We start from the raw sequence: 57,671 nt of genomic DNA on the forward strand, positions 1-57,671 counted from the left end.
CCGGCGCGCGTTCGACGAACGCATGGACGACGAATGGCGCCGGGCGCGCCGGGCCGGTACACCGCTGTCGGTGTTGTTCATCGACGTGGATGACTTCAAGGCCTATAACGATACCTACGGCCACGCCCTCGGCGACGACGCGCTCTCGACCGTTGCGCACGGCATTGCCACGGCGGTGCGCCGTCCGGGCGATGTCCCCGCGCGCTACGGCGGCGAAGAGTTCGTCGTGCTGCTGCCCGATACGCCTCTGGAAGGCGCGCTGCATATCGCCGAAGCAATCCGGCAGCGCGTGGAAGCCTGCGAAATCGCCCACCGGGTCAGCGTGCACGGGACGGTCACCGTCAGCATAGGCTGCGCAACCGCGTCGCCACCGGGCTTGGGCGGCGCGTACGGCCTGCTCGGCGCCGCCGACCAGCAACTCTACAAAGCCAAGGCCGCAGGGCGCGATTGCGTCCGGCCGCTGGCCCACGCTGCGGCCCCGGTGGCGAGCTCCTGAAGGTCGCGTCCGCGAGCTTAAAATCGCCCCTGGAGCTGCCGTCCCGAGACCAAACGCATGATTTGCAAGGATTTTTCTCGTCTGTATAATGCGACCTTCCCTTCCAAGGCCACTTCCCCATGAGCAGACTCCTTTGCTTGCTGGCGCTGACGTTTGGCGCGACGCTAGGTGCGATGCAGGGCGCGGTGGCTCAGGAACGTGCCCCCGAGGCCGCCCAGCTAGACGCCGCAGCCAGCGACGCCACCGCCGAAGCCACTCATCAGGTCTCCCGGCTGATCTCCCAGAAGTTCGGCGTCGCGCGGGCCAAAGCAGAGCAAATTTCGGCCGCGGTGATGTCGGCAGCATCGAAATACTCGCTTCCTCCCGCCCTCCTCCTCGCCATCATCTCCGTCGAATCCCGCTTCAAGGAAAAGGCCCGCGGCGCCAATGGCGCAACCGGCTTGATGCAGGTCGTGCCCGCCGCGCACAAGCAACTCGTACGCAACATCGACCTGACTGAAGCGACTGCGAACATAGAAGCCGGATCGGCGATTCTTCACGGTTATGTCCAGTCGGCTCGCGGCGACGTCGGCGCGGCGCTGAAGAGCTACGGCGGCTCGAAAGCCTACGCGGAAAAAGTCAGCTTGCGGGCCAAGACGTTGGCTCCGGAAGTCGGGCTCGACGCCGGTACCAATGCCGAAACGAACCGCAATTGACTGACATCCGTTTCACCACTCTGCAGCAATCCCTTTCTCCGTTCCCCCGCATCACGCGACGCGCCACTCACCGGCCTGTCGCGGACCGATTTTTGCTCATCTCATAGATGACGACCCGCATTTTCGCTGAGCACCAAAGAAGGGAACAATGATGGGATCGCCGCATCGCGGCTAAGTCAGAACACGGCTAAACCATGTCCGTCTGCTTTCGATTCCCCAACGCGTCAACGGTTGGCCAACCGATCGCCTCACTGTCGAGGAATCTGTGACACGACGCCCTGTCGAAGCGGATTACGACCAGTTCGCTTTATGGAACCCGAAGCATGTCCTCACGCCCATGGTGAACCGGCGTGTCGTGATCGCGCACCGTGATCCGATGATCGGCGAATCGTTCGTGCTTCTGCTCGGGTTAAAGCGCCTGGCGGCGCAGCACATGATGGACGTGGACGGATTGACGGTGTTAATCGACGATCGGCATCCGCAGGCATTGATGATCGATACGCGTCTGGGGATCGGCGGGCACAGCGGTTTCGTGCGCAAACTCAGCGATAACCCGACCCACGCCGCCATGCTGCTTCTCGCCTTGAGCAATTTCCTCCCGGAAGACCCGGTCTCGACGTTGCAGGAGGCCGGCTACGACGGCCATTGCCGCCGTCCCTGCGCGATGTGGCGCGTTTCGGAAGTGCTTGGCGACTTTTTCGCGCCGCTTGCGCGTCGCTGAGTTATGGCAAGAGTCATCCTAAAACCAGCTCCCGCAGTTCTTCGATATTGAAGGGCTTCGCGAGAATCGTCACACCCGTGTGGCGCGCGCGCTCGAATTCGTCGGCGTAGCCGGTCATCAGCGCGATCCGCTGCGTGGGCCAGGTGCCGCGCACTTTCTCCGCCAGATCGATGCCGTTGAGCCGCCCAGGCATCTGGATATCCGATAACACCAGGTCGAAGCGACTGCCTTCGCTGAGCACGTCGAAGGCTTTGTCGGCGGTGAGTTCGTGACGCACGTCGCAGCCGAAAGTGGCGAGCACCGCCGCCACGCCCGCCGCGACTTCTTCGTTGTCCTCCACCAGCAGGATCGAACCGGGATTCAGCCGCGTGGGCTGAGTCATAGCCATCGTGCCGGCCGTGTCCGCCGAGGTGTTCACCGGCGCGACGGATGGGCCGTGGTATCGCGGCAGATAAAGCCGCACGGTCGTGCCGCGTCCCGGCACGCTGTCAAGGCGCGCCGTGCCGCCCGCCTGCTCGCTCGCCGCCAATACTTGCGCCAGACCCAGGCCCGTGCCCGAACCGCTCAGCTTGGTCGTGAACAGCGGTTCGAATGCGCGCCGCGCCGTGGATTCACTCATGCCCTCGCCGCTGTCGGTGAAGGCAAGCAGCGCATATTCACCGTCGGGCAGGACGTTGTCCGCCGTCACGCGAACGTTCTGGCAGCGAATCACGAAACGGCCACCATGCGGCATCGCATCGCGGGCATTCACGGTAATGTTGATGATCGCGAACTCGAGTTCCGTGGCATCCGCGCGCACCCGCCACATGTCGGGTGACACCTGCACCTTCACCTGGACCTTCTCTCCGGCCGCCGTTTCGATCAGCCCGGCCGCGGCGGGCAACCAGATGGTGAGATCGATGGGTTCCTGCTTGAGCGGTTGCTTGCGCGCGACGCTGAGCAGGCGCCGGGCGAGCGCTTCGGCGCCTGCGGTCGCGCGCTCGACCGCCAGCACTTCCCTTTCCAGGCCGTTGAAATTCTTGCGCCGCGCGAGCTCCATGTTCGCGGACACCACCATCAGCAGGTTATTGAAGTCATGCGCCACGTTCGCGACCAGGTTGCCGAGCGCGCCCATGCGCCGCAACTGCCGGCTGGACGCTTCCGCCGAGAGCCGCATCGCGACTTCTGCTTGCCAGCGCTCCCATGCGGCTTGTTGCGCCTGCAACTGGCGCAGCGAAAACAGCACGAGCAGCCAGACCGCGATGCATGGCGCTGCCGTGATCACCGCGATCAGCGTGTAGTGCTGCCGCCATTCGGAGAGGATGTCGCTAGTCGGGATGCCGCTCGCCACGTAGAGCGGATAGTCGCCCACGCGCCGAAACGCCAGCAATCGCTCCACGCCGTCGATGCTCGACAGGACCCGCGCGCGCCCGAACAATTCGTTGTTGCGCATGGCCTCGGTGAACGCCGTGTCGCGGGCGTGGGTGATGCCGGCGCGGCTTGGCGGCTCGCGCACGAGAATGCCGCCGTCGCGCCGGAACAGGCCGACGCTCATGCCCGGTTCGCCATTCGTCAGCTCGCGATAGAAGCCTGCGAAATAATCTCGTTTGAGCGCAATCGACACAACGCCTGCAAAGCGGCCGTCGTTCAGGCTGCGGCCGACGCTGGTTGTGAATACATCGGTTTGCTGGACGCTGCCGAAGAGCGGCAGTGAAAAATACGGATCGGGGCGGATGGCGCGGGCGGAGGTGAAATCGTCGCGATTGGAGATTGAAACGGCTGGCACCGGGAAGAAGCGGTTGCTCGCGAGCATCTCGCCGGACACGCCGAAGATGGTGATGCCGGCCACTTGAGCGAACGATTCGCCGATTACGCTCAGGCGATCGTGGATTGCTTTCTGATTCGCACGGATGTGGTCGTCGTCGCTATCGGCGAGCATTTCCACGATGCGCGTCGAGATTTCGCGGTTGAGGTCGAGCACCTTGACGGCTTGTTCGTCGGCGACGCGGGCTACACGATCGGCGATGTCGTCGGCGTCGGTCATGCGACGCTGGTAGTCGTAATAACCGTAGCCGAGCAGGAACACGATCGGAAATATGATCGATGCCGCCAGCACGATCAGCAGGATTCGCCGAGTCGCGGCGAAATTGCGCAACGGCAATGGCAGGTCGAGTGCGGCGGAATCCGAAGAGTGCAAAGCGTGCAAAGCTCCAAGGGGGTTCGTTCGCACTCGGGGCTGGGTGGGCCCGAGTGCTGGTTTGGGGATCTATGCCAGATCTGCTTTCTGCGTCCGTGGCCGGTCTATCTTAAACCGAGCGCAATTAAACCGACCGCAAGCCTGAGCAGCAGCAACCCGGCATCACCCCCGGCCAGCGAGCGCCGACAAACCCAAACCAACCCCGAGCACAAACGACCCCTCAGACTCGGAAAACAAAAAACCGGGCCTCGGCCCTAATGCCGTTCAGTTAAGAGCTGAGCGGCATTTTCATTTTTGTCGCGGGAAGTGGTTGTAAACGTTGCGCCGAGCTGTTAACTTTTCGGCACGATGCTCTCCAGCCACCTCACTTACCTGATCGAAGCACAAGAGCCTGCCGATCTGCGCCGGTTAGCCGAGCATCTGCCCTACGAGTGGATCGAACGTGCGGTGCAGGCAACGGGCACAGCGAGCATCCGGCGGCGGCGCCTGCCGGCTGAACAGGTGGTGTGGCTGGTAATTGCACTGGCGATCTACCGGCACTGGTCGATCAGCGAGGTGCTCGACAGTCTTGATCTGGCGTTGCCTAACGAGGCCGCGCCGTTTGTCAGCAAGAGCGCGGCGGCGCAGGCGCGCCAGCGCGTTGGCGAGGCGCCGATGGCTTGGCTGTTTGAGCAGACAGCACGTGCGTGGACGAGGCAGGACGCAGCTCACCATGCGTTCAAGGGGTTGAGTCTCTGGGCGATGGACGGCACCACGCTGCGCACGCCCGACAGCCCGTCCAACCGTGAGCACTTCGGCGCACAAGGTTACGCCAGTGGCAAGGTGGCCAGTTATCCGCAAGTGCGCGCAGTGACGCTCACCGCGATTCCGACGCATCTGGTCGCCGATATCAATTTCGGTCGCTACGACACCAACGAAATGGTATACGCCAAGAGCCTGCTGCCGCAGATACCGGAAGACTCGCTGACCGTGTTCGACAAGGGCTTTCTGGCCGCTGAGATTCTGTGTGGCCTGACGATGGGAGCACGCAATCGCCACTTCCTGATTCCAGCCAAATCCAATACCTGCTGGGAAGTGATCTCCGGTACCGCTGACGATGCGACGGTGCGCATGCGCGTCTCGCAGCGGGCGCGCAAGAAGTGCCCGACTTTGCCCGAATTCTGGAATGCGCGGGCGATCCGCACCATCGACGCACGCGGGCGCGAACGCGTGCTGCTTACTTCGCTGGGCGACCGTCGGCGTTTCAAACCCGCAGATATCGTGGCCTGCTACGAGCGCCGCTGGCAGATCGAAACCAGTTTCCGGGAGATCAAGCAATCGATGCTGGGTTCGGAGTTGACCTTGCGCAGTCGCACGGTCGAAGGGGTGTACCAGGAGATATGGGGTGCGTTGATCGCCTACAACCTGATTCGCCGTGAGATCGCCAGCGCCGCATGGGAAGCCAAACTCGAGCCGACCGATATCAGCTTCGTGCGGGCCTTTCATACGATCCAGCACGAAATGATGTGGGCCGCCGTGACTCCGGCCTATGCAAAATTGCCAGCGTGCCTTCAGCGGCTGCGTGAACGCCTCAAGTCGCTACCCAATGAAAACGACCCGGGCGCGCATGCGACCGAGTCGTCAAATCCCGACCTAAACGTTACACCGTTCGATACCTCAACAAGGATCTTAACTGAACGGCATTAGGGCCTCGGCCCGGTTTTTCTTCATTCCAACGTGTTCCGGTTTTACCAGCCTTGTTGCTGGTAATAACCCGGCTGCGGTTGCGGTCCGCACGGCACATAAGCACGGCGATAATCGTCGAAGCAATATCCCGGCGGCGGTCCAGGCTGCGCATAAACCGGCTGATACACCGGCTGTGCATAGACAGGCTGTGCATACACCGGCTGCGCAGCCGCCGCCGATCCCACCAGCGCGCCAATCACCGCACCACCCAGCAACGCGCCGACTATCGCACCGCCGTCTCCGCCGCCACCCCCGTGCGCGGACGCCTGGCCTGACATTGCAAGACTTCCGGCCAACACCAACACTGCTGCTACGCGTTTCATTTGAGTTCTCCAGATCCCGTGGTCGGGACTATGGAAATGATCTTATGCGGGTACGGAAGAAATAACTGATGCAGTTAGTAACGGATCATTTCAGCGGATACATATTCGTCAGCCGTTTTTACGTCCTGAGCTTCAGCCCAGACGTTCAGGCCTCGGTCGATGCCCGCCGGATCGCACGCTCCACCGCGCCGGTCTCGCCATGCGGCACAAAAATGTAGCCCTGCCCCCAAACGGTCTGGACGTAGCGCGGATCGGACGGATCGGCTTCCAGCAAACGCCGCAACCGCCATATGGAGACATCGAGACTGCGATCCCGGTACGTCCCCGCCTGACCCCGCAGCTTCTCGTTCAACTGCGCGCGCGTCAGCACCACCATCTCGTTCTTGACGAAGATCTTCAGCGTCGCAAATTCGCCGGAACGCAACGGCACACGTTCGCCGTTGTGCCGCAACTCGCGCGCGGCAAAATCGACTTCGTAGGGACCGAACCGATAAGGCGGCCGGTCTTCCGGCGCACCCGGCGACGCCGCATCGCGACGTCTCAGGACAGTGCGGATTCGGGCGAGCAGTTCGCGCGGGTCGAAAGGTTTGGCAAGATAATCGTCGGCGCCGAGTTCCAGGCCAATCACGCGATCGATCACATCCGAACGAGCGGTCAGGAAGATCACGGGAATGTCGTCGCCGGCCGCGCGCAATTCGCGCAGCGCACTGATGCCGTCTTGTTCGGGCATCATGACGTCGAGCACGACTATAGACGGCCGCTCGGCGTCGAGGCGTCGTTTGAGGCCCGTACCGTCGTGCAGCACCGACACTGCAAGGCCGTTGCCTTGCAGATATTCGCGAACGAGGTCGCGCACTACGGGGTCGTCGTCGACGAGGAGAACATGATGAGTCATGCGATTCATTCTAAGATGCAAGGGCACCTTTCCGCGATACCAATTCCTTTCCGCTTCTTTCATCGAATTGCACGGCCAGCGAGTGTTTAATACCTAGGATCAATGCGCTCAACCGCCCGGCTGAACGCGCACGGGCGTTTTAAGCCGCTGCTGCGGACCGTTTTCGCGAGGGTTTTGAGTAAGAATCCGTAACCAACGTTGAGCAGATGAAAAACCGTACTTTTACGATGCCAGCTAAAATTTCAGCATGACTACTTCGGTATTGATCGTCGACGACGACCCGGCGGTATGCGACCTGCTAAGCCGCTTCCTGAATGCGCGCGGGCTCGACGTTTCCGTCCTGCACAATGGCACCGGCCTGCGTCGGCGCCTGGAATACGAACGCCCGTCCATCGTGGTGCTCGACATCATGATGCCGGACATGGACGGCCTCGCCGCGCTTCGCCAGGTGCGCGCCGCCGGTGACGACATCCCCGTGATCTTCGTCACCGCGCGCGACAGCGTGACAGACAAGGTCGAAGGACTCGAGCTCGGTGCGGACGATTATCTGGCGAAACCGTTCGATCCCCGCGAGCTGCTCGCCCGTATAGACACCGTGTTGCGGCGGCGCGCGCCTGCGTCAACGGGTCGGCCGGAAGCCTGCGCGAGCGAACGGTTCGGCCGCTTCGAACTGGACTTCGTCACGCGCGCGCTGGTGAGCGGCAACGAGCGCATTCCGCTGCGCGACAGCGAATTCGCGTTACTCAAGGTGCTGGTGCGGCATCCTTACAAAGTGCTGTCACGCGTGCTGATCCACGATCTCGTGCATCGCGACGATGCCACTTTCAGCGACCGCAGCCTCGACGTCCCTATCTGGCGGCTGCGCCGGATTATCGAAGAAGATCCTGCCAGCCCGCGCCATGTGCAAACCGTGCGCGGCCAGGGTTACGTGTTCATTCCCGATCCGGATGGGGCGCGCAATGCGCCCGATCGCGCGTCGACGGTATGAAAATTTTCGGCACGCCAGATTCGCGCGGCGGCAAACGCGCCCGTGTCGGGTCGGGTCGTGCCGGATCGAGCGCCGGTTCGGGCCGCGGCAATCCGTTCAACACGCTGTTCGCGCGCATGGCGCTGATTTCGATGGTCGTGCTGTTTGCCGTGCAAGCCTGCTGGTTCACCGTGCTCACTGTGCAGCGCCCGCATCATGACGCCGAAGGTTACGCGCGCGGCCTGATGCTCGTGCTCGCCGCAGCCAACGACGACGCGCGCCAAGGCGTACGGCTCGCGCCCGCGCTGAGCGTGCAGCTCGTGCTCTCCTCGAACCTTCCCGAAGGCATCACGCTGCGCGAGCCGGAAAACGGTCCCGTCGTGCATCTGCTGCGTGAGTTGAGGACCGTGCTGCCGCCCGGCACGCGACTCGCCGTCGACGGCCCCAGACACGCACAACGGCTCTGGGTGCGTTATCCGAACAGCCCGAACTGGATCGTGACGCCGGTCGACCTGCCGCCGGCGCCGCCTATCCTGATCGAATCGGTCGGCATGCTGCTGGCGGCCGTGATCCTGTCGCTGGTCGCAGCGTGGCAGTTGCAGCGGCCCTTGTCGCGAGTGGCGCAGGGTGCGCGCCAATTCGGCGCCGGCGAGCGGCCGGTCCCGGTAGACGAACGCGGACCGCGTGAACTCAGCGAACTGATCCGCGCATTCAACCAGATGATGCGAAGGATCAACGAAGCCGACGACGAAAAAGCCGTCATGCTCGCCGGCATCGCACACGATCTGAAAGCGCCGCTGACGCGCCTGAAACTTCGCGCGAGCGTACTGGTGCAGGACGACGCCGAGCGCGCGCATTTCATTCGCGACATCGATTCCCTGACGCGCATCGTGCAGCAGTTCCTGGAATTCGCGGCCAACGCGCCGACGAGCGGACCGGCCATCAATGTGGACGGGTTTCTCGCGGAACAATTCGCGCAGGACGAAGCCGGCGACGACGCGCCGCTGTTCCACCTCGACCTGGCAGCCGGCGATGCCTTCCGCTTGCCGCGCACGCTGCTGGATCGCCTGGTGACCAATCTCGTCGATAACGCCCTGGAACACGGCTCACCGCCCGTCGATATCAGTACGGCCAAGCGCTGCGGCGAGTGGATCATCACGGTGCGCGATTACGGCGAAGGCATCCCGCCCGAGCGTCTGGACGACGCTCGCAAGCCGTTTGTCCGCCTGGACCCGGCACGCGCCGGCGACGGCCATTGCGGACTGGGTCTCGCCATTGTCGGACGCCTTGCGAACCAACTCGGCGGCCGCTGCGATATCGGCAATGCGGCCGAGGGCGGGTTGATCGTGCGGATCGTGATTCCGATGGAGGAACATATCCGCCCGAGTTGCGGCACGGTGCTGCTGCACAATGCCAGCGCGCCCGAAGCCGTCATGGCTTCTTGAACACCGCCTGCTCGAGTTCATCGAAGTTGAACGGCTTGGGCAGCAGGGTCGCCCCGCTCAGCTCGTCGCCCAGTTCAGTCGCAATGCCCGCCCCATAACCCGACGCCAGCACCACGTGCACACGCGGCTGCAGGCGTTTCACCGCGCGCGCCAGATCGAGACCCGACATGCCGGGCATGCGGACGTCCGTGAGCAGGACGTCGAATAACTGCTGCGCGATCAGGTCGAGCGCCGCCGGCGCGCTATTTACCGCCAGGACTCTTGCATCGAGCAATTCCAGCAGTTCGCGCGTCGCTTCGCGGGTATTGGCGTCATCCTCCACGATCAGCACGCGCAGCGGCTGCGGTTCGGCGAGCGAGTCAGGCACACTGGGCGTCTCGAAGACCCGCGAGCGGAACATCCAGCGCACCTTGCGCGCCAGCGCATCCCGCCGATACGGCTTGCTGATCAGCGCCACACCCTGATCGAGCCGGCCGCCGTGCACGATCGCGTTTTCGGTGTACCCCGACGTGAACAGCACCTCCAGCCCCGGCAGCATTTCCTTCGCGCGCCGCGCCAGATCGACGCTGCGCATCGTCCCCGGCATCACCACGTCGCTGAACAGCAAATCGACGTGCACGCCGCTTTCGAGCACACTCAGCGCGCTCTGGGCATCGACGGCTTTCAGCACCTGATAACCAAGCTGGGTCAGCATGTCTACTGCGGTTGTCCGCACGTTCGGGTCGTCTTCCACCACCAGGATCGTTTCCGTGCCGCCCGTCACCGGATCGTTCGCGGCGTCCACCCGCACGGCCTCGTCTTCCATCGAGCGCGGCAGGTAAAGCTTGACCGTCGTACCGTGGCCCGGCTCGCTATAGAGCTTGATATGGCCGCCTGTCTGCTTCATGAAACCGTACGCCATGCTTAAGCCCAGGCCCGTGCCGCGGCCTTCGGACTTGGTCGTGTAGAAGGGCTCGAAGGCGCGTGCGAGGACCTCTGGCGCCATGCCGCAACCGGTGTCCGAGACGGCGATCATGACGTACTGGCCACTGCTCAGGTCGTCGTGATGGCGTGTGTAGTCGTCGTCGAGCATCGCATTGCCGGCCTCGATGGTCAGGCGGCCCGCGCCGTCCATCGAGTCGCGTGCGTTGATCGCGAGATTCACGATCACGTTCTGCAAATGATTCGGGTCGGCGAGCGTGTTCCACAGGCCGCCCGACACCACCGTTTCCAGTTCGATGGTTTCGCCCAGCACGCGTCGCAGCATGTCGTCGGAACTTCGCAGCAGCCGCGAGACATCCAGCGCCATCGGTTCGAGCGGTTGCCGGCGCGCGAAGGCCAGCAGTTGCGACGCAAGCTTCGCTCCGCGCTCGACCGCTTCGTGCGCGCACGCCAGGCGTCGCGTCAGCGTTTCGTTGCCGCTCGTTTCCTGCGTGGCAAGCTGCAGGTTTCCGCCAATCACCTGCAGCACGTTGTTGAAATCGTGGGCAACACCGCCGGTCAGCTTGCCGACGGCGTCCATCTTCTGCGATTGCGCGAGCGCCGCCGCCGTTACATGCCGCTCCGCTTCACTCGTTCGCAACGCCGCCAACGCCTCTTCAATACGTTCTTCCAGCGTCTCGCGATGCCGTTCCAGCGCTTCGCTCAAGCGCTTTTGCTCCTGCAACGCGGTGTCGAGCGAATGGACGCCGAGCACATGGGCGGTAATGTCGCGGGAAATCGAGACGAACCATTCGACGCCGCCCGGCCCGTTCACCGGGGAAACCGAAACGTCCCAGTATTTCGGCGTGCCTTTCGCGGTCGGGCAGAGCGCTTCGAAGCGTGAATAATGGCCTTGCCGGGCGTTTTCGATGGCGTCAGTCGGCAAATGCCGCGATTCCTCCGGCCACAGCGCCGACCACGACTTGCCTTTCATCGGCGCAAAGTCGTCAATCTCCATCAGGCGGATGCCGTTCGCGTTCATGAACTCGAGCGTGCCGTCACGCCGCAGGATCTTGATGCAATCCGTGCTGCCGTTCAGCACGCTCAGGAAGAATGGGCCAGAATCGAGGGAAAAAGCCGGCCCGGGATCCGTATTGACCGCGGTGTCCGGCTCGGGCGCAGCGGGCACGGGACCGAGCGGAAAACCAAACGGCTGGTCGGCGCGGGCCGCGGGCTCGGGCTGGTGGACCGGCGTCGGCAAGCAGTGCACACCCGTTTCGTCGAGACGTGCGACAGCGGGATCGGGACTGGCTGAGTCGGTCATGAATCGGGCGCGGACAAAGGAAAACGGCGAGGACAGTGCAAGGCGGTGTTTGAGCCTATGCGCTGTAACGTGATCGGCAACAGGAAGCAAACATTGCGCCAGTGATACCAATCCAGGCTCAACCGTGGCTGGGCTTTGCAGCAGCTACTTCACTTTGTCCGCGCCTCGTATCTTTCACACGCCGCGTGTAAAAACCATCCCTGCGACGGGTAGTTCTTGCGCACTCGCTTATTTTTGGGAGGGGTTCTACGTCATATCGGGAACGCGGGAGACGTTAATTGCAGCGAGAGATCTTTCCGCCAGGCCTGGACCTGATTTCGTGAATCTCCCGGTGGCTCTGCATGAAGGGCGCGCTTTGGGTCGTTGAAGGCAAACAACCGTCGCGAGGTTGCACATCCTTTAATCAGGATATCGATTGGCGTGCGCGCTTCTTGCTCACTCAAAGGCTTCGCTCAACGGTCGCGTTTCCGGCCCCAGGCCTTACAGCCGGAATGTCGATCGACCCAATTCGTCACCCGTTTTCGACGCGTTTTTCTCGTCATGAATAACCGGCCGTGCGCACTGTGCGCCGCGCCAACATGGAGACGCCTCATGCCTCAAACCACGACGCAGGCCGTTCAGTCGCCGCGCTTTTCCTCCCCGTTTGCCGCAGCCGTTCACGAGGGCCTCACGCATGCGCCGCAAAAAGAATTGCCATCGATGTACTTGTACGACGAAGTCGGCTCCGCCTTGTTCGAAGTCATCACGGCGTTGCCCGAATACGGCGTGACGCGTGCCGAGGAGCGCGTGCTGAATGCGCATGCCGGCGATATCGTCGCTGAACTGCCGCGTAACGTGACCGTTGCCGAACTCGGCAGTGGCAGCGGCCGGAAAACGCGACGAATCCTGGAGGCGCTGTGCAAGAAACGGCCGACCGAATATTGTCCGATCGAAATTTCGCCCACGGCGTTGCAACTGTGCCGGCGGGAGCTTGGCGATATCGAGCGGATTTCGATCGTGGGATACGAGCGCGATTATCTGGCCGGACTGGCGGAAGTCAGTGCGAACCGGAAAGAAGGTGAAGTGTTGCTGGTGCTGTTCCTCGGCAGCACGATCGGTAATTTTGCGCGGCTGGCGGCCACGCGTTTCTTGAAGTCGATTCGCGGCATGCTCAAGCCCGGCGATTCGTTGTTGCTCGGGATGGATCTGATCAAGCCGCTGGATACGTTGATTGCGGCATACGACGATCCTATCGGCGTGACGGCAGCGTTTAACCTGAATTTGCTTGCGCGAGTCAATCGCGAACTGGACGGGGATATTCCACTAGACGCGTTCGAGCATCTTGCGCGATTCAATCCCGATGCTCGGAGCGTCGAGATGCATTTGCGCGCCAAGCGCCCGGTGCGGGCAACGATTCGCGCGGCGGGGTTAACTGTGGACTTTCGCCAGGGCGAAACGATCTGGACGGAAAGCAGCCACAAATATATTGCCGGGGAAGTGGGGCCGTTGGCCGCGGATGCGGGATTCGCTTGCGCGAGGCAGTGGTTGGATCGCGAGTGGGGATTTGCCGAGAGTTTGCTTGTGGCGCGGTGAGGTTTGCGACCGGCTTGGTCGCTCGCGCCAGTGTTGTTCTACCAGCGCCTGCAACCCCGGATTGACACCGGTCGGCCACTGGCAGAGTGCGAACGAAACCGCCCCTTCAGTGCTGCTCAAACCTCTCGAACCGCTTTTCGATATACCGCTCCTCGCTAACCAGATCAGCGACCCGCGCATGCGGCGGGCCGCGCCGTAACCATTCGAGCATCAGATCGACCTGGTTCGCCGGTCCCTGGATCATCGCTTCAACCGATCCGTCCTCCAGGTTCGCCACCCAGCCGCGCACCCCAAGCGCATGCGCCCGGCGCACCGTCGCATGGCGGAACCCTACTCCCTGCACCAAACCCCTCACGTGCACGTAATACGTCTCTATTCGAGTATCCAGGTCCGGACTCGGCATGTTGCTTCTCCCGATTAGTGCCAATTCGCCGCGTCGCCGGATGGGTGCCCAAAGCACTCCCGGCAAACGCCATCAGGCCGCATTTTAGACAAGACCAGAAAAACCGGCAGTACCCATGGGATCGCCATGAGCGAAACCGTCGTGATCAACCCCAACGCACCCATTCGCGTTCAACCCGGCCGGAATGGCTGCGCTCCCTCCGCCTCGACGCCACGCGCCGATGCGCCAATCACAATGGCCTCGATCGCATCCAGGGAATTCGCCGACGCTGTCATGGCAAGACCTTTTGATACAAACGCTCGCGCGCATCGAAATCCGCGAAGCTGCCCGCGTGTTTTGAAAACCGCAGGCTCTCATTGCTGCCGAGCCCGAGAAAGCCGCGCCCCACCAGCGAATCGCTGAACAACCCCAGCGCACGGTCCTGCAGCGCCCGGTCGAAATAGATCAGCACATTGCGGCACGACACGAGATGCGCTTCGAGAAACACGCTGTCGGTGGCGAGGCTGTGATCGGCGAACACTACGCGCGACTTGAGCGTCTGGGAAAATTTCGCCGCACCATACGCCGCGTGGTAGTAGTCGGAGAGCGAGCGCTTGCCGCCCGCCGCCAGATAATTCTGGCTGAAACTCGCCAGCCGATCCAGCGGGTAGATCCCGCTTTCGGCCTGACGCAGCGCGTCGGTGTTGATATCGGTAGCGTACAAAACCGTACGGTCCGCGATGTTTTCTTCAGCGAACAAGATTGCGAGCGACCAGAGCTCTTCGCCACTGCTGCACCCCGCCACCCATACCTTGATCGACGGATAAGTCTGCAGGATCGGCACGACCTGCTCGCGGATCGCGCGAAAGTAGGCCGGATCCCGAAACATCTCGCTGACCTGCACCGTCAGGTACTGAAACAGGCGCGAGAACAACCTGGCGTCGCGGAGAATACGCTCCTGCAACTGCGACAGCGTCGTGAAGCCAAGATCGTGCAGCGCCTGCGTCAAACGCCGCCGCAGCGAACTCACCGAATAATGCCGGAAGTCATGCTGGTACTTCAGATAAACGGCTTCGAGCAGCAGCTTCAACTCGATGTCGAATATGCCCTCCTCCGTATTCTTCAGGTTTCGATGGGGCATGGCGGGTCTTGCTACCGTTGGCGCAACCAGACGCGACACAGCGACACCAGCTTGTCGACATCGATAGGCTTCGAAATGTAATCGTCCGCTCCCGCTTCCAGGCATTTCTGGCGATCGCTCGCCATCGCTTTTGCAGTCAGCGCGATGATCGGCAGCCGCGCATGCTCCGGGTTCTTGCGAATCTCGGTTATGGCGGTGAACCCGTCCATCTCCGGCATCATGATGTCCATCAGCACCAGATCGATCTCCGGATGGCGGGCAAGCGAGTCCAGCGCCTCGCGGCCATTACGCGTGATTTCCAACTTCGCCCCCAGCGGCTCGATCACGTGAGACAACGCGAAGATATTGCGGACATCGTCTTCGACCAGCAGGATCGTGCGACCTTCGAACACGTCGTCGCGCTGACGCGCCGCGCGCAACATGCGCTGCTGTTCGGGCGGCAACGCGCTCTCCACGCTGTGCAGGAACAGCGTCACTTCATCGACCAGACGTTCCGGCGACTTCGCGCCCTTGATGATGATCGACTTGGAATAACGGCGCAGGCGCTGCTCCTCATCCGGCGACAACACGCGCCCCGTGTACACGATCACCGGCGACGACGCATGCGCCTTCGAGATCGATACACGTTCCAGCAAGTCATAACCCGAACCGTCCGGCAAAGCGAGGTCCATCACGATGCAGTCGAAGGTGCTCCGATTCATTTCATCGATGGCTTGCGCAATCGTCCCGGCTTCCACAATCTCGACCGTCGCGCTTTTCAACAACGCGTGAATGCTCTGACGCAGCGCGGGATCGTCTTCGACCACCAGCACGCGCCGCATGCCTTGCGCCGAACGCGCTTCCAGCTTGCGGATCGCGCCCGCCAGCGTTTCGCGTGCGCTGGGTTTGAGCGTATAGCCGATGGCGCCGAGATGCAGCGCGACATCGGCATGATCCGTCGATGACACGATGTGGATGGGGATGTGGCGCGTGAGCGGATCGCGCTTGAGCCATTCGAGCACGGTGAGGCCTGACTGGTCGGGCAAACCGACATCGAGCAGGATGCCGTTCGGCTGCAGGTCGCGGGCCAGTTCCACGCCTTGGCTTGCGGTGGTCGCGTGCACGAAGTCGAATTCGAGTTCATGTGCGAGGTCGTGCAGGATATGCGCGAAACGCAAGTCGTCTTCGATCGCCAGGATCACGCGATCCGGGCGCTTGCGGTTGGCGCGGTCGTCGGGGATAGGCTGCGGCGCGGGGTGGGGCGCGTTCGGCGCACGCCATGACAACGGTTCAGCGGAAGCGGACGCGAGTGCCACCAGATGCGCCGGCGCGGCGCTCGTGGCGGTGTCCTCATCATCGACCGTCATCGGCTCGCTCATATGCCCGATCACATCGAGTTTCGCCATGACCGTGCCTTCACGAACGGCAAGCGGCAGCGTGACCGAAAACACGCTGCCCTTGCCCGGCTCGCTCGCAACACTCACCGAGCCGCCCAACAAACGCGAGAATTCCCGCGATATCGACAGACCCAGACCACTGCCACCGTACTTGCGGCTGGTCGTGCCATCGGCTTGCTGGAACGCCTGGAAAATGAGGTCCTGCTTGTCGTGCGGAATGCCGATGCCTGTGTCGCGTACATCGAAGCGCAACGCCTTGCCGCCGTTGCCTGCCCCATGCACGGAGACCGTCACCTGACCGTGCTCGGTGAACTTGAACGCGTTCGACAGCAGGTTGCGCAGCACTTGCTGGAGACGCTGGTTATCGGTGACGAAATATTCCGGAACGCCTTCGGCGCGTTCCATCACGAGCTTCAGGCGCTTCGAGTCGGCGATCGGCGCGAAGGACTGCCGCAACGATTGCAACATCCCGTCGATGGCAACCGGCGCGAACTGCACGTCCATTTGCCCCGCTTCCACCTTCGACAAATCCAGGATGTCGTTGATCAGCGAAAGCAGATCGCTGTTCGACGAATGAATGGTCGCGGCGTAACGTACCTGTTCGTCGGAGAGATTGCCGTGCTTGTTGTCCTGCAAAAGCTTGGCGAGAATCAGCGAGCTATTCAGCGGCGTGCGCAATTCGTGCGACATGTTCGCGAGGAATTCGGACTTGTACTGGCTCGCCCGTTCCAGCGCCAGCGCGTTCGCTTCCAACTCCTTCTGCGCACGCACCAGCTCCACTTTTTGCCGTTCGAGATGCTGCGTATATTCCTCGAGATGCGCATTCGTCTGCTCGAGCTCGGCCTGCTGCGTCTCCAGCCGCGCCTGTGTTTCCATCAACACCCGGCCGCGTTCCTCGAGCTCTTCATTGGATACCCGCAACTCCTCCTGCTGGACCTGCAATTCCTCGCTCTGGCACTGCGTTTCCTCCAGCAACTCGACCATCCGCGAGCGATACTGCGCCGAGCGCAACGCCATGCCCATGGCCTCCGCTGCGTTTTCGAGCAACTCGCGGGTATCGGCAAACGCGTGGTCATCGCCGATAAAACCTACCTCCAGCACGCCGGTCACTTTGCCGTCGGCCATCATCGGTGCAATCACGCAGTGGCTCGCCGGCGCCGACGCCAGCGCCGAACCAACCATCAGGAAATCCGGTCCCGCGCCCTTGACCTCGATCGCCCGCTTCTCGTCGAGCACTTGCCCGAGCAGCCCCTGGCCCCGCGCGATCCGTTGCGGCACGGCGTTCTCGGCGGGCAATGCCCACGCCGCGATCCGCTCCAGGGCATCGCCTTCGCGGCTGTACAGCACGGCCACTTTCGCCCCCACATACGGCACGAGCGAACGAAGGATACCGTCGCCGATCGAAGCGGTGTCGAGATCGCCGCGCATCTGCAAGCCGATCTGGACTTCGCCCTGCTTCAGCCACGCGCTGCGTTGCAGGTTCAGCCGCGTTTTGATATAGAGATGCCCCACGCCGGCCAGCACGAACATGACGATCACGCCGATCATGCGGTTGATTTGCAGCACGATCGAGCCGGTGAGCGCGTCTCCGTTGGTAAGGATATAACCCGTGAGCGTCAGCACCGAGGCCGCGCCGGCGGTGATGAACGGCGCGTTGGGCCGGTCGACCCACATGCACAACGCGACCGGCAGCATGTAAAACACCCAGACAGCGACACGTAGCGGCGTGAGCCAGTCGATCGCAAACACGGTCAGGAGCAGCATCGTGATCGCGAAATAAAGCCATACCGACCGGTTTCGACTGTCTATGAGCATTGGCTGATGGATATTGTTGAAATTTTGTCAGGCTAACTTATTGGCCTACTTAAGCAGCACCGGACCATAGCACGAGCCGCCAGCCCTTGTCACATATGGGTTAGCGGCCGATTGAGACGCTTCGAAAGACGCGCAACTGTTACCTTTGCAAGACAAAAAAGAGGCAAAAATGACTGACCCGTTAAGTGGGCGCGTGCTCGTCACCGGCGCATCGGGATTCGTGGGATCGGCGGTGGCGAGGATCGCGCGGGAACGCGGCTTCGACGTACGCGTAGTCATACGCAAGACCAGTTCCCGGCAGAACCTCGAGGGCCTCGACGCCGAAGTCGTGATCGGCGACATGCGCGACGAAACCTCCATGCGCGCCGCCATGAAAGGCGTGCGTTACCTGCTGCACGTCGCCGCCGATTACCGCATCTGGGCGCGCGATCCGGGCGAGATCGAGCGCGCCAACCTGGAAGGCACCGAGGCCACGATGCGCGCGGCGCTGGCCGAGGGGGTCGAGCGGATCGTGTACACGAGCAGTGTCGCAACGCTGAAGGTGAGTCCGGCGGGCGAGATCGTCGATGAAACCAAGCCTGCCCAGGCCCATCAGACCATTGGCGCATACAAGCGCAGCAAGGTGCTGGCGGAGCGCGCGGTCGAGCGCATGGTCGCGAACGACGGTCTGCCGGCGGTGATCGTGAATCCATCGACGCCGATCGGTCCACGTGATGTAAAACCGACACCGACCGGGCGGATCATCGTGGAGGCGGCGACCGGCAAGATCCCCGCTTTCGTCGATACTGGCCTAAACCTCGTGCACGTTGACGACGTCGCGAACGGCCATTTCCTGGCGCTGGAGCGCGGGGTGATCGGCGAGCGCTATATTCTCGGCGGCGAGAATTTGTCGCTGCAGCAGATGCTTGCGGACATCGCCGGATTGGCCGGACGCAAGCCGCCGACCATCAAACTGCCGCGCGGCCCGCTGTATCCGCTTGCGCTCGGCGCGGAGCTTTACGCGAAATTCAGCGGCAAGGAGCCGTTTGTTACCGTCGATGGCTTGAGGATGTCGAAGAACAAGATGTACTTCACGTCGGCGAAAGCGGAGCGGGAACTGGGGTACCGGGCGCGGCCGTACGGCGAGGGCTTGAGCCATGCGCTGGATTGGTTCCGGGCAAATGGCTACCTGAACCGGTGATCCCTGTTGTTTTCGATCACCTTTGTAGCGCTCTTCACGCATTTTGTTACAACGTGTGGCGACGGCGCGCGGTACGCAGCAGTTAAAATCGCAGGTTCGATGCAAGGCTAGCAAGGCAAACAAAGCATGAACTTAACCGACCAGCTCGGCGCGCTGGAATCAAGCCTCGATGAGCTGATTCTGGCCGCCGCTTCTATTCCAGCTTCTTCTGACTCTTCCACTGCTTCAGTTGCTGATGCTTCTGTAGAACCGGCTGCTCACGCAGAGGAAAAACCCAAGCTCCACGTCTCGCGCCCTGAAAAGAACGTGATCGAGATGACGATCGGCGGGGTGTCGGTGGCGTTGAGTCCCGAAGGGGTATCGGAATTGATCGAGGAATTGTCGAACGCCCGCGCTTCGATGACCGTCGAGCAGCCGAACGGCCTGCCGCCCGGCTGGCGTTTTGTCGCGACGAAAAACCCGGTCATGGCCACGCAACGTTATGCGAACGGCGATCGTTTGCTGGTGCTGCGCCATACCGGACACGGCTGGGTGCCGTTCTCGTTCTCACCCGACATGGTGATCGAGTTGTACGCGATGTTGACGAAGCGCTAGGTTGAACGTGGGCGATCAAGCCCACGTCTTTCAGGTCCTCAAGGCGCCTGGACCCGCGCCTTCCACTGCCCGCCTTTCCCACTCCAGAACCGCACTGCCGACCCCACCGTCGCGCTGACGTAAAACAGCGCGATCACCGGCAATAGCGGTGCCCAGAGTATCGAGCGGCGGTAATAGCGCAGCATCGGCGCATAAGCGCAACACATCGCGATCCACGCAAGCCACGCCGGCCAGCCCTTCGCGCCCAGCGTCAACGCGATCACCGGCGGCGCGAGATAGATCACGCACATCGCGAGCACCGTTCCGACCAGCATCAGCGCCGAATAACGCAACTGCGTGAACGCCGTACGCGCGATCATGTTCCAGACGTCGCGCCAGTCGTCGTAAGGCCGCAGCGATTCGCTGTCGGTGGCGAGATCCAGACGGATCGGCCGCGCCGCGTTTGCGCCGTTGCGAAACTTGATGCGCGAGGCGAGGCTGCAATCGTCGATCAGTTCACCGCGAATCGATTCGATCCCGCCCGCCTCCACCAGCGCCGCGCGCCGCACCATCATGCAACCGCCCGCAGCCGCCGCCGTACGGCTGCTCACGTTGTTGACCCACTCGAACGGATACAGCTTCGCGAAGAAAAATACGAACGCGGGAATCAACGCTTTTTCCCACAGCGAATCGCAGCGCAGCCGCACCATCAGCGAGACCAGATCGCGATCTTCCAGGATCGCGCGCGAGACGAGTTGCGACGCGGCGTCGGCGGGATGCCAGATATCGGCGTCGGTAAGCAGCAGGTAATCCGCCGGAAAACCTAGTCCGTCGATAGCCGCAATGCCTTGTGACTGCGCCCACACCTTGCCCGACCAGCCGGCCGGCAAGGGTGCTGCCGTCAGCACAGTCAGCCGGTCTTCGAAACCACCGTCACGCGCGGCAGCCTGAGCGGCGTCGGCGGTGCCGTCGGTGCTGTGGTCGTCGACGACGATCAGATGGAACGAACCCGCGTAATCCTGCGCGAGCAGCGACATCACCGCGCGGCCGATCACATCAGCTTCATTGCGCGCCGGCACGACCGCGACCACGGCCGGCCACGCACCGCGGCGCGCGATCTCCGCCTGGCCGACAGCGTGAACGGTACTTTCGCTGAGCCGCCCAGCAGCTTGTGCACGCCAGAAACCGCCGCGGCCAAACAGCAGGACAAGCCAGATAAGGAGGGACAGCCAGGCAATCAGGAGCATCGTCTATTCGGGTTGAGCAGATTCAATATCAATAGGAGAGGCACGAAGTCAGCTTACGACGGAGCGCAATTGCATGCCCAACCGTCCACGCAGCCGCATAGCCAGCGAACGCACACCGATCACCGCCCAGTCCAGGCTGTTCAGCACAGGACGCTTGCGGAACACATCGTAGTCGGCTTGTTCGATTTTTTCGAGAATGCGCAAACCGCCCTGCACGACGCTGCACAGTTCCAGCCCAAAACGTCCGGGCAAACGCACGGCGAGCGGCGCGCCGCCGATGATCATCGAGCGTGCATGGTCGATTTCGTGACGCATGAGCGCGCGCCAGGCGTTGTCGCAGATTTGCTGGTCGATATGCCGTTCGGTCACCTTGAAACGCTCGAGATCGCACAGCGGCATATAAATGCGCCCCTTCTTCCAGTCGATACCCACGTCCTGCCAGAAGTTGATGATCTGCAACGCGGTGCAGATTGCGTCGGAATCGGCGAGATTCTCGGGCGTGCCGGCGTCGACGAGATGCAGCATCAGCCGTCCGACCGGATTTGCCGAGCGCCGGCAATAGTCCATCAGGGCGGGCCAGTCGGCATAACGCGTGGTCTCGATGTCCTGATCGAACGCCGAGACGAGATCGTAGAAGGGCGTGAGCGGCAGCCCGTATTCGGCGACGACGCCGGCGAGTTTTTCGAACAACATGGGATGGACCGGCGCCGAATGGCCCGCAGCGACCGCATCCAGCCCCGCGCGGAAATCGGCGAGACGGGCGTGGCGTTCGGCGGGGTCGAAGACCCCTTCGTCGGCAATATCGTCTGCCGTGCGCGCGACGTGATAGATCACGCCGACCGGCGCACGCAGCCTTTTCGGCAGCAATATGCTGGCTACCGGAAAATTTTCGTAGTGATCCACTTCCATGAAAGGGTCCAGGTATTCAACACCCGCGCGGATGCCTGAATGGACATCGACGCACGCAGGTCGTGCATGCCGGGCGGCTGACGCGTCACAACACCCCGCTCACCCGGGCGAAAATGTTGGATAGGCGCAACGACTCGAGACGCTATCAATTCTTGTCGTGCGCTGTCCGAAAACCCGCTGGAAAACAGATCGGGTTGGATCAATGCGACTTCGACCCGACTCGGGTCTGCCTTTATTTTCGCCTTCGCGTCGGCTTCGGTTTAATCCGGCCGCCGGGACCAAAGCTTCGACCACCGCCTTGCTCCTCGGTTCTGCCTGCTTCTGCCCGGCAAGCCGCTTACGCGGCGCTTTTTCATCGTGTCTTGCGGCGCGGATCCTGCCACGGCGCCGCCACGCGCGTACGCGCTCCAGCTGCTTCAAAAGCCGGCTCATACCGGCTTCATAGCGCTTTGCGGGCAACGCGGCGAAGCGCTAGTTTACCGGCTTCCGCGCCCGCGCAGTAATTCAACCCTGTCGATAGAAACGGAAACAACCCCTTACGAGCATCCAAAAAGCGAACGAGTTAGAATACGCGGTCAACTTCGGCCTTAAAGTTGAAACGAATGGCCTATTTTTAGGCAATTGTTTCCGAAAGCTTTTTCCGAGCTTTTTCCGAGAAGCTTTAATTTTGCTTACAACAAATCGACCGGATTTGATCGAAGCTTATAGCCGGTTCCATTCGAAACCCGCGTCAGTCGGAGTTCGCCCGAATATGCGTATTATCCTTGCTCAACCCCGCGGCTTTTGTGCGGGTGTGGTCCGCGCGATCGAGATTGTCGATCGCGCTCTTGAACGACATGGCGCGCCGGTGTACGTGCGTCATGAGATCGTTCACAATCGGCATGTCGTCGACAACCTGCGTAGCAAGGGCGCGCGTTTCGTCGAAGAACTCGATGAAGTGCCGCATGGCGCTGTCGCTATTTTCAGCGCGCACGGCGTAGCGCAAACAGTGGAAGCCGACGCCGAGGCACGCGGTCTGGATGTGCTCGACGCCACGTGTCCGCTAGTCACGAAGGTGCACGTGCAGGGCCGGCAATATGTCGCGCAGGGCCGCACGCTGATCCTGATCGGTCACGCGGGGCATCCGGAAGTGGAAGGGACCATTGGCCAGATTCCCGGCACGGTGGTGCTGGTGCAAAGCGAAGCTGAAGTGGCAACGCTCGCGCTGCCCGTCGATGCGCCCGTCGCGTATGTCACGCAGACCACGTTGTCGGTGGACGATACGCGCGACATTATTGACGCGTTGCATCGCCGTTTCACGGACATCGTCGGCCCGGACACGCGTGATATCTGCTATGCCACGCAAAACCGCCAGGCTGCGGTGCGCGAGCTGAGCAAACAAGTCGACGTGTTGCTCGTGGTCGGCGCAACGAATAGTTCGAATTCGAATCGCCTGTGCGAGATCGGCGCCGAAACCGGCGTGCCGAGCTACCTCGTGGCAGATGGCTCGGAAGTGAAAGCCGAATGGTTTTCGGCTGCGCAGGCCGTCGGGATTACGGCCGGCGCATCGGCGCCGGAAGAAATGGTCAAACACGTTATTGATGCACTGCGCGCGCTGGGCCCCGTTGAAGTCACGACAATGTCCGGCCGCGAAGAAAAAGTTGAATTCAAACTCCCCGCGAAGCTGACGAAGCCGCTTGCCGCGGCAACGGCATCCGCCGGCGCCCTTCGCGAAGATTAAGGAGCACACGCAATTGTCTATTCCGATGCTGCAAAAAGTCCGGGTTGGCGCGTACATCGCGCGCCAGCATTTCATGCGCAACAAGCGTTATCCGCTCGCGCTGATGTTGGAGCCGCTGTTCCGCTGCAACCTGGCGTGTAACGGCTGCGGCAAGATCGATTACCCGGATCCCATTCTCAATCAGCGCATCTCGATGGAAGACTGCCTCGCCGCCGTCGATGAATGCGGTGCACCGGTGGTGTCCATCGCTGGCGGCGAACCGCTGCTGCACAAGGAAATGCCGCAGATCGTGAAGGGCATCATCGCGCGCAAGAAGTTCGTCTACCTCTGCACGAACGCGCTGCTGATGGAAAAGAAGATGGACGACTACCAGCCGAATCCGTATTTCGTCTGGTCGGTTCACCTCGACGGCGACAAGCAGGCGCACGACCATTCGGTCTCGCAAGACGGCGTGTACGACAAGGCTGTTGCGGCCATCAAGGAAGCGAAGCGCCGCGGTTTCCGCGTGAACATCAACTGCACGCTGTTCAACGACGCCGATCCTGAGCGCGTGGCGAATTTCTTCGACACGCTCGGACCCATGGGCGTGGACGGCATCACGGTGTCGCCGGGTTATGCGTATGAACGCGCGCCGGACCAGCAGCACTTCCTGAACCGCGAGAAGACGAAGCAATTGTTCCGCGACATCTTCAAGCGCGGCGATAACGGCAAGAAGTGGTCGTTCAGCCAGTCGAGCATGTTCCTCGACTTCCTGGCCGGTAACCAGACGTACGAATGCACGCCGTGGGGCAACCCGGCACGCACTGTGTTCGGCTGGCAGCGTCCGTGTTATCTGCTCGGCGAAGGGTATGTGAAGACCTTCAAGGAATTGATGGAAACCACCGAGTGGGACAAGTACGGCACGGGCAAGTACGAGAAATGCGCGGACTGCATGGTGCATTGCGGCTTCGAAGCCACTGCCGTAATGGATACGGTTTCGCATCCGCTGAAGGCGCTGGGTGTCGCGTTGCGTGGTCCGCGTACCGAAGGTGCTTATGCGAAGGACCTGCCGGTCGACAATCAACGCCCGGCGGAATTCGTGTTCTCGAAGCACGTCGAGATCAAGCTGGAAGAAATCGGCCGCGCGAAGAACAACAAGGGCGGCAAGCAGACAACGACAGCTGCGGCTTGAGTTTGAGCACTTTGCAATTGGCTGGTCGGTTTAGCTTCGGCTGATCACTCCAGCCAATTGCATGCGGCAAAAGGAACGGGTGGATGAGGTCGCGAAGAGCGGCGTTATCCGCCCGTTTTGTATTTCAAGATGCGGAAGTGGCGCGCCCGTGTAGCATCGCGTGTTTTCAAAGCAAACAAGCAGGAAGCAATAGCTGAATTCAGCGTAATGATCAATCTCGGCAAAGCCGATCTGGACGACTACTCACTGCTGGCAAAAATGCTGCACAAAACGGGTTTTAGCGAGACAAAGGCCGCGCAGGTGGCAGCGGATTATCGACTGCTGCCAGCGTCGTTCAGGTATTCCAGCGAGACCGAGAACATGACCGCGGTAAGAGAGAAAGCGCTGATGTCGGCGAAGAGCGTTTCGTCGAAGGCGATGGTGCTTGTGTCGGAGTGTTGAGGTGCGGGGGTGAGTGTGTAGGGGTGAACTTGGTGCGCATAAAGTTATAAGGTACGGCCGCGTCTACCCGTTCGCAACCTAGCTCACCAGATTGTTTTAACGTGGGCGTAAGCCCTTATCTTGAGATCTTTCGTCACGAGCGGCGCGGCAAATTTCCGGGCCGTCGCTACGATCAGCCGATCTGCAGGGTCTTTGTGGAACTCGCCCGGTAGTTGGACGGATTTCAGGGAAACATCGACGTCGACCGGAGCAAACCTCACGCCCGGAATCTGCTGCACGGTCGCTAGCCAGTTTTCCATGTCCATTGAGAACGCTATCGTTTCACGCTCTACGAGCATCGCGATTTCCCAAGCGGAGATCGCCGAAACAATGATTTCGCCCCCGGCTCGTTCACGTTCGATTGCAGTCTTGGCCTTCTTGCTCAGTGCAGCATCGTTGGTTACCCACCAAATCAGCGTGTGTGTATCCAGAACGATCACTGCACTGCCTCCCAATCGTCTTCCCCAACAGGGTCCGTCGGATTGTCGTAACGCAATAGCGATCCACGCAAAAGATCGAGCGGGTCCCTCGCATCGGCACGATACGGCCGCAACTCCAGCGTTGGCCGGCCATGGTCGGTCACGATCAAACTTTCCCCTGAAGACTCGACCTGCCGAAAGAATTCAAGCGCTTTCGCCTTGAATTCGGATTTCGATACTTGCCGATTTGGCATCTTGTGCCCCTAGTCATATGTCTATAGTCATATTGGCGGACAGAGGGATGTTTTGTCAATGGGCGGGCGTTGACAATTACCGCGCAAAAAAAGGCGCTCCCGGCTTGCCGCCAGATGCGCCTTTTTGTCCTGCTGCTACACGATGACCAAGGGGGCCAATCCACGCTATGTGAGCGAATCCCGGTCCCAACTCCGCTAATTGTCACTCCGCCGTCCGCGCGTTGTGTGCGGTCAAGAACTTGATCAGGCCATCCACGCCACCCTTCGACAACTGTCCCGCGAACTGTGTCTGATACACCTGGATCAGCCACGCGCCCATCATGTCGATGTCGTAGATCTTCCAACCGTCCGGCGTCTTTTCCAGTCGATAACGCACCGGATTGTCACCACCCGTGGAGTACACATGCGATTGCACGACGGCGTCTTTCGCGCCGGCATCGAGTGTCGGGACGTCGAATTTGAACTTGACGTCTTCATCGCGTAATTGCGCCAGCGACGACGCGTAGGTGCGCACCAGCAGCGTCTGGAATTGATCGTAGAGCTGCTTCTGCTGCTCCGGCGTCGCCGTGCTCCATGCCTTGCCGACGGCAATCCGCGTGGTGCGCTGAAAATCCGTGGCCGGTACGAAACGCGTCTGCACCAGTTGCGTGATCTTGGTCATGTCACCGCCACGCGCCGCAGGATCAGCCTTCATCGCACTGACAGTTCCTTCCACTGCGCCTTTAACGACGGCATCAGGACTCGTCTGGGCAAACGACGTGCTGGAAAACAGCGCCGCCGAGAAGGCCAGAGCGAGCAGAACAATGCGGACAGGTAAATAGCGTTTCATACGACCGTTATCGAGTAATGGAGGGTGGCGTGCAGCGCGAAGCGCCGGGTTGGCTAAAAACGCCGTAAGTATATCGACCCGCGTCTCCCGCGACAGTTCAGCGAACTCCAACGATCATCGGCGTGCGACTGACGCGGGAGCCGGTCGAAGGCAGCACACAGGCAGCACACAGGCAGCACACAGGCAGCACGCATCGATTCTACTGGTCCACGACCGCGGCCGCGAAAAGTCCCCTGCTCTCACACCTGCGGACTCGGCCCGCTTTCCAACAAGCGTTCGAGCGTCTGCGTATCGCGAGTTCGCACTTCGTACGTCAGCCTCCTGGAAAGTCCGCGCATCCGTATTGAAAACAATTATTACCTGTGTAATGATATTGATTCGCATTTAACAAATAAAGGAGCGGCACCTGTCCATCGCGACGATGCAATTACTGCTTCGGCTCCGCCGTTCGCCAGCCACTCACGCCGCCGCGGGCATTCGCGGAAGCCATTGACCGGCAGCGCACGAAGGTGCCGGTCATCGACCATTAGTACTCGGGGAAACACATGTTGAGGAAGACACCGCTGGCCGCGGCGATCATGACCGTGGTGGCGGCTCCCGCTGCCGCGCCGCTTTATGCCCACGCGCAGGCTGCGCCGGTCAGCAAGACCGATCGAACCGCTCGAACAGACCAAACCGCGACACCCGCCGAAAACGCCACCTTGCCCGCCGTGCATGTGTCCGGCCAGGCCGACACCGCCACCGATTTCCAGCCCGAAAAATCCAGCGTAGGCGCCAAGGTGCCAACAGCGTTGCGCGATATTCCCCAGGCCGCCGTTGTGGTCCCAAAAGCCGTGCTGGACTCGCAGGCAGCGACTTCTTTCTCCGATGCCCTTCGCAACGTCCCCGGTGTCACCATTGGCGCGGCGGAAGGCGGCCAGATTGGCAACAACATCAACTTGCGCGGTTTCTCCGCTCGTACGGATATCTATCTCGATGGCTTCCGTGATCGCGGACAGTACTATCGGGACACGTTCGACCTGGAATCCATCGATGTGCTGTACGGCCCGTCATCGCTGTATTTCGGCCGCGGCTCCACGGGCGGCGTGATCAACCAGGTGAGCAAACAGGCTGAGCTGAAAGCGCACGCGTCGGTGTCGGCTATGGTCGGCACGAGCGACCGCTATCGCACCAGTTTCGACATCAACCAGCCGCTCTCCAGCACCTCCGCCGTGCGGCTCAACGCGTTCGGCCAGGATCTCGGCTCCACGCGCGACGTGATGAAAAACAAGGACTACGGCTTCGCGCCGACCGTGCGCTTCGGCATCGGCACGCCGACGGAAGTCACGCTCTCCGCTCTCATCCAGCACAACCGCGACCAGCCGGACTACGGCATTCCCCCTGTGAACGGCGCGCCGGTGCCGGTGAGCAAGAACCAGTTCTACGGCTTTGAAGGTGACCGCACGATCCAGGACGTGCAGACGTTCTCGGCGCGCATCCAGCATCGTTTCAACGACAACCTCACGCTGCGCAACCAGACGCAGTTCAGCCACTACAGCACGGAAGCGACCGCGACCAACGCGGCGGCCGTGCTGACCGGGCCGTTGGGGACGTCGACGGCGTTGGCCAACGGCAATTACACCTCGTTGCCGCTGTCATCGCTGTATGTGAAGTTGCAGGGCAAGGACCGCAACATCAATGATCACTCGGTCTACAACACGACCGATATCGACTACAAGTTCAACACGGGCCCGCTCAAGCACGAGGTGATAGCAGGCATTGACCTGAGCCACGAGACATACAGCAACCAGTCGTTCACCGCGACAGCGGCGGGCTTGCCGTCGAACACGCTTGCGATCGTGCCCCTGCTCAATCCGCAATACACCACGCGTCCGTCGAGTACCAAAGTCGTGGCGACCAACCTCGCGGAATCGAGCGCGAACGGCATTGGCATCTATGCCAACGATACGGTGTCCATCGGCCAGTACTGGAAGGTAGTGGGCGGCTTGCGCTGGGACAGGTACGAAGCATCGATCAAGAACACCATCAACCTGCCTTCGTACGCCACGCAGACCAACTACTTCACCAGCGTGCGAGGCGGGATCATTTTCCAGCCGACCGATTGGCACTCGTACTACGTTTCGTACGGCACGTCGTTCAATCCGTCTCTGGAAGCGCTGACGCTGACGAACAACCAGCAGAACACGCCGCCGGAATCGAATCGCTCGTATGAAATCGGCACGAAGTGGGATCTGCTCGGCGGCGGATTGTCGGTGACGCAGTCGCTGTTCAACATCGATAAAACCAATGCCCGGACGCTCCAGGCGGACGGTAGCTATACGCTCGACGGAGATGTGCGCGTACGAGGTTATCAACTCGGGCTGGCTGGTCATATCACTAACAAGTGGCAGGTTTTTGGCGGCTATACGTACATGGACGGCAAGGTGGTGAAGGCGCTGGACAACACCAACGGCAAGACGCTCGCGAACACGCCGCGCAACATGATCACGTTGTGGATAACTTATGATGTCACGCCGCAATGGACCTTTGGCGGCGGCCCGGTTTACACATCGGCGCGTTATGCGGCCAGCAACGACTTAGTGCAGGTGCCCGCGTACACGCGTTGGGACGCGATGGCCGCGTATCACCAGAAACATTACGACATCCAGTTCAACGTGCAGAACCTGACCAACAAGCATTACTACGATGCGCTGATCCCGTCGGATGGCGGGCGCGCGGTGCCGGGTTACGGCCGGACGTTCCTTGCAACGCTAAACTACCGCTTCTATTGATCAACTGCGGGACACGTGAGCCGCGCAATGAGTTTCGCGCGGCTCACGCTAGCTGGATAAAAACATGATCCTCTCGATACCCAACGTCCTCAGCCCTGAAGACGCCGCGGCCATGCGCCATCGGCTAGATGTTTCGGACGCTTGGGTGGACGGTCGCGCGACGGCCGGCTATCAGGGCGCGCCGGTCAAACGCAACCAGCAGATTGCCCAGGAAGCGCCGATTGCGCTTGAACTGGGTGATGTCATTATCGGTGCGCTCGAGCGGCATCCATTGTTCATCAGTTCCGTGCTGCCCAACCGGGTTTATCCACCACTGTTCAACCGCTACGAAGGCGGGATGCACTTCGGCAGTCATGTGGATGGCGCGATCCGCCTCGTACCGGGACATGGCACGCGCGTACGCACGGATGTATCGATCACGCTGTTTCTCACGCCGCCAGAGGATTATGACGGCGGCGAGCTGGTGATCGAGGATACCTACGGCGTGCAGGAAGTGAAGTTGCCGGCGGGGCACGCGATTGTTTATCCGGCGACGAGCCTGCACGAAGTCCGGCCGGTGACGCGGGGAATGCGGGTGTCGAGTTTCTTTTGGGCGCAAAGCCTGGTTCGCGACGACACGCGCCGCAGCCTGCTATTCGATATGGACAACGCGATTCAAAGGCTCAACGCACAGAATGCCGACGATGCCGCCAGACGCACGCTCGTGGGGTGTTATCACAATCTGCTGAGGCTTTGGAGCGAGACTTAAGCGTTGGATTTTTAGTCTGCGAAGACTTCCTGCAGCGTCCGCAATGTGACGGATAACGTATTAGCCGGAATAGCGCCGAGCTTCTTGACCAGGCGAGTCTTGTCGATCGTGCGGATTTGATCGAGCAAGATCAGCCCCTTCTTTTGACTGAACAAAACGGATATGCGGTAAGGCGCCGGCCGGCTTTTAGTCGTCATTGGCGCAACGATCACCGTGCGCAAGTGGTCGTGCAACTCAGGTGGCGATATCACCACGCATGGCCGGGTCTTCTGGATTTCGCCGCCAACGGTGGGGTCGAGGTTAATCAGCCAGACCTCTCCCCGCATTACCACGAAAGCTCCGCATCATCCGCATTCGGAAACTCGCCCATCACCAGTCCGTCGTCGCCGGCTTCTGCAATTGCCTTGCTTGCTTCGGACCATCCTTGGCGCGCCTTTTTCTGCGGTTTTCTTAAAACAATTGCGTCGTTTTCCACTTCCATCTCCACTTCGTCCTCCAGCCCAAGTTGGGCCAGGATGGGTTTCGGAATCAACACGCCTTGCGAATTACCCATCCTGCGAATCGTTGTTTTCATCGCTTCACCGTAATGACAATGTTAATCCGAAAGGGATCTGTGCGGTCATACAATGTTAGTACAATTTGTCATTAAATGTTCGATTGATCCTCGCATATCGTTCCAGCGAGCACCCCCCCTGAATCCCCCATCTGTAGCCACCTCCCCGCGCCCGGTATACTCACGCGTCGCCCCAGGGCACGTTGTCCACTCTGCAAACCACCAGAACACGCCCTCCGAGGCATTCGTCTTCATGCTCACGCCTCTCATCGCCCGTCTCGTCACGTTATCGATCCGCCGACCCGGCTGGGTCATCGTTTTGTCGCTGTTGCTCGCCGTGCTGAGCAGCTATTACGTTGTCCATCACTTCAAGATCAGCACCGACATCAACCAGTTGATCGAGATGGAACCCGAATGGGCGGCGCGCGGCCAGGCTATCGACAAAGCCTTTCCACAACGTGGATCGACGGTACTCGTAGTGGTGGAAGCACAAGCGCCCGAATTCGCCGATGCCGCCGCCAACGAGCTCGCCGCCGCGCTGGCCAAGCGCACCGACCACTTCACAGCCGTGTCCCAGCCCTCAGGCGGCGACTTCTTCGAACACAACGGCCTGCTCTACCTCCCGACCGATAAAGTCGCCGACACCACCCAGCAACTCGCGCAAGCGCGCCCGCTGATCAATGCGCTGGCCCACGATCCCACGCTCAACGGCCTTGCCGGCACGCTCAACACCAGCCTCAACCTGCCGCTGCAAATGGGTCAGGTGACGCTCGGGCAGATGTCGAAACTGCTGGGCCAGAGCGCGGTCGTGCTGGATAAAGTCGTCGCCAATCAACCCGCCGTGTTCTCGTGGCGCAATCTCGTCGACACCTCCGCCACGCAGCCCGCGCGCGCGTTCGTGACCGCGCAACTGGTGGTCGATTACAACGCGCTCGAACCCGGCGCGAGCGGAACGAACGCGATTCGCGCGACAGCGGCTGAGTTGAAGTTATCGGAGAAATATGGGGCCGTGGTGCGGCTCACCGGCGAACAGCCGCTTTCCGATGAAGAATTCGCGTCGCTGAAAGACGGCGCCGTGCTGAACGGCATTTTGACGTTCCTCGTCGTGCTGTCGATCCTCTGGCTCGCGCTGCGCTCGGGGAAGTTGATCGTCTCGGTGTTCATCACGCTGTTCGTCGGCCTCGCGATCACGGCCGCGCTCGGCCTCCTGATGGTCCACGCGCTGAACCTGATTTCGATCGCGTTCATGGTGCTGTTCGTGGGGCTCGGCGTGGATTTCGGCGTCCAGTTCGGCGTGCGATATCGCGAGGAACGCTTCAAGGACGACCGGCTGGACGTGGCGCTCGTCAGCACCGCGCGGCACGTCGGCGTGCCGCTCACGCTCGCCGCCGCCGCGACCGCCGCGAGCTTTTTCTCGTTTTTACCGACGGCTTATCGCGGTGTTTCCGAACTCGGGCAGATCGCGGGCGTCGGCATGCTGGTCGCCTATTTCACCACCATGACCTTGTTCCCGGCGCTGATCAAAGTGTTCGCGCCGCCGGGTGAAGCAGGTTCGCCGGGATTTCCGAAGCTTGCGCCCGTCGACGATTACCTCGCGCGCAATCGCACGCCGGTGCTTATCGGCACGCTGGTGGTGGTGATCGGCGCTCTGCCGTTGCTGACGCACCTGCGTTTCGACTTCAATCCGCTGAATCTCAAGGACCCGAAAACGGAGTCGATGGCCACGCTGCTCTCGTTGAAAGACGCACCCGAAGCGGCCGTGAACGATGTGAAAGTGCTCGCGCCTTCGCTCGAGGAAGCAGACAAGATCGCGGCGAAACTCATGAAATTGCCTGAAGTGGAGCGCGCGACGACCTTATCGACGCTCATTCCCGCCGATCAACCGCAAAAGCTCGATTTGATCGCCGCCGCGGCAACGCAGCTTCTGCCCGCGTTGAACCAGCGCGTTGCCACGCTCGCGAATGACGCCGTGCGTGTCGCCACATTGAAGCGCCTCTCGAATCAGTTGGAACTCGCCGCCGATGAACACCCGGGCCCCGGCGAAAACGAAGCGCGTCATTTGGCAGCGACGCTGAAAAAGCTCGCTTCGGCCGATGTCGCCACCCGCGACCGCGCGGAGCACGCCATGTCCGACCCGCTGCGCATCGCGCTGGGCCAGATGCGTTCGCTGCTGCAACCGTCACCGATCACGCTGGCATCGCTGCCTAAATCGATAACCGACAACTTCCTCGCCGCCGACGGCCACGCGCTCGTCGAAGTGTCGCCCAAAGCGCTGGCAGGCAAGAATCGCGACGACGACCAGTTGCTCTCCCGTTTCGCCCATGCCGTGCAGAAAGCCGCGCCGGACGCGATCGGCGGGCCGATTTCCATCCTGCATTCGGCCGATACGATCATCAAGGCGTTCCAGCAGGCGGCGGCGTGGTCGCTGATCGCCATCGCGATCCTGCTGTGGCTGACTTTGCGTCGAGTCGGCGACGTTTTAAGAACTTTGATACCTTTGCTCGTCTCGACGGTTGTCACGCTGGAGCTGTGCGTTGTGTTCGACATGCCGCTGAACTTCGCGAACATCATTGCGTTGCCGTTGATGCTGGGCATTGGCGTGGCGTTCAAGATCTATTTCGTGATGGCGTGGCGCTCGGGACAAACCGGCCTGCTGCAATCCAGCCTTACGCACGCCGTGTTGTTCAGCGCCGCCACCACGGCGACAGCGTTCGGCAGTTTGTGGTTTTCGCATCATCCAGGCACGTCGAGCATGGGCAGGCTTCTGGTCCTGGCGCTTTTTACTACATTGATCGGCGCAGTGGTTTTTCAGCCGGTTTTAATGGGAAAACCCCGAGTGCGGCGCAAGGCGGCCCACACCGTTAAGACCGCACCTTAAACGCAGCTACTATTCACGCACGACCCCAAGGAAACCGACTCATGACGATGGCAAAAACGCTTGGCGCCGCCCGCAACTTGCGAGCGCTGACCGGCGGTGTGATGCTCGCCGCCGCTTTCGCCCTGTCCGGTTGTGCCACCGGCCCTGATCGTAACCCGCACGATCCGCTGGAACCCATGAACCGCGAGATCTTCAAGTTCAACGACGCCGCCGATAAATACGTCGCCCACCCGATTGCGACCGGCTACGTGAAGATCACGCCGACCCCGCTGCGCACGGCGATCAGCAATTTCTTTTCGAACATTGGCGATATCGGCAACTTCGCGAACAACCTGCTGCAGTTGAAGATCACCGATGCCACTGAAGATCTGGTGCGCTTCGCGTTCAACTCTACGTTCGGTATTGGCGGGTTGATCGACTGGGCGACGCCCGCGGGGCTGCCCAAGCACGATCAGGATTTTGGGCTGACGCTCGGCCACTATGGCGTGCCGGCGGGGCCGTATCTGGTGCTGCCGCTGCTGGGACCGAGTTCGGTGCGCGACTCGACGAGCTGGATTGCCAGCTACCCGCTCAACCCGGGAACCTATCTGAGTACGGGCGCCAACGCGGTGCTGTTCGGCGTGCGCTTCGTCAGCGCACGGGCCGATTTGCTCGGCGCGACGGATATCCTGTCGCAAGCCGCGCTGGATAAATACGCGTTCGTCCGCGATGCCTACACGCAACGCCGCCAGTATCAGCTGACGGGCGCGGCGAACGCGGCACTGCCGGATTACGGCGATGAGAGCAGCCCGACCGCGGCACCAGCGACTGGCGCGAGCGCGACGGCTGCGCCGGAGACGCCGGGCATGGGCGGCAGCAGCAGTTCGCAAGGCTTGCCGAACTACGCCGATCCGGGCGCGGCTCAGCCGGCATCCGCGCCGGCTGCAAAGTAACACTGCTCGCGATACGGCCTGTGCGGCCGTATCGCCAGGGCTACATCACGGCGGCCCAGGGATGGCGCTCGAAGTGGCGCTTTTCAAAGGCTTCGATATCGGCAAGCGAGGTCAGGGTGAGATCGATCGTGTCCATGCCTTCGATCACCATGCGCTTGTGCCGCGCACCCAGCGGGAACTTGAAAATCTGGCCGCTTGTTGTCGAGGTAACCGTCTGCGCTTCTAAATCGATAAGAATCTTCGACGCCGGATCATCCGTCGATTCGCGCAGCAACACGTCCACCGCTTCACGCTCGAGTTGCACGAGCAGCAGGCGATTGTTCATTGCGTTGGAGTAGAAGATTTCAGCGAAGCTCGGTGCAATGACGGCATCGAAACCGTATTGCTGAAGTCCCCATACCGCATGTTCTCTGCTCGATCCGCAGCCAAAATTTGCTCCGCCGATCAGGATGCGCGCGCCGTCGTAAGCGGGCTGATTCAGCACGCTACCGCCAAGCGGCTCGCCATGTTCATCGAAGCGAAGGTCGTAGAGCAAGCCTTTGCTCAAACCCGCTTTATCGATGATGCGAAGGAACTGCTTCGGCATGATCTGATCGGTATCGAGGTTCTCGATCGGCAATGGCACGGCGCTGTCTTCAATCGTGGTCAGCTTTTTAGTCATGATGTGTCTCCAACGTGCGGACATCGGTGATCTTGCCGGTCAGCGCGGCAGCGGCTGCCATCGCGGGACTCATCAGATGCGTGCGGCCGCCGCGTCCTTGCCGGCCTTCGAAATTGCGATTGGTGGTGGATGCACAGCGTTCGCCCGCTTCGAGAAAGTCATCGTTCATCGCGAGGCACATCGAGCAACCCGGCTCGCGCCATTCGAAACCGGCTTTCTTTAGCGTCTCCGCGATGCCTTCCGCTTCAGCTTGGCGACGCACCGAACCCGAGCCCGGCACGACCATCGCGCGTACGCCTTTGGCGACTTTGCGTCCACGCACAATCGACGCAACGATGCGCAAATCCTCAATCCGCCCATTCGTGCATGAGCCGATAAACACGCGGTCGATCGGCGTTCCTGCTATCGGCTGATTCGATTCGAGGCCGATGTAATCGAGCGCTCGACGCAATGCGGCGGCGGCCTCGGGCGTGGCTTGTGTGGTGGCATCGGGGACGAGTGCGTCTACTCGCATCGCTTGATCGGGGCTCGTGCCCCACGTGACGAAGGGCGCGATGTCGTGGGCGTCGAAGGTGTATTCGGCGTCGAAGATGGCGTCGGCGTCGGATTTCAAATGGCTCCATTCGGCGAGCGCGCTTTGCCACGCGGCGTCATCAAGCGATGTGGCATGCGCGCGGACGTAGTCGAACGTCGTCTGGTCCGGCGCGATCAACGCCGCCCGTGCGCCGGCTTCCACGGTCATGTTGCACAAGGTCATGCGCGCTTCCGCCGAGAGCGACGCGATGGTCGGGCCTCTAAATTCCACCGCATAACCCCGCGCGCCCTGAGCGCCGATACGGCTGATGATCCAGATAATCACGTCCTTCGATGCGGTCCCATAAGGCAGCGCGCCATCGATGGTGATACGCATGGTTCGCGCCACGCGATACACCAGCGTCTGCGTGGCAAGCACATGTTCAACCTCCGATGTGCCGATACCAAACCCCAGCGCGCCCAACGCGCCGTACGTGGTCGTGTGGCTATCGCCGCAAAGCACGGCCATGCCGGGGCGGATCAAACCTAGTTCCGGCGCAACGATGTGCTCAATACCCTGCAGCGGATCGTTCGCGGCATAAAGCCGGATGCCCGCTTTGTCGCAGTTACGCGCGAGATTCTCGGCTTGCAGCAGTGATGCGGCATCACGAATCACACGCGGCGATTCGGCATGCGTAGGAATGATGTGGCTCACCACAGCGAGTTGCTGCTTCGGACGGCGCACCGGGCGATGTTTCTCAGCGAGACCGCTGAACGCTTGCGGACTCGTGTACTCGTTCATCAAATGGAGATCGACATAGAGCAGCACGTTCTGATCGTCGATACACGTCACCGTGTGCGACTCAACGAGTTTTTGATAGAGAGTTCGGTTCGACATGATGCTCAAGCCCGCAGAAACGGCAGCGCGCACTCGATCAACAACTCGGGCGCTTCTTCCGGAATGTAGTGACCGCATGGCAGCGAGTGGCCGCTGACGTTATCGGAGAAATTTCGCCACTCGGCGATCGGATCGAAGCACTTTTCGATCACACCTTCCGCGCCCCACAGCGCGAGAAAATCGCACTTGATCTTCTGGCCCTTCGCCAGCGATTCGCGGTCATGTTCCAGGTCGATAGTGACGCTCGCGCGATAGTCCTCGCAGATGCCATGCGCCGTGTCGGGCTGTTGCAGGCAGCGCAAGTATTCGGCGTACGCCGCCGGCGTGAACGGCTTCAAACCCGCACTACGCGCGCCGATGGTCTGCTTCAGGTACAGGTCGGCGTCGGCACGGATCAGCGTCTCGGGGAACGGCGCGGGACGGACCAGGAAAAACCAGTGCCAGTAAGCCCGTGCGAATTCGAACGAGGTCTTCTCGTACATCGCGAGCGTCGGCGCGACATCCAGTGTGATCAGCTTCGTCACGACCTTCGGATGATCCAGCGCCATGCGAACCGCCACCCGGCCGCCGCGATCATGACCAAGCACCGCGAACGATTCATAACCAAGCGTGCGCATCAGGTCGACCTGATCTTGTGCCAAGCGGCGCTTCGAATAGTTGCTGTGATCGGGGAGGCCTTGCGGTTTGTCGCTGTCGCCGTAACCGCGCAAATCCGCGGCCACAATCGTGAAGTGTTTCGCCAGCGTGGGCACGACCTTGTGCCAGATCACGTGGGTTTGAGGATGGCCATGCAGCAGCAATAACGCGGGGCCAGTGCCGCCTGTTATCGCCTTGATCCTGACGCTATCGACCTTTGCCGATACGTCCTTGAAGCCATCGAACATCGTTGTCTCCCGCAGTTTTATGAAGTTTAATTGATGCATTTGCCGATACAGTTTCTATTCAGGCAATCCAGACTTAACTTCCAGGAACTAATGGATGGACGGTTTTTCGGACCTCAACCTGTTCACGCTGGTCGCGCGGCATCGCAATCTGGCGGCGGCCGCGCGCGATCTCGGCGTAACGCCGCCTTCCATCAGCAAGCGTCTGGCGCAACTGGAACGGCGGCTGGGCGTGCGGCTTTTAAATCGCACCACGCGGCGCGTCAGCCTCACGCCCGAGGGCGAGCTGTATCTGGCGAACGGCTCGCGCATCCTCGATGAACTCGCCGAACTGGAGCAACTCGTCACGAAAAGCCGGGCGGAGCCGACGGGTTTGCTGCGCGTGAATGCATCGTTTGGATTCGGGCGGAGTCGGATAACGCCAGCGGTATCGAAGTTCATCGAGCGATATCCGGCGATCAAGATCCAGTTGCACTTGTCGGACCGGCCGGTGAATTTGCAGGAGGAAGGTTTCGACCTGGGCATCCGTTTCGGCGATGTTCCCGACGCGCGCATCAACGCGCGTTTGCTGCTCAGGAACCGGCGGATTGTTTGTGCATCGCCGGAGTATGTGGAGAAACATGGGCTGCCCGTCACGCCGCACGACCTGACGCGGCACGCGTGTCTCGTACTGCGCGAAAACGAATCTGCTTATGGGGCGTGGAATTTCACGCGCGGCAAGAAGGCGGAGACGATCAAGGTGGACGGGCCGCTCAGCAGCAATGACGGCAGCGCGGTGCTGCAATGGGCGCTGGATGGACGCGGCATTGCCGTGCGCTCGCAATGGGAAACCGAGGCGCTGGTTCAGGGCGGGAAGCTTGTCGTGCTGTTGAACGATTGGGCGCTGCCGAATGCCGATATCCACGCGGTTTATTTAGAGCGGCATCAGTTGTCGGCGAAGCTGCGGACGTTCGTGGAGTTTTTGGGGGAGGAGCTTCGTGCGGGGGCGGGTTAGGCGGCTCCTCGCGCGACGACGGATTATGAAATTCGGGAATCGAGCTATTCGGTGCGGCTATCGATTAGGCAGAAAAAGGCAGCGTTTAATTAATTGATTTAAGGCGATGGTTTGCATCGCTTGTTGTATAGCGAATTAGCCGACGCAATGCGAAATACGCCCGCTTTTCTGCGGGCGCATTTTATCGACGCTTATGCGGATTGATTCAAGCGGCTTTGGCTTTCGCTTCGGCTTGGAATGCGCGGGTTTATGCGGCCTTATCGAAAGACTGCTGCATTACTCGCTGTTGCGGTGCATGGCGGCGCTGGTCTATCTCCGCCATACCATGCGCGAGGGCAAACTTACGTGCATCGACAGGACACGGAAAATGCCCCAGCACGCCCGTCGCGCGCTGCAAGCCATCGATCTCCCTGACGATAAGCATGGCTGCATACATTCCATCGTCGTACGCGGCCAGCGGAATCAACACGACGTTCTCGTAAGCGATCTCAGCGTATTGCATGTCTGATCCCCCTCATGTGGACGACTCACTACTCTCTCAGCGCACCAGTCGATCTGGTACGTCTTTGTGTTTAGGCATTATCAATAAACAAAAACCAAGAATCAACGGGATTTGTGCGATTCAGGGTTTGTTGGGACGGTTTGGGCCGTTCCGATGTGGCGAGCACTTCATTTATTCGATACATGCACCGGGTTGGAGCGCTTCTTATACAGACTAACTATGTCAATTTGATGTGATGCGTGGGGTGGCGCATGGTCGTTGAAGCGGTGAACGGTTAATGCGTGGTGGTTAAGCGCTTTACCCACGATGTCAGGCATGCGGTATGCGGAATCGCTTTATCGACAGCGATGTCCTAATGACCTATGGGGGCGCTTGTGAAACTCGAATCGACTGCATGGTTTCCGTTGAGCGACTACACGCCGACGCGCGACGGGTGGTACGAGGTGCAACTCACGAGCGGCGACACGGCGTTCGCGAAGTTCGGCGCAGATGGATGGACCGAAAAACCGATGCTCGTCTTCACGCACTGGCGAGGCCTTTGCGCCGATCCAAGTAAGGTGGATGGTGTGGAGAACATCAATGCTGAGGCGACGGCGGCAGAAGGGGTTAGAGCGGTTTGGGATACGTTCTTTCCTGGGTCGGGAGCGGAGCGGCATAAGCCGTTGGACGCGGGGCATGGCAAATAGCATCGGGGTGACGTGATGATTCGGTGGGGATGGATGGACTGGCGAGCGTGGGCGGCTCGCCGGTTTTTTCGTTTTGGGGTTTATGGTTGGCTCGGTTTGGCGTCTTGCTCGTCAAGCTGCGGACGTGGACCACGCCCGTTTTCCAACACGTTGCGACGGGCGATGAAGCTGAATCTGACGGCGGGTTGGGCCCTGCTTGGTAAGTTGTTGCGCCGCTCGAACTGCGGTTGTGCCTTCATGAGCCTCTTTCTCGCCGATGTTCGCTTAGCGTCTCGGCGAGGGGCAGCATCCCGTTGTGTGACAATCAAAGTTCTTAATCCATTCAACTACGGTACGGCGGAAGCACATGAACAAGAAAGTGACGTATCTGGTCAGCATATTTATCGGTACTCCGACACAGCAGCACGCACAGATCAAAGACATCGCGGCGCAAGTGTCAGGTGACGACTACGAGTTCCTGCACCTGCATCAAATGGGCGCGTTCCTGGTGCTGAACACGGATCGCGATGCCAAGGAATTGGCAGGTTCGTTTTCGCGTGCGACAGCAGCCGATGATCGAGTATTCATCTGCGAAATAGGCCAGGACTGGCACACGCTTGGATTGAACAAAGCGATGTTCTGGTTGCAGAACCATCTGGCGACAAAGACGCAAACGCCAGCGACCAAGAAAGGGAATCCGTTTGGGGATAGTTGACTATATGTGAGGTGAGCGTGTGGGCGGTTCTTGGCTGATTGGTTCCAATCTGCCGGACTCACGCCGTAAAACAGTTGTACAGACTTTAGGTGAACGGCCCCTTTTCGGCCATTGCCGACATTCGGCTATTGACGTTGGTGAGACGGCTACAGGTCGCTTTCCTGACCTTCGCACATCGATAGCCGCGAACGTCAGGGTTCACTACACGCGGATGCGTACTTGCGACCCAAAGCTGACCGCTGGCTGCCTCGAGCAATGGAGTGCACGCCTGTGCCGGCGTAGTCAGTCCGGGATCTCGGGCTCGATCAACTTTGCCAACTGAACAAGCGACTCCTGCCAGCCGAGGTAGCACATCTCCACAGGAATGACCTCGGGTATCCCCTCCTGCACGATGGTGAGCTCGGTTCCGCAGGACACCTGCTGCAATGAAATGGTCGCGTGCATCTGGCCGGGCAGGTTCGGGTTGTCGAATCGATCCGAGTAGCGGATCTTCTCGAACGGCACCAGTTCGACGTACTCGCCACCGAACGAGTGGCTGCTGCCGGTGCCGAAGTTACGGAAGGACATCTTGTAGGTGCCACCAACGTGGGCATCCATGTGGTGGACCTGACAGGTGAACCCGTAGGGAGGGAGCCACTTCGCTATCGCATCGGGCTCGAGGAAGGCTCGATAGATGCGTTCGGGCGTAGCGCGCAAGACGCAATGGAGACGGACAGTTCCGTTAGTCATGGTGTGAGCGCCTTTCAGTGGAGAAGTTGGACATACCCCTACGACGATTCGGCGACGCTGGTATCGACATAGGTTGAGACCAGGGAAAACCCATAGGCGCCGATAAGTTTCACCCGCTACCGATGCTTCCTTCAAGTTTGAGTGACTGCCATTTCAGCGTTCGTCGAATGCGGTCCGCGATATCGCGCTGTTCAATATCGCAATCGACAACAATCTGCGCGGTTGTGATCCCGCTGTCAACTCGTGCTCCGTTAATCTTGCTAGCGTCGAACCCGTGTAATCGAACTGGCGCCATCGCGCACCCGGCGCTATGGCTGGTCCCGCAGTTTCAACAATTTTTGTCGACCGCTAGAGGTCGGCAGTCATCTTTCTCGTGTCCAAAGGACGGCGTGCCACACAGAGGAATCCGGCGCGGAGTAACCCGCGACCTGACCGCGATTGTTGATCCCCTGAGCGATACTTTGGTTGTCACCGGGGAGCGTGCCCAAGTCGGTCATCACCCCTTTTTCAAACAGAAAGGCATGCTGCTGCCACCCGCTTGCGGTGTTCGACGAGCCGACCACCTGGCCGCGCTCGTTGATCCCGTAAGCGGCACTCTTGTTGCCACCGGGGAGCGTGCCTAGGTCGGTCATTATCCCTTTTTCAAACAGAAAGGCGTGCTGATCCCCGCCTGCGGTAGTCGACGAGCCGACTACCTGGCCGCGATTGTTGATCCCGTAAGCGGCACTGCTGTTGCCGCCGGGGAGCGTGCCCAGGTCGGTCATCCCCCCTTTTTCAAACAGAAAAGCGTGCTCGTTGTTGTCGCTTGCAGTGGACCAGCCGACCACTTGGCCGCGATCGTTGATCCCGTACGCGGAGCTGTAGTAGCCACCGGGGAGCGTGCCCAGGTTGGTCATCACCCCGTTTTCAAACAGAAAGGCTTGCGACGCCCGACTTGCGTCGAACGACCAACCGATCACCTGGCCGCGATCGTTGATTGCGCTAGCGGCACTGTTGTCGCCGCCGGGGAGCGTCCCCAGGTCGATCACCTGCCCCTTTTCGAACAGAGTGGCGCGCGGGTACCCGCTCGAGTTGAACGAGTAACCGGCCGCTTGGCCGCGATTGTTAATCCAGTAAGCGGCGGAAAGCGTATCGCCACCGGGGAGTGTGTGCAGGTCGGTCACCACTCCGTTTTCAAACAGAGAAGCGTGCTGATCCCCGCGTGCGTCGAACGAGTAACCGACCACTTGGCCGCGCTCATTGATCCCGACAGCTTGGCTGCTGTTACCGCCGGGGAGCATGCCGAGATCCCTGATGACGAGACTTTGGCCTGAGGCGGGCTGGAATGCGGCGACCGTGACCAGGGTGAAAACGATCAGGACGCGCCGAACGTAGTTCGTATTGCTAATTAGATTGCACGTGGATTGCATGATGATCACCTTTCCTGAGACATGACATGGATCACAATCGGCGACCTGACCGCAGGCGTGCCGAATGCGTTTTGACAAGGACCACCTGAGAATCGTGGACGGGCCCAGACTGCAGTCGTGCCGAGGAAACTGCTACCCAGCTGCCTAATAAGCGGCGTAACGCCAAGTCCCGTGTGATGGTTCGCCGTCCAGAGTCGGATTACGACATGCACCAATATCGACATGGACGTCCGCACGACTTCGATTCATGTGCGGCACAAAGCGGTACACCTTGCGTCTCAATGTAGGTGGAGGTCGATAGAAAGTCGAGTTTTTGTAAATAAAAAAATCCAGTATATGTGCCATCCGGCGCATCTGTATCGGGATAAATTGCGCTGGCCTGCGTCGGAAAGCGCATATACCTCGCACCATGGATCACCGTGATCGACGACAAGATCGCCCATAATCCGCTCCCCCATTGGAAATTATAAAATGTGTGCAGATAGAAGCTATCGACCAGTCTAGTCTAAGGAATGTTTTCTTCAACTTATTAAATAATGAGGCAGATTAGTGACACTGCAAAATTGTGATGACTTGCCTTTGCTTGATGGTGGGTTAAACGATAGCTCGGGTTCGAGCGCTCGACTCACTGGACCTCTTACGTCGAATGCGCGAAGGACGGCGGCACGTCGCGCCACGTAGGGAATGCGGCGCGGGCTGGTATGGCGCGTCCGTTCTGATGATGTACAAAGGAAGTGACATCACGTTGCTATTCCTTTCGAAGGTATTCTGTGCATTAACCACCTTCCAGAAATACCGGTTCTCCCTTTCGGGTTAAAGCGGGCGTGAATGCTCCCATGCGGTCCCACAAAAGCCATTGAGTGCCGGCAAGAACTTCGGTATCGTTGACGGTATCCGCGCCACATGGCCGGGCGAAAACGCCGTCTCCACTAGGGTTCCGCCCCGCAATTGACAATCGAGTGGGAGTGATCCCGCGTCTGGTATAGACCGGCATCAACGAGCACTAAAACCCCGGAAAGCCCGTAAAAATAGCGGCTTTCCGCTGGTTACGATGGCATCGTCCGGTATCGCCTCAACAGATTTGATTTCTTGTTTCAAGGCTCGTTTCGACAACGCACGAGAAGTTTCCGAAATATCTTACGAGTTTCCAGTTCGGTTCACTGCGCTATTTCAATTTTTCGGTCTCGAATGCGAAACAATGCATATTTATGCGATTCGATGCGAAGGATTGCGAAAGAACGCAAAAGAATGGTTGGACCGGAGATGTATTCGGCATATGCAGTCGGCTTCGCACTTGTTGTCGATTTTTAGCATTGTTTATGGTGACAAGATAGGTGTTGGGGTCCTACATCGCAAGCGATGCAGACCCCCAACACCTGGGCTAAGTCGCCCGTTGGGCTCTACGCTTGTCTTGCTCTGGGAGGCTTTCCGGGCATCAGTAGATCTCCTGATCCCTGACGGTAAAAGCCGTCAAAAAACAGGAGGAAAACCTCGATGCTAACCGACGCTGCACTGCGTAATTTGAAGCCTAAGTCCAAGATTTATAAGGCTTCTGACCTTGATGGGATGTACGTGACGGTAGCTTCGCGCTCGGGCTCATCGAGCCGGGCCCGGTGGTGTTGGTCACGACGTTCAACAAGGGGCGACCCCGACATCATGACGATGGGTTTCCACATGATGGTGCAGCATCCGACATTGATCGGTGCCGTGATCGGCCCTTGGGATTACAGCTATGAAGCGCTCTCGGAGACAAGAGAATGCGTCATCGCCATACCATCGGCTCGTTGATCGGTTTGCCGCTGAGCAGCAGGAGGGCCGCGATGCGCATGCGCCCCCACTCCCTGCGGCGGTACCAGAACCCACCTCACGTTTTCAGCGCGTGCGCATTTCCTCAAGAGCGGCGGCAAGCTCTAGGAGATCCCGCCGCAACCGCGATACTCTCGATTTGCCAAGCTTCGCGAGAGCAACGGACTGCAGTTCCAGTCTCACCTCCGCAGACGCCGCGTGTAAGGCGACCCCGCGCTTCGTCAGGCGCACGATCTTGGCGCGCGTGTCGGTTGAGTCAGGTACCTGCTCGACATAGCCGCGTGTTTCTAGTTCCCGAACCAGCTGACTAATAGCCTGTTTGGTGATTCCGGCTCGCTGCGCCAGGGTGCTGGGACGGGCGCCGGTCGCATCCAGCAGCGGCATGAGGCTCGAGAAGGCGGGCGTCACGTCGTTGAACCCACAACTAGCAACCTTGGCCATCATGGTGGCGGTCAAGGCGCGGCCGGCGGCAGCCAGGGCCGGTGCAAAGTTGTCTTCCTTTTCTTCCTTTAAGTTACTCACGAGCGCCTATGTCGTCACAGATTAAAATATCATCAAGATCCTTGACTATATAGTCAAAGTACTTTACCTTCTGTCGTCAAGGTAGTTTACCAGATCGCGGGGGTCGATGGCAGCCATGGCGGCCGCGCGCTTTCTTTGAAGATCGCCGAAACCTCCTGACAGGAGTCAAACATGACAGCCTCAGATCCACATCCAAGAAAGCGTGTAGTAGTCCTTGACACCGAGATGAGCTATGTTGACGTGGGCGAAGGGCGAAGGCGAACACCCATCGGGATACACGGTACATGACCACATAAAGGACGACCGTCTTCGGACCGTGCGCGGGTGTATTCTGCCGTCATATGCCCGCCATTTCGCCGACGTCGGCGCTCATTGTCTGGAGAAGCAATGAACATTAGCGCACACAAGCCTGACACACCCACCTGCCAACTGGTGCAAGCTGGCCCACAGTTCGAGGGGAAGCAAGGGCTGACCTATGCTGTAGGTATTTCAGCTGAAAGCGTGGGCTCGAAGCATATGCATCTTCAGCTTGCAACAATTCCGCCGGGTGTCCGTGCCAAAGCGCATCTCCATGCGGAACATGAGACGGCCATCTATCAACTGAGCGGCGTCTCGGGGTGCTGGTATGGCGAACGATTGGAGCAGCATGTGGTGGTTCGGGCCGGAGATTTCTTCTACATCCCTGCAGGGGTGCCGCATGTTCCGTACAACGCGAGCGCGGATGAGCCTTGCGTCGCGGTGATCGCCCGAACGGATCCCAACGAACAGGAAAGCGTTACGATGCGCTCGGATCTTGATGCCTTACCTGACTGGTCGAGCGTTACGCCTTTACCGCTCTAATTGCGCTGAGTGCAACGGAGCAGTTGCACCATGACGCGTCGCCATATCATCGCTGAGCAGAACAGGCGAGCATCTGGAACTGCACGTGTCGTTTGAAGGCACGCGACCCAGTGCGCGGTTAAGGCGACGTTATTCGGGCACCACTAGACGAAAGAGGTGGCAACAGACAAACCGAACCTACTGCCACCGCACCACATCTCGATACCGAAAATACGCAGCCGGTGAATGTGTAACCGGCCGTTCGCGGCGCCTGATTGGTGAACGGCCGTTCAGTGGCCTAAAACGGCCACCTCGACTCCGATGAGTGAGCGGTAGCTTCGGCCGAACATGAGCCGCTAACATCCTGCACAACGCTTAGGCGCATAAGTGCCTTAAGCGCTACTGAAGATGATCGGGCACGTTGATGGCTGCCAATTTTAGGTATCTTGTTCTCCACCGATTTCCGCGATTACCTTTGCCAACGCTTCCTCTGTCAGGCCGTACTTTTTTGCAACAGGCATCGTAACGGCGTCAATTTCTCTCGCTGTGTCACGGAACAAAGTCTGTATGGCCCTAAGCTCAGCAATCATTGCGTCACGTCCTGATTTCTGCGTAAATGAAACTGCGCGATCAGGGAAGTACCCCGTGCGCTAGCCAATTTCGCTGGTTAAGCGCGTCCGAAAGCAATGCCTGAATAACTTCCGTGGGCTGTCCTACGTCCTTAATTCGGCGTATCAGCTTACCCATTGTCTGACCCAGCTCTCGTGCTTCAAAAGCGTCAAAGGCACCGATCCAAGCATCTTCGGACTTGAACTCAGCGACTGCTTTCGGAAAATGTTCAAAAAATAATAAATGCTGGAAGATAGATTGTTCGAGACACTGAGCGAGATAAATGGCTAAGCCAAAGTGTGCATAGACATCACGTACATGATCGGATTCGTGTTGGTCGTTCATAGCGCGAATGATTGACTTTGTTGGAAGCAACATACGCACAACCCAACGAATTATCCGACTGGATGAGATTCTTTGCCAAAGGTGAACTGCTAGGCGCGTCATCCACAGAACATCGTTCGGCCAAAACACGCGCCACCCTCTCCGCGTGCTAATTTCATCGAAGCGTATTCGTTTCTGACACGCCATCACCCCACCCGACCATCACTTTAATTACCATTCCACAGTGACCATCCACTGAAGCCTCTCCCCCATGGAATTCGATACCAAACTAGCCATCATCGTGCTCGACGACCTTGCCGTCTGGCAGAAACTCAACGTCACCGCGTTCCTCGCGACCGGCATCGCGGGCGCGGCGCCTGACGCGATGGGCGAACCCTACATCGATGCCGCCGGCAGAACCTACGCCCGTCTGCTTGGCCAGCCGATGATGGTGTACCAAACCGACAGCGCCGGCCTCCTCCGTGCCTTCCGCCAAGGCTTAGAACGAGAACTAACCCGCGCCGTCTACGTCCGCGCGATGTTTTCAACTGGCCACGACCAGGCCAATCGGGAAGTGTTTCTAAAGGAGCTGGCCGATGCGCCCGATCTAGTCGGACTAGCCGTAAGAGGACCGAAGAAATCGGTCGATAAAGCCATCAAGGGCTTATCGCTGCATGGGTGATTGAACCGCGGTCGGACGCCAAACCACCGGCCGCAATTTCCCGCCTAACCGCGCAATCGCCACCCACATCAAAGCAGCGCCGCACAACCAAGCGAACAACAAAGAAAACCAAAACCTCTAAACCCCCAACGCCCCCGCCACACCCAAAGCGTGCCTTGCCTGCACCAACGAAGTCCGTGCCGCCCTCGCATCCCCCGCGATCCTCAACAACGTCCCTAACTGCGAAGGCTCCTTCAACAACTCGCGCAGTATCGGCAAAATTGTCGTCTTCCCATCATCACGCAACCCAGCCGTCGCAGCACTCGGCAGACTCCGCCAGGCCGGATCAACAATCGCCCTACACACCGCAAACGGTAACCCCCGCGCCATAGCAATCGCCCCGGCAATATGCGATTCCATATCCACCGCCAGCGCACCGGTAGCGCGATACATCGAGCTCTTCTCCTGCACCCCAGTCAACGGCGCAGTCACACCGGCCATCGTCCCTCTAACCGCACGCGCTTCGAGCGGCGTCCCGGCAAAAGCAGCAAACAGCCGCGCGGACCACTCAGGATCGGTATCGAGGATTCCAAACGGTCCCGACACAGAACTAGCGATAACCAGCGTCCCCGGCTCCAACTCAGGCGCAAGCCCACCCGCCGTGCCGAAACTAATAATCCCGGAACATCCCCGCGCCAAGGCTTCGCTTAACGCACGCTCAAGCAAATCCGACCGCGCCGCAAACACCGCTTCCACGCCCGGCCCACGAGCGATACGCGCTTCGAACGCCATCCCCGTCACCGCAATGACGGGCAAACGCGCATCGACGGAGCCAGAACCGGAACCAGACAACGAACTCACATGCCCGCCGTCACGCGCGAAGCACCATCGCGCATCATGTTCCTGTACCGCGCCAGCGCCCACAGCGGGAAGAACTTCCTATACCCGTGGTATCGCAGATAAAACACTCTCGGGAATCCGGTCGCCGTAAATCGCGTTTCGTCCCACAAGCCATGTTCACGCTGTGTGGAATGCAGATACTGCACGCCCTTCGCCACCGCCGGATGATCGACAAACCCCGCCGCCATCAACCCCATCAACGCCCACGATGTCTGCGAGGCCGTGCTCGGCGCCGCTTCATATCCGCGATAGTCGAGCTTGTAACTCTCGCCGCCCTCGCCCCATCCGCCATCGGCGTTCTGAATGCTGATGAGCCAATGCGCGGCGCGCTGCATGCGGCTATCGGTGAGAGACAAACCAGCGGCGTTTAGCGCACACAGCGCCGTCCACGTCCCGTAGATATAGTTCAGCCCCCAACGCCCGTACCAGCTTCCATCGCGTTCCTGACCGCGCAAGATGTAGTCGAGCGAGCGCTTCGCCGGCTCGCTCGTCGACGGCTGCTCACCCAGTTGCGCGAGCATCGAAAGGCATCGCCCGGACACATCGACAGTAGGCGGATCAAGCAACGCGCCGTGATCGGAGAACGGAATGTTGTTCAGGTAATACTGCGTGTTTTCAGGCTCGAAAGCGCCCCACCCGCCGTCGCTGCTCTGCATGCCGACAACCCATTCCCGCCCGCGCGCAATCGCTTCGCCATACAACGCCGTCCCGTTTTCGCGATCGGCGCGTTCCATCGCCATCGCAACAACTGCCGTATCGTCAACATCCGGATAATGCGGATTCGCGAACTGGAACGCCCACCCTCCGGGCCGGATATTCGGCCGGCGCGAGATCCAGTCGCCGCGTACATCGAGGATCTGCAGCGGCACGAGCCAATCCAATCCACGCGAAACCGCCGCCCGCGCCTTGGGCGTATCCGCTTCGAGCAACGCGTGCGCGGCGAGCGACGTGTCCCATATCGGCGATAAACACGGCTGGCAATAAGCCTCGCCGTCCGGCGCTTCATCGATGATCAATAACTTCTCAATCGACTTGCGCGCAATCGCCCGGTTCGGATGATCTTCCGGATAACCCAGCACGTCGTACATCATCACGGAGTTGGCCATCGCGGGAAAAATCGCGCCGAGGCCATCTTCGCCGTTCAGCCGTTCATCGACGAAACGCACAGCCGCTTCTATCGCGCGCTGCCGCGTGTGGCGCGGGAACAGCGGATCGACGGCGCGCAGCAACGTATCCACGCAGCGGAACAGCACGAACCAGCCCTGATGCTGATGCGGCGCACGCGCGGCCATGCCGGCGTTGACGGGGGCATCGAAGAACAGTTCATCGATACGCACGCCCTTCGGATTACGCGCCTTTGGCCGCTTCGCGTTCAGCACGAGCAGCGGCACGATCACGGTCCTCGCCCAGTACGACACCTTCGACAGATGGAACGGAAACCACTCGGGCAAGAGCATGATTTCGACGGGCATCATGGGCACCGCGCGCCACGACACCACGCCGAACAGCGCCAGCAAAATCCGCGTGAACACGTTCGATTTTTCCGCGCCGCCGGCCGCAAGAACCGCGCGACGCGCCCGCTGCATGTGCTCGGCTTCGGGCGAATCGCCGATCATCTTCAGCGCGAAGTACGCCTTGACGGTGGCACTGACGTCCATGGCGCCATCGGTGAACAAAGGCCAGCCGCCATCTGCGCGCTGGATCCGGCGCAAGTACCGCCCGATCTTCGCTTCGAGTTCGGGCTTGGGCGTCTCGCCAAGGTAATGCCCGAGCAGCACGTACTCGGCGGGAATGGTGGCGTCGGCTTCAAGCTGATAAAGCCAGTAGCCATCGGGATGTTGGTCGGCGAGCAGTGCATTGGCAGCGCGCGCCACCGACGCTTCCAGCGCCGCCGTCGTCACCGGCTGGATGCCGGGTGGCTGGACAGTTTCATTCATCAGCGTTGCACCGAGGAGTTCATCGAGGGATTCATAAGCAGGTCCGCGGCCTTCTGGCCGGAGCGGATCGAGCCTTCTATGGTTGCGGGCAGCCCGTTGGCGATCCAGTCGCCGGCAAGCATCAAATTCGACCAGCGCGTACGCGTGGCCGGCCGGAGGTTTTCCTGGCTCGGCACGGCCGCGAAAGTCGCGCGCTTTTCCGTGACGATCTGCCAGGTCGGCATACGCTCAACCGGCAAGCGCGCCGCCTTCGCAACTTCTTGCCAGATGGTCTGTGCAAGGGTCTCGCGCGGGGTATCGAGGAGACGATCGGCGCCGCTGATGGTCACCGAAAGGCGGCCATCGAAAGCGAACAGCCATTCGGCGGTGCCGTTCAGCAAACCGGTCATCGGATTGAAAGCAAGCGGCGGATCGATGGCGAAATGCGCATTGACGATGGCGCGGAATTCGTTCGGCGCGCTGATACCCGGCACCAGTTGCTGCGCTGCGTTCGGCGGCACGGCAAGCACTACACCGTCGTTAGGACCCACGTCCACGCGGCCGTCCTCGAAATCAAGCGATGTCACGCGCGTCTTCGAATCCGTGCCCGTAAAGCCGATCTCCCGCACCCGCGATCCGAGCTTGATCTCCACGCCGCCATATTGCAGCAGGCGCAACGCGGGATCGACGAACACATGGCCCAGGCCGTTGCGCGCGACCAGCGGCCGGCACGCCTGACCTCCGGCCAGCAGCGTTTCCTTCAGCACGTTGCCCGCAAGCACCGCGCTGCCTTCACGTGGATCGACATTCAGCACGGCCAGGAACAGCGGATTGATCAGCGCGTCCCACAACCGCCCGTTGGTGCGCATGGTCTGCTGCATCGTGCGGCCGGGTTTGGCGAACAGCAGCGGCGCCAGCGACAAATAATCGGCGGGCATGGTGCCGGGAACACGTGCGGCGGAATCGAAGATCCAGCCCGGCACACGGCCCGGCGAAAGCTTCACGGTCCAGCGCGCGCCGCTGCGCAGATCCATGAACGGAAACTCGGGCTGGGTCGGACCGACGAGTTCATCGGCAGCGCCAATCGCCTTGGCATAGCTCAGCGTGGCGTGGTTGCCCGACAGCACCAGATGATTGCCGTTATCGATAGTCGCGTTGAGCTTGATATCGAAGTACGAACGGCAGCGGCCACCTGCGTGCGGCGCGGCTTCGTGCAGGACCACACGCGCTCCGCGACGCTGCAACTGCACCGCGGCAGCGAGTCCCGACAACCCTGCGCCAATCACATGAACAAGACGCGCCATCAGAAAATATGTCGCGCAACGATCCACAGCAGCCGCGAACGCGGCGTGCGGACGTGGTTGCGCGGGAGATCGAAGCCACGTTTCAGATTGGCTTCAAGAACGCAGCGATACGCACCCGACATAATCCGCGGCGCACGCACCTGAGCGCGCGGCACGGTGGCCATGATCGCGTCGGATTGCGCGTAGTGCGTCCGCGCACGGTCGGCGAGCGTCAGGCAGACGCGCGGCAGGCGGGCGTCGCCGACTATCGAGCCAATGTCGGTTGTGGAAATGCCTTCGCGAGACAGCAGTTCGCGCGGCAGATAAACGCGCCCAATCTCAGCGTCTTCATCTATGTCGCGAAGAATGTTCGTGAGTTGCAGCGCACGGCCGAGGTGGTGCGCGAGACGCCGCCCGGCGTCTTCATGCATCCCGAATATCCTCACCGATAACCGCCCGACCGCGCTCGCCACACGGTCGCAATAAAGGTCGAGCGTGGCTTCGTCGGGCGCGACGATATCTTCGGCGGCGTCCATCGCCATGCCGTCGATCACGGCCATAAAGTCGTCGCGCGAGAGGTGAAAACTATGAATGTGTTGCGTCAGCGCGGCCAGCGACTTGCGTGGCTTGCCGGCATAACAATCGTCTATATCCACACGCCATTGTTCAAGCGCGCCGGCACGTTCGCCACGCGGCAGCGAGCCGTCGGCGATATCGTCCACCGCGCGGCAGAACGCGTAGACCTGGTACATGGCGTCGCGCTGCGCAGCCGGCAGGATGCGCATGGCGAGATAGAACGAACTACCCGACGTCACCTTGGCGGCGTCGGGAGCAGGATCGTCGGCGATAAGATTGGAAACGGCCAAGACGGACTCCGCTGTGGCGCCCCCAAGGGCAGTGTGTTAGATCGGGCGCCGGGCAATTCGGCGCTTCGCTGAAAATTGCTTCGAAGCTGGATGCAAACCCGGCGCAAACCGGCTTCAGGTGGCGTACAAGCCATGCCGGAAGCGGCGAAAAGTATATCAAGTTTGTGACGTGTTGCCTGAGGACGGCTTGCGGCGTGCTTTCCGTGAACCTTAACCTTCGTACAAAAACGTCTAGTCTAAGGATATAACGCTCGTTACGACCTGTGGAGTAGCGCGGCGTTGGTTTTGAATTGCTGCTTCAGGCGCCGCGCACTGGAGGCACTTCTTCTGAACCTGATCGCCATTATTCCCAGCCAACTTTACCGGTCAGCCGTTATTTTCCATCAAACTTACCGTCCTTTTGACGCGTCACGGAGCCCGCGCTTTACAGCGTGTTTGACAGAATCGATTAATCAATTTGAAAGGCATGATTTATGCAAGCGTTACCTTTCCCAAGCGCCGGCGAAAATCGGGCAGCAGCTAAAATGCGTGGAATTCCTCGCGTTGCAATCGTTGCTTTTCACCAATGCATAAAGATGCCGCGCTGAGCCATTTACATCGAGACGACGACTCACCATGACGCCGCAACGCGAGGAATCAGGCGCTGACCACTGGCAAGACGAGCCGCCGTTCCCCGTTGTGCCGGAGCGCAATTTCGCCGCCCAGCGCACCACCCTCCGGATCCTGCTGATCGCCGCCATCGTATTGCCCTGCCTGTATTTGGCGGGCATGTCGTGGAGCGACCTGAAAACGCGCGAACGCGATGCCGCCGAAGTGGCCGAACGCAACGCGCACGTCGCCGAAGAACACGCGCTGAAAGTCTTCGACATGAACGAGACGCTCAACGCCCGCATGATCGATCTGATCGACGGCGTGGACGACGACACCCTGCGCCGCGAAGAAGCCCCTATCCACGACAAACTCAAGGCGATGGGCGGTGGTTATCCGCAAGTGGCGTCGGTGGCCATCTTTGGCGCGGACGGGCGTCTGATTGCCACGAGCCGCGCCTTCCCCTCGCCGGATGTATCGATAGAAACGCGCGACGACTTCGTCGGCATTCGCGACAACAAGGTGCTCGAAAACGTCTCCCGCCTGATGCTCAGCAAGGTGGGCGGCGAGACGGTATTTAACACGGCGGTGCCACGCAAGAACTCGGATGGCCGCTTTGCCGGCATTGTGACGATTGCGCTTCGCCCCAGTTATTTCGCCGGGTTTTATCGCGAGTTGCTGGGTGACCACACCACCGTATCGCTCGGCCTCACACGCTCGGACGGTGCGGTGCTCGCCTGGTATCCGACGCGTCCCCCCGGCCGCTCGGAACTCGCCGCGAGTTCGCCCTTGCGCGATGCCTTTACCTCGGGACTTCGCAACGGCGTCGTGCGAATGCGCTCAGGGCTCGACAACGAAATGAAGATCGTGGCGTATCGGCAAGTGGGGAATTATCCCGTGTTCGTGTCGAGCGGTTATCCCGTCGCCACCATCTGGGCCGGGTGGTATCGCCGCATCGGCGTGCTGATGGTGACGCTGTTCGCGCCGTGCGTGGTGCTATGGGGCGTGATCTGGCTTTCGCTGCGCCGTCTCGCTCATGAAGAAGATGCCTGGGAGCGCTGGCAGGCCGAGGCGTCCATGCGCCGCTCGATCGAATCGGCTTACCGGCAGGCACGCAAGATGGAAGCGCTGGGCAATCTGGTCGGCAGTGTCGCGCACGACTTCAACAACCTGCTGATGATCCTCTCCACCAACGTCCAGATTGTCCGGCGACGCGGCGCTACGGGGCTGGATCGCGAGTTGTCGGCCATGGAACGCGCGCTTAAAAGCGGCCAATCGCTCACGCGCCAGTTGCTGGGTGTCGCCCGCAAGCAGCCGCTGCGCAACGAAACCATCGCTATCGGCAAGTGGCTGCCGGCGTGCCGCGAATTGCTGAAGGCGTCACTGGGCGCGAAGGTCGCGCTGAACCTCGAAACGAATACGGATGGTTGGCCGATTCGCGTCGATGCAGCCGAACTCGAGCTCGCGCTGATCAACGTCGCGGTGAACGCGCGCGACGCCATGCCGAGCGGCGGCACCTTCTCGGTCCGCGCGGACAACGTGTGCTTCCGGCACGAGGACGGCTTTCCGATCCTCGGCGAATTCGTGCAGTTGACGCTGGAGGACACGGGCGCGGGCATGAGTCCCGAGATCCTCGGCCGTGCGTTCGAACCGCTGTTCACCACCAAGTCCAAAGGCATGGGCACCGGTCTCGGCCTGCCGCAAGTGTTCGCGTTCTGCGAGCGGGCGGGCGGCGTGGCGACGATCGACAGCGCTGTGGGCGCGGGCACGTCAGTGCGGCTCTATCTGCCGCGCGCGAACGCAGCCGCGGCGGAAGCCCTCGACGCGCAGCACGACACCACCGCCGCCAGCGAATCGCACGGTTTGCGCGTGCTGCTGGTGGAAGACAACGAGGAAGTTGCGGCGGGCACGGAGGCGTTGTTGTCGATGATGAATCACCACGTCACGCACGTCTTCAATGCGGACGGCGCGATCGCGATGCTCGAAACCGCCCGTCGCGATGTGAAGAATGGCGGCGCGCTGCCGTTCGACGTCGTGCTCTCCGATATCCACATGCCGGGCAAACTGAACGGCATCGATCTGGCCGAGATCCTGCAAAGCTGGACGCCACGCATGCCGGTGATCCTGGTGACCGGCTACGCCGAAGAACTGGATCGAGCGCGTCAGGTCGACGCGCGCGTGCTGTCGAAACCGTTCGACATCGCCCTGCTCGATTCGCTTCTGCAGACCGTTCGCGAAAACCTGAGCGCACGCGCCGACAACCGCGAGCACGGCGAAGCGCCGCACTGAGCCGAGCGACTTTTTCCACACGTTTTGTAAAAACATCCGCACGCACGCTGGTATCGCGATGGATAGCCGTGTTTTGGGCGGCGTCACGGCGCGCGCGCTCGCGACCCGGCACGCGAGTTGCGAGATAACCCGTGAGTTGCGACCTAAACTAGACTTGCGACGACTGTTTTTGACGCGTCGCAACTGCTTACAGGCCACCCAGGGAGGCAGCCATGCGACACACAGTTATTGGTATCTTCGATACCTACGACCAGGCCGAAGTGGCGCGCAGCGCACTGGTTGCCTCGGGTTTCGCTCGTTCTGACATCGAACTCCAGGCTGCGCCTGAACCCTCTTCCCCCGACGATCCGGCCTCGGTAGCCGGCGCGGGCCAGCCGCCCGAAACCGGCGGCGTGCTGGCGAACATCGAACGCTTCTTTTCGATGCTGTTCGGCGGCCGCGATCAACCGCCCGAAGTCGCGCATTATTCCGAAGCCGTGCGGCGTGGAGGCGTGCTGGTTGCCGTCGATACCGCCACCGAAGCGCGCGCCGACGTCGCGCGCCGGACGCTGGCGGAACAAGGTGCAATCGATATTGACGAACGCGCGGCGAGTTGGGGCACGCTAAGCCATGGACGCACGGCGGCGTCCGCAGCCGACGACCGCGATCATTCCTTACTCGATGAACTCGGCCTCGGCTCAGGCAGCGCCGTGCCGGGTCGCGCACCGGTGAATCCGCCTGGAGATCCGCTTGGCACCGCACGCGCCGACGCCAACCGGGCGCGGGCTTATCCGCGCGCGGATAAGGGCGATCCGGCCGCGCAGCCGCTTGATCCGATCACCCCCATCGCCCGCGATGTATTCGCCGGCAGCAGCGACTCGTCGTATCGCGCAACAGGCGGCGATCCGATGACCAGCGGCACCGTCCGGCAGGACACGAAGGAAACACCTCGGCGCTCGGCGTCCTGTGCTGCGACTTCGTTAGATGAACCGCTGGCTGGCGACGCGGGAGTATCGAATCCGGCTCAGAGCGTACGTTCCGCCGATCCGCTGGCGGGTAACGACTCGGCTTATCGTTCGTCGGCTGCGAGCGAGCCGCTGACCGGCGCTGCATCTAAGCAAGGCTGGCGTCCCGTCGACCCGCTCGATCCGCTGGATGAAACCGAAACGTCGTCGCGAAGAGGCGCCATGGGTGGAACCGGCTCGCCGGTTCCGGGGTCGCTGAGCCAGACCGGCGACCCGTCGCTCGGCACCCGTTCAGGGGCGCGATCCACGATGCCGGACGAGTATATGGAGTACGAGGACGACTTCCGCACGGACTTCGAATCGAAGTACGCGGTAACAGGCGCGAGCTACGAAGAGTACGAGGAAGCGTACCGATACGGCGCCTCGGCTGGGAGTGACGAGCGCTATGGCCGGCGCAACTGGGACGATACGATGGAAACCGAACTGCGCCACGACTGGGAAGGCCACAATCTGGGCGGCGGAGATACGTGGGAGCGCTTCAAACTCGCCGTGCGTCACGGCTGGGATCGCGTGACGGGACATCACCACCACATGTAACTCAACCCGCTCCTGTTGTTGAAACGCCAACGGCCCGCTAAAGCGGGCCGTTGGCATTTTGCGTACCGGTTGTGGGGGCAACTCACCGCACCTAAACCGTCGCAAAGCGCTGAACCCAGGCGGTGTATTTATCGACGAATGCCTGCAGGAACTTGCGCGTCTCCTCGTTCACGATCTTGCCACTTGCATCTATACGGTTCGCGTCGTGCTTGATGAACATCTCCGGCTGGCCCATCAGCGGTACATCGAGGTACGCAAGCACATTACGCAAATGCGCCTGTGCGAGCGCCGTGCCGGTCGCACCGAGCGACGTGCCCAGCACCGCGCCTGGCTTGTTGGCCCAGGCGCTGTGCCCCCACGGCCGCGAACCCCAGTCCAGCGCGTTTTTCAGCACGCCGGGAATCGAGCGGTTGTATTCCGGCGTGACAAACAGCAAAGCATTCGCCGCCAATATCTTCTGCTTGAACGTTCGCGCAACCTCAGGAAAGTCGTGATCGTAGTCCTGGCTATAGAGCGGCAAGCTCGCGATGTCCAGGAACTCGAACGAAAAATCCGGCGGCGCGAGCGACGCTACCGCGTGCGCGAGCTGCTTGTTGAATGAATCACGACGAATGCTGCCGACAACAACCGCAATCTTGTAGGTCATGTTTTTTCCCGGTGACTGAATGAAGCGGAGGAATGAAGTGCATCCACGAATCTGACGCTTACCAGCCAAACCATCATAGGCGTTCGGTCGATGCGACGGCTATCCGAAATAGGTCGGATCAACCTCTGGCGGCGCACGTTTCTCATCGTGTTCTGCTTCGCGGTGAGCATTTCAATTGATTACCGGGCGACAGGCCCACCGCAAGCCATTTTCGAGATGATTTCCACAAAGTTGTCCACAGAAACTGTGGACAACTTTGCAGATGTTTAATAAATCCAACTAAACTGCCAAACGCTCGGCGGAATAAGGCTAAGGGC

General features: G+C 60.6%; 50 protein-coding genes and 1 pseudogene. 24 read left to right on the forward strand and 27 right to left on the reverse strand.

Going from position 1 to position 57,671, the window contains the following annotated elements:
* The 3 genes from EOS_RS14175 to EOS_RS14185 all read left to right on the forward strand — a co-directional run.
* On the forward strand, window positions 1-496 hold a 496-nt coding region (locus tag EOS_RS14175; RefSeq protein WP_047847291.1), incomplete at its 5' end, for a diguanylate cyclase.
* A gap of 137 nt (window positions 497-633) precedes the next feature.
* A complete protein-coding gene (locus EOS_RS14180; protein ID WP_235442810.1) occupies window positions 634-1,191 on the forward strand; it encodes a transglycosylase SLT domain-containing protein in 558 nt (185 codons plus the stop codon).
* Between the two features lie 265 nt (window positions 1,192-1,456).
* Complete coding sequence (locus EOS_RS14185) at window positions 1,457-1,912, forward strand: hypothetical protein (protein WP_047847293.1); 456 nt, start codon at window positions 1,457-1,459, stop codon at window positions 1,910-1,912.
* Window positions 1,913-1,925: 13 nt separating this feature from the next.
* On the opposite strand, the gene EOS_RS14190 is transcribed toward EOS_RS14185, so the two are convergent.
* Entirely contained in the window at window positions 1,926-4,088 is a 2,163-nt protein-coding gene (locus EOS_RS14190; protein ID WP_047847294.1) for a hybrid sensor histidine kinase/response regulator, read from the reverse strand.
* A 348-nt stretch (window positions 4,089-4,436) separates the two neighbouring features.
* Here EOS_RS14190 and EOS_RS14195 point away from each other — a divergent pair.
* Window positions 4,437-5,764: pseudogene (locus tag EOS_RS14195) on the forward strand (IS4 family transposase).
* Between the two features lie 51 nt (window positions 5,765-5,815).
* On the opposite strand, the gene EOS_RS14200 reads toward EOS_RS14195, so the two are convergent.
* Together EOS_RS14200 and EOS_RS14205 are read right to left on the reverse strand one after the other, a co-directional pair.
* Window positions 5,816-6,136 carry a hypothetical protein gene (locus tag EOS_RS14200; protein WP_047847295.1) on the reverse strand — a complete coding sequence of 107 codons (321 nt, stop codon included), beginning with the start codon at window positions 6,134-6,136 and terminating at the stop codon, window positions 5,816-5,818.
* Window positions 6,137-6,281: 145 nt separating this feature from the next.
* Window positions 6,282-7,031: a response regulator gene (locus tag EOS_RS14205; RefSeq protein WP_047847365.1), complete on the reverse strand. Its 750-nt coding sequence runs from the start codon at window positions 7,029-7,031 to the stop codon at window positions 6,282-6,284.
* Between the two features lie 247 nt (window positions 7,032-7,278).
* On the opposite strand from EOS_RS14205, the gene EOS_RS14210 reads away from it, so the two are divergent.
* Entirely contained in the window at window positions 7,279-8,019 is a 741-nt protein-coding gene (locus tag EOS_RS14210; protein ID WP_047847296.1) for a response regulator, read from the forward strand.
* A gap of 116 nt (window positions 8,020-8,135) precedes the next feature.
* Complete coding sequence (locus EOS_RS14215; RefSeq protein WP_235442814.1) at window positions 8,136-9,443, forward strand: ATP-binding protein; 1,308 nt, start codon at window positions 8,136-8,138, stop codon at window positions 9,441-9,443.
* Here the strand turns inward: EOS_RS14215 and EOS_RS14220 are convergent.
* On the reverse strand, window positions 9,430-11,667 hold the full coding sequence (locus EOS_RS14220) for a hybrid sensor histidine kinase/response regulator (RefSeq protein WP_053063877.1): 2,238 nt from the start codon (window positions 11,665-11,667) through the stop codon (window positions 9,430-9,432). The two genes, EOS_RS14215 and EOS_RS14220, sit on opposite strands and share 14 nt — an antisense overlap.
* A gap of 591 nt (window positions 11,668-12,258) precedes the next feature.
* On the opposite strand from EOS_RS14220, the gene egtD reads away from it, so the two are divergent.
* Window positions 12,259-13,239 (forward strand): L-histidine N(alpha)-methyltransferase, encoded by a 981-nt coding sequence (gene egtD, locus EOS_RS14225; protein ID WP_047847297.1) that lies wholly within the window; start codon window positions 12,259-12,261, stop codon window positions 13,237-13,239.
* Between the two features lie 106 nt (window positions 13,240-13,345).
* Here egtD and EOS_RS14230 read toward each other — a convergent pair whose 3' ends face one another.
* The 3 genes from EOS_RS14230 to EOS_RS14240 form a co-directional block, all read right to left on the reverse strand.
* Window positions 13,346-13,642, reverse strand: a complete 297-nt coding sequence (locus tag EOS_RS14230; RefSeq protein WP_047847298.1) for an acylphosphatase — start codon at window positions 13,640-13,642, stop codon at window positions 13,346-13,348.
* A gap of 271 nt (window positions 13,643-13,913) precedes the next feature.
* On the reverse strand, window positions 13,914-14,762 hold the full coding sequence (locus EOS_RS14235; protein WP_047847299.1) for a CheR family methyltransferase: 849 nt from the start codon (window positions 14,760-14,762) through the stop codon (window positions 13,914-13,916).
* Window positions 14,763-14,773: 11 nt separating this feature from the next.
* Window positions 14,774-17,902, reverse strand: coding sequence for a response regulator (locus EOS_RS14240; protein WP_047847300.1), 3,129 nt, complete (start codon window positions 17,900-17,902; stop codon window positions 14,774-14,776).
* Between the two features lie 220 nt (window positions 17,903-18,122).
* On the opposite strand from EOS_RS14240, the gene hpnA reads away from it, so the two are divergent.
* Window positions 18,123-19,133: a hopanoid-associated sugar epimerase gene (gene hpnA / locus EOS_RS14245; RefSeq protein WP_047847301.1), complete on the forward strand. Its 1,011-nt coding sequence runs from the start codon at window positions 18,123-18,125 to the stop codon at window positions 19,131-19,133.
* A 126-nt stretch (window positions 19,134-19,259) separates the two neighbouring features.
* Window positions 19,260-19,727 carry a hypothetical protein gene (locus EOS_RS14250; protein WP_047847302.1) on the forward strand — a complete coding sequence of 156 codons (468 nt, stop codon included), beginning with the start codon at window positions 19,260-19,262 and terminating at the stop codon, window positions 19,725-19,727.
* Between the two features lie 38 nt (window positions 19,728-19,765).
* Here EOS_RS14250 and EOS_RS14255 read toward each other — a convergent pair whose 3' ends face one another.
* Window positions 19,766-20,953 carry a glycosyltransferase gene (locus tag EOS_RS14255; protein WP_047847303.1) on the reverse strand — a complete coding sequence of 396 codons (1,188 nt, stop codon included), beginning with the start codon at window positions 20,951-20,953 and terminating at the stop codon, window positions 19,766-19,768.
* A gap of 48 nt (window positions 20,954-21,001) precedes the next feature.
* The gene (gene hpnC, locus EOS_RS14260) at window positions 21,002-21,862 is read right to left on the reverse strand and encodes a squalene synthase HpnC (protein WP_047847304.1); all 861 of its coding nucleotides are present in this window, start codon (window positions 21,860-21,862) and stop codon (window positions 21,002-21,004) included.
* A 751-nt stretch (window positions 21,863-22,613) separates the two neighbouring features.
* Here hpnC and ispH point away from each other — a divergent pair.
* From ispH to EOS_RS14275, 3 genes are all read left to right on the forward strand, one after another.
* Window positions 22,614-23,582 carry a 4-hydroxy-3-methylbut-2-enyl diphosphate reductase gene (ispH, locus tag EOS_RS14265; protein WP_047847305.1) on the forward strand — a complete coding sequence of 323 codons (969 nt, stop codon included), beginning with the start codon at window positions 22,614-22,616 and terminating at the stop codon, window positions 23,580-23,582.
* A gap of 13 nt (window positions 23,583-23,595) precedes the next feature.
* The gene (gene hpnH / locus EOS_RS14270; protein ID WP_047847368.1) at window positions 23,596-24,753 is read left to right on the forward strand and encodes an adenosyl-hopene transferase HpnH; all 1,158 of its coding nucleotides are present in this window, start codon (window positions 23,596-23,598) and stop codon (window positions 24,751-24,753) included.
* A gap of 207 nt (window positions 24,754-24,960) precedes the next feature.
* Window positions 24,961-25,194: a hypothetical protein gene (locus EOS_RS14275; RefSeq protein ID WP_152693122.1), complete on the forward strand. Its 234-nt coding sequence runs from the start codon at window positions 24,961-24,963 to the stop codon at window positions 25,192-25,194.
* An 83-nt stretch (window positions 25,195-25,277) separates the two neighbouring features.
* On the opposite strand, the gene EOS_RS14280 is transcribed toward EOS_RS14275, so the two are convergent.
* From EOS_RS14280 to EOS_RS14290, 3 genes are all read right to left on the reverse strand, one after another.
* Entirely contained in the window at window positions 25,278-25,673 is a 396-nt protein-coding gene (locus EOS_RS14280) for a type II toxin-antitoxin system VapC family toxin (protein WP_047847307.1), read from the reverse strand.
* Window positions 25,670-25,906: a type II toxin-antitoxin system Phd/YefM family antitoxin gene (locus tag EOS_RS14285; RefSeq protein WP_047847308.1), complete on the reverse strand. Its 237-nt coding sequence runs from the start codon at window positions 25,904-25,906 to the stop codon at window positions 25,670-25,672. Before EOS_RS14285 ends, EOS_RS14280 begins: the two co-directional genes overlap by 4 nt.
* Before the next feature lie 202 nt (window positions 25,907-26,108).
* A complete protein-coding gene (locus EOS_RS14290) occupies window positions 26,109-26,735 on the reverse strand; it encodes an MlaC/ttg2D family ABC transporter substrate-binding protein (RefSeq protein ID WP_047847309.1) in 627 nt (208 codons plus the stop codon).
* Between the two features lie 545 nt (window positions 26,736-27,280).
* Between EOS_RS14290 and EOS_RS14295 the strand changes: the two genes are divergently transcribed.
* Together EOS_RS14295 and EOS_RS14300 are read left to right on the forward strand one after the other, a co-directional pair.
* Entirely contained in the window at window positions 27,281-29,506 is a 2,226-nt protein-coding gene (locus tag EOS_RS14295; RefSeq protein WP_047847310.1) for a TonB-dependent receptor, read from the forward strand.
* Window positions 29,507-29,570: 64 nt separating this feature from the next.
* Window positions 29,571-30,254: a Fe2+-dependent dioxygenase gene (locus EOS_RS14300; RefSeq protein ID WP_047847311.1), complete on the forward strand. Its 684-nt coding sequence runs from the start codon at window positions 29,571-29,573 to the stop codon at window positions 30,252-30,254.
* Window positions 30,255-30,265: 11 nt separating this feature from the next.
* On the opposite strand, the gene EOS_RS14305 is transcribed toward EOS_RS14300, so the two are convergent.
* Window positions 30,266-30,586, reverse strand: a complete 321-nt coding sequence (locus EOS_RS14305) for a type II toxin-antitoxin system PemK/MazF family toxin (protein ID WP_047847312.1) — start codon at window positions 30,584-30,586, stop codon at window positions 30,266-30,268.
* Window positions 30,580-30,828, reverse strand: a complete 249-nt coding sequence (locus EOS_RS14310; RefSeq protein WP_047847313.1) for an AbrB/MazE/SpoVT family DNA-binding domain-containing protein — start codon at window positions 30,826-30,828, stop codon at window positions 30,580-30,582. Before EOS_RS14310 ends, EOS_RS14305 begins: the two co-directional genes overlap by 7 nt.
* Window positions 30,829-31,060: 232 nt before the next feature.
* On the opposite strand from EOS_RS14310, the gene hpnN reads away from it, so the two are divergent.
* Both hpnN and EOS_RS14320 read left to right on the forward strand, forming a co-directional pair.
* Window positions 31,061-33,685: a hopanoid transporter HpnN gene (hpnN, locus tag EOS_RS14315; RefSeq protein ID WP_047847314.1), complete on the forward strand. Its 2,625-nt coding sequence runs from the start codon at window positions 31,061-31,063 to the stop codon at window positions 33,683-33,685.
* A 41-nt stretch (window positions 33,686-33,726) separates the two neighbouring features.
* Window positions 33,727-34,617, forward strand: coding sequence for an MlaA family lipoprotein (locus tag EOS_RS14320; protein WP_053063878.1), 891 nt, complete (start codon window positions 33,727-33,729; stop codon window positions 34,615-34,617).
* Between the two features lie 40 nt (window positions 34,618-34,657).
* Here EOS_RS14320 and leuD read toward each other — a convergent pair whose 3' ends face one another.
* From leuD to EOS_RS14335, 3 genes are read right to left on the reverse strand one after another with little or no spacing between them, the layout of a single operon-like run.
* Window positions 34,658-35,278 (reverse strand): 3-isopropylmalate dehydratase small subunit, encoded by a 621-nt coding sequence (gene leuD, locus EOS_RS14325; protein WP_047847315.1) that lies wholly within the window; start codon window positions 35,276-35,278, stop codon window positions 34,658-34,660.
* On the reverse strand, window positions 35,271-36,689 hold the full coding sequence (leuC, locus tag EOS_RS14330) for a 3-isopropylmalate dehydratase large subunit (RefSeq protein WP_047847316.1): 1,419 nt from the start codon (window positions 36,687-36,689) through the stop codon (window positions 35,271-35,273). The genes leuD and leuC overlap by 8 nt, the downstream gene beginning before the upstream one ends.
* A 5-nt stretch (window positions 36,690-36,694) precedes the next feature.
* Window positions 36,695-37,573, reverse strand: coding sequence for an alpha/beta fold hydrolase (locus EOS_RS14335; protein WP_047847317.1), 879 nt, complete (start codon window positions 37,571-37,573; stop codon window positions 36,695-36,697).
* A gap of 94 nt (window positions 37,574-37,667) precedes the next feature.
* Here EOS_RS14335 and EOS_RS14340 point away from each other — a divergent pair, with 94 nt between their 5' ends.
* On the forward strand, window positions 37,668-38,564 hold the full coding sequence (locus EOS_RS14340) for a LysR family transcriptional regulator (protein WP_047847318.1): 897 nt from the start codon (window positions 37,668-37,670) through the stop codon (window positions 38,562-38,564).
* A 247-nt stretch (window positions 38,565-38,811) separates the two neighbouring features.
* Here EOS_RS14340 and EOS_RS14345 read toward each other — a convergent pair whose 3' ends face one another.
* The gene (locus EOS_RS14345) at window positions 38,812-39,066 is read right to left on the reverse strand and encodes a hypothetical protein (RefSeq protein WP_047847319.1); all 255 of its coding nucleotides are present in this window, start codon (window positions 39,064-39,066) and stop codon (window positions 38,812-38,814) included.
* A 362-nt stretch (window positions 39,067-39,428) separates the two neighbouring features.
* On the opposite strand from EOS_RS14345, the gene EOS_RS14350 reads away from it, so the two are divergent.
* Window positions 39,429-39,752 carry a hypothetical protein gene (locus EOS_RS14350; RefSeq protein ID WP_200908643.1) on the forward strand — a complete coding sequence of 108 codons (324 nt, stop codon included), beginning with the start codon at window positions 39,429-39,431 and terminating at the stop codon, window positions 39,750-39,752.
* A 346-nt stretch (window positions 39,753-40,098) separates the two neighbouring features.
* Entirely contained in the window at window positions 40,099-40,446 is a 348-nt protein-coding gene (locus EOS_RS14355; protein WP_047847320.1) for a hypothetical protein, read from the forward strand.
* A gap of 282 nt (window positions 40,447-40,728) precedes the next feature.
* Here EOS_RS14355 and EOS_RS14360 read toward each other — a convergent pair whose 3' ends face one another.
* On the reverse strand, window positions 40,729-41,175 hold the full coding sequence (locus EOS_RS14360; protein WP_047847321.1) for an SRPBCC family protein: 447 nt from the start codon (window positions 41,173-41,175) through the stop codon (window positions 40,729-40,731).
* Between the two features lie 362 nt (window positions 41,176-41,537).
* The gene (locus EOS_RS14365) at window positions 41,538-42,584 is read right to left on the reverse strand and encodes a DUF3466 family protein (protein WP_047847371.1); all 1,047 of its coding nucleotides are present in this window, start codon (window positions 42,582-42,584) and stop codon (window positions 41,538-41,540) included.
* Window positions 42,585-44,078: 1,494 nt separating this feature from the next.
* Between EOS_RS14365 and EOS_RS48955 the strand changes: the two genes are divergently transcribed.
* Window positions 44,079-44,372 carry a flavin reductase gene (locus tag EOS_RS48955; RefSeq protein ID WP_053063880.1) on the forward strand — a complete coding sequence of 98 codons (294 nt, stop codon included), beginning with the start codon at window positions 44,079-44,081 and terminating at the stop codon, window positions 44,370-44,372.
* Between the two features lie 84 nt (window positions 44,373-44,456).
* Here the strand turns inward: EOS_RS48955 and EOS_RS14375 are convergent, their stop codons facing one another.
* Complete coding sequence (locus EOS_RS14375; protein ID WP_053063881.1) at window positions 44,457-44,912, reverse strand: MarR family winged helix-turn-helix transcriptional regulator; 456 nt, start codon at window positions 44,910-44,912, stop codon at window positions 44,457-44,459.
* A gap of 387 nt (window positions 44,913-45,299) precedes the next feature.
* Here EOS_RS14375 and EOS_RS14380 point away from each other — a divergent pair, with 387 nt between their 5' ends.
* Window positions 45,300-45,752 carry a cupin domain-containing protein gene (locus EOS_RS14380; protein ID WP_047847322.1) on the forward strand — a complete coding sequence of 151 codons (453 nt, stop codon included), beginning with the start codon at window positions 45,300-45,302 and terminating at the stop codon, window positions 45,750-45,752.
* A gap of 609 nt (window positions 45,753-46,361) precedes the next feature.
* Here the strand turns inward: EOS_RS14380 and EOS_RS14385 are convergent.
* On the reverse strand, window positions 46,362-46,685 hold the full coding sequence (locus EOS_RS14385) for a hypothetical protein (protein WP_152693123.1): 324 nt from the start codon (window positions 46,683-46,685) through the stop codon (window positions 46,362-46,364).
* A gap of 250 nt (window positions 46,686-46,935) precedes the next feature.
* Here EOS_RS14385 and EOS_RS14390 point away from each other — a divergent pair, with 250 nt between their 5' ends.
* Complete coding sequence (locus EOS_RS14390) at window positions 46,936-47,346, forward strand: DUF2000 family protein (RefSeq protein WP_047847324.1); 411 nt, start codon at window positions 46,936-46,938, stop codon at window positions 47,344-47,346.
* Between the two features lie 117 nt (window positions 47,347-47,463).
* Here the strand turns inward: EOS_RS14390 and EOS_RS14395 are convergent, their stop codons facing one another.
* The 4 genes from EOS_RS14395 to hpnD form a co-directional block, all read right to left on the reverse strand.
* Entirely contained in the window at window positions 47,464-48,117 is a 654-nt protein-coding gene (locus tag EOS_RS14395; RefSeq protein ID WP_047847325.1) for a phosphorylase, read from the reverse strand.
* Between the two features lie 65 nt (window positions 48,118-48,182).
* A complete protein-coding gene (shc, locus tag EOS_RS14400; protein ID WP_047847326.1) occupies window positions 48,183-50,162 on the reverse strand; it encodes a squalene--hopene cyclase in 1,980 nt (659 codons plus the stop codon).
* Complete coding sequence (hpnE, locus tag EOS_RS14405; protein WP_047847327.1) at window positions 50,162-51,445, reverse strand: hydroxysqualene dehydroxylase HpnE; 1,284 nt, start codon at window positions 51,443-51,445, stop codon at window positions 50,162-50,164. The genes shc and hpnE overlap by 1 nt, the downstream gene beginning before the upstream one ends.
* On the reverse strand, window positions 51,445-52,290 hold the full coding sequence (gene hpnD / locus EOS_RS14410) for a presqualene diphosphate synthase HpnD (protein ID WP_047847328.1): 846 nt from the start codon (window positions 52,288-52,290) through the stop codon (window positions 51,445-51,447). Before hpnD ends, hpnE begins: the two co-directional genes overlap by 1 nt.
* Before the next feature lie 615 nt (window positions 52,291-52,905).
* Here hpnD and EOS_RS14415 point away from each other — a divergent pair.
* Both EOS_RS14415 and EOS_RS14420 read left to right on the forward strand, forming a co-directional pair.
* Window positions 52,906-55,167, forward strand: coding sequence for a hybrid sensor histidine kinase/response regulator (locus EOS_RS14415; protein ID WP_047847329.1), 2,262 nt, complete (start codon window positions 52,906-52,908; stop codon window positions 55,165-55,167).
* Between the two features lie 212 nt (window positions 55,168-55,379).
* Window positions 55,380-56,708 (forward strand): hypothetical protein, encoded by a 1,329-nt coding sequence (locus EOS_RS14420; protein ID WP_047847330.1) that lies wholly within the window; start codon window positions 55,380-55,382, stop codon window positions 56,706-56,708.
* Between the two features lie 91 nt (window positions 56,709-56,799).
* Here the strand turns inward: EOS_RS14420 and EOS_RS14425 are convergent, their stop codons facing one another.
* Window positions 56,800-57,354, reverse strand: a complete 555-nt coding sequence (locus EOS_RS14425) for an NADPH-dependent FMN reductase (protein WP_047847331.1) — start codon at window positions 57,352-57,354, stop codon at window positions 56,800-56,802.
* Between the last annotated feature and the right edge of the window lie 317 nt (window positions 57,355-57,671).

Source organism: Caballeronia mineralivorans PML1(12), assembly GCF_001028175.1.
GTDB classification, from domain to species: domain Bacteria; phylum Pseudomonadota; class Gammaproteobacteria; order Burkholderiales; family Burkholderiaceae; genus Caballeronia; species Caballeronia mineralivorans.

What these genes read in the sequence shown, in the direction of transcription:
- EOS_RS14200 (WP_047847295.1), bottom strand. Translation starts at nt 6,136, where the DNA reads ATGAAACGCGTAGCAGCAGTGTTGGTGTTGGCCGGAAGTCTTGCAATG.
- EOS_RS14205 (WP_047847365.1), bottom strand. Translation starts at nt 7,031, where the DNA reads ATGACTCATCATGTTCTCCTCGTCGACGACGACCCCGTAGTGCGCGAC.
- EOS_RS14210 (WP_047847296.1), top strand. Translation starts at nt 7,279, where the DNA reads ATGACTACTTCGGTATTGATCGTCGACGACGACCCGGCGGTATGCGAC.
- EOS_RS14215 (WP_235442814.1), top strand. Translation starts at nt 8,136, where the DNA reads ATGGCGCTGATTTCGATGGTCGTGCTGTTTGCCGTGCAAGCCTGCTGG.
- EOS_RS14220 (WP_053063877.1), bottom strand. Translation starts at nt 11,667, where the DNA reads ATGACCGACTCAGCCAGTCCCGATCCCGCTGTCGCACGTCTCGACGAA.
- egtD (WP_047847297.1), top strand. Translation starts at nt 12,259, where the DNA reads ATGCCTCAAACCACGACGCAGGCCGTTCAGTCGCCGCGCTTTTCCTCC.
- EOS_RS14230 (WP_047847298.1), bottom strand. Translation starts at nt 13,642, where the DNA reads ATGCCGAGTCCGGACCTGGATACTCGAATAGAGACGTATTACGTGCAC.
- EOS_RS14235 (WP_047847299.1), bottom strand. Translation starts at nt 14,762, where the DNA reads ATGCCCCATCGAAACCTGAAGAATACGGAGGAGGGCATATTCGACATC.
- EOS_RS14240 (WP_047847300.1), bottom strand. Translation starts at nt 17,902, where the DNA reads ATGCTGCTCCTGACCGTGTTTGCGATCGACTGGCTCACGCCGCTACGT.
- hpnA (WP_047847301.1), top strand. Translation starts at nt 18,123, where the DNA reads ATGACTGACCCGTTAAGTGGGCGCGTGCTCGTCACCGGCGCATCGGGA.
- EOS_RS14250 (WP_047847302.1), top strand. Translation starts at nt 19,260, where the DNA reads ATGAACTTAACCGACCAGCTCGGCGCGCTGGAATCAAGCCTCGATGAG.
- EOS_RS14255 (WP_047847303.1), bottom strand. Translation starts at nt 20,953, where the DNA reads ATGCTCCTGATTGCCTGGCTGTCCCTCCTTATCTGGCTTGTCCTGCTG.
- hpnC (WP_047847304.1), bottom strand. Translation starts at nt 21,862, where the DNA reads ATGGAAGTGGATCACTACGAAAATTTTCCGGTAGCCAGCATATTGCTG.
- ispH (WP_047847305.1), top strand. Translation starts at nt 22,614, where the DNA reads ATGCGTATTATCCTTGCTCAACCCCGCGGCTTTTGTGCGGGTGTGGTC.
- EOS_RS14275 (WP_152693122.1), top strand. Translation starts at nt 24,961, where the DNA reads ATGATCAATCTCGGCAAAGCCGATCTGGACGACTACTCACTGCTGGCA.
- EOS_RS14285 (WP_047847308.1), bottom strand. Translation starts at nt 25,906, where the DNA reads ATGCCAAATCGGCAAGTATCGAAATCCGAATTCAAGGCGAAAGCGCTT.
- EOS_RS14290 (WP_047847309.1), bottom strand. Translation starts at nt 26,735, where the DNA reads ATGAAACGCTATTTACCTGTCCGCATTGTTCTGCTCGCTCTGGCCTTC.
- EOS_RS14295 (WP_047847310.1), top strand. Translation starts at nt 27,281, where the DNA reads ATGTTGAGGAAGACACCGCTGGCCGCGGCGATCATGACCGTGGTGGCG.
- EOS_RS14300 (WP_047847311.1), top strand. Translation starts at nt 29,571, where the DNA reads ATGATCCTCTCGATACCCAACGTCCTCAGCCCTGAAGACGCCGCGGCC.
- EOS_RS14310 (WP_047847313.1), bottom strand. Translation starts at nt 30,828, where the DNA reads ATGAAAACAACGATTCGCAGGATGGGTAATTCGCAAGGCGTGTTGATT.
- hpnN (WP_047847314.1), top strand. Translation starts at nt 31,061, where the DNA reads ATGCTCACGCCTCTCATCGCCCGTCTCGTCACGTTATCGATCCGCCGA.
- EOS_RS14320 (WP_053063878.1), top strand. Translation starts at nt 33,727, where the DNA reads ATGACGATGGCAAAAACGCTTGGCGCCGCCCGCAACTTGCGAGCGCTG.
- leuD (WP_047847315.1), bottom strand. Translation starts at nt 35,278, where the DNA reads ATGACTAAAAAGCTGACCACGATTGAAGACAGCGCCGTGCCATTGCCG.
- leuC (WP_047847316.1), bottom strand. Translation starts at nt 36,689, where the DNA reads ATGTCGAACCGAACTCTCTATCAAAAACTCGTTGAGTCGCACACGGTG.
- EOS_RS14335 (WP_047847317.1), bottom strand. Translation starts at nt 37,573, where the DNA reads ATGTTCGATGGCTTCAAGGACGTATCGGCAAAGGTCGATAGCGTCAGG.
- EOS_RS14340 (WP_047847318.1), top strand. Translation starts at nt 37,668, where the DNA reads ATGGACGGTTTTTCGGACCTCAACCTGTTCACGCTGGTCGCGCGGCAT.
- EOS_RS14345 (WP_047847319.1), bottom strand. Translation starts at nt 39,066, where the DNA reads ATGCAATACGCTGAGATCGCTTACGAGAACGTCGTGTTGATTCCGCTG.
- EOS_RS14350 (WP_200908643.1), top strand. Translation starts at nt 39,429, where the DNA reads ATGGGGGCGCTTGTGAAACTCGAATCGACTGCATGGTTTCCGTTGAGC.
- EOS_RS14355 (WP_047847320.1), top strand. Translation starts at nt 40,099, where the DNA reads ATGAACAAGAAAGTGACGTATCTGGTCAGCATATTTATCGGTACTCCG.
- EOS_RS14360 (WP_047847321.1), bottom strand. Translation starts at nt 41,175, where the DNA reads ATGACTAACGGAACTGTCCGTCTCCATTGCGTCTTGCGCGCTACGCCC.
- EOS_RS14365 (WP_047847371.1), bottom strand. Translation starts at nt 42,584, where the DNA reads ATGCAATCCACGTGCAATCTAATTAGCAATACGAACTACGTTCGGCGC.
- EOS_RS48955 (WP_053063880.1), top strand. Translation starts at nt 44,079, where the DNA reads ATGCTAACCGACGCTGCACTGCGTAATTTGAAGCCTAAGTCCAAGATT.
- EOS_RS14380 (WP_047847322.1), top strand. Translation starts at nt 45,300, where the DNA reads ATGAACATTAGCGCACACAAGCCTGACACACCCACCTGCCAACTGGTG.
- EOS_RS14385 (WP_152693123.1), bottom strand. Translation starts at nt 46,685, where the DNA reads ATGAACGACCAACACGAATCCGATCATGTACGTGATGTCTATGCACAC.
- EOS_RS14390 (WP_047847324.1), top strand. Translation starts at nt 46,936, where the DNA reads ATGGAATTCGATACCAAACTAGCCATCATCGTGCTCGACGACCTTGCC.
- EOS_RS14395 (WP_047847325.1), bottom strand. Translation starts at nt 48,117, where the DNA reads ATGGCGTTCGAAGCGCGTATCGCTCGTGGGCCGGGCGTGGAAGCGGTG.
- shc (WP_047847326.1), bottom strand. Translation starts at nt 50,162, where the DNA reads ATGAATGAAACTGTCCAGCCACCCGGCATCCAGCCGGTGACGACGGCG.
- hpnE (WP_047847327.1), bottom strand. Translation starts at nt 51,445, where the DNA reads ATGGCGCGTCTTGTTCATGTGATTGGCGCAGGGTTGTCGGGACTCGCT.
- EOS_RS14415 (WP_047847329.1), top strand. Translation starts at nt 52,906, where the DNA reads ATGACGCCGCAACGCGAGGAATCAGGCGCTGACCACTGGCAAGACGAG.
- EOS_RS14420 (WP_047847330.1), top strand. Translation starts at nt 55,380, where the DNA reads ATGCGACACACAGTTATTGGTATCTTCGATACCTACGACCAGGCCGAA.
- EOS_RS14425 (WP_047847331.1), bottom strand. Translation starts at nt 57,354, where the DNA reads ATGACCTACAAGATTGCGGTTGTTGTCGGCAGCATTCGTCGTGATTCA.